Source organism: Nonomuraea cavernae, assembly GCF_040655715.1.
GTDB classification, from domain to species: domain Bacteria; phylum Actinomycetota; class Actinomycetes; order Streptosporangiales; family Streptosporangiaceae; genus Nonomuraea; species Nonomuraea cavernae_A.
The window spans coordinates 172,523-230,193 of sequence record NZ_JBFAKL010000012.1; the positions used below are offsets into that span (position 1 = coordinate 172,523).

General features: G+C 67.2%; 36 protein-coding genes and 2 pseudogenes (1 of these 38 cut by a window edge). 20 read left to right on the top strand and 18 right to left on the bottom strand.

All coding sequences use genetic code 11. The annotated features are described in order from the left end of the window. Positions 1-52: 52 nt before the first annotated feature. Positions 53-1,975, bottom strand: coding sequence for a Xaa-Pro dipeptidyl-peptidase (locus AB0I38_RS19830; RefSeq protein ID WP_358469627.1), 1,923 nt, complete (start codon positions 1,973-1,975; stop codon positions 53-55). Between the two features lie 228 nt (positions 1,976-2,203). Beyond that, positions 2,204-3,316 carry an epoxide hydrolase family protein gene (locus AB0I38_RS19835; RefSeq protein WP_358469630.1) on the bottom strand — a complete coding sequence of 371 codons (1,113 nt, stop codon included), beginning with the start codon at positions 3,314-3,316 and terminating at the stop codon, positions 2,204-2,206. Positions 3,317-3,377: 61 nt separating this feature from the next. Here AB0I38_RS19835 and AB0I38_RS19840 point away from each other — a divergent pair, with 61 nt between their 5' ends. Continuing rightward, entirely contained in the window at positions 3,378-4,394 is a 1,017-nt protein-coding gene (locus tag AB0I38_RS19840; protein ID WP_358469633.1) for a helix-turn-helix transcriptional regulator, read from the top strand. Here AB0I38_RS19840 and AB0I38_RS19845 read toward each other — a convergent pair. The 3 genes from AB0I38_RS19845 to AB0I38_RS19855 form a co-directional block, all read right to left on the bottom strand. Further along, complete coding sequence (locus AB0I38_RS19845; RefSeq protein ID WP_358469636.1) at positions 4,314-5,045, bottom strand: hypothetical protein; 732 nt, start codon at positions 5,043-5,045, stop codon at positions 4,314-4,316. The genes AB0I38_RS19840 and AB0I38_RS19845 overlap by 81 nt on opposite strands. Positions 5,046-5,095: 50 nt before the next feature. After that, positions 5,096-5,731: a class I SAM-dependent methyltransferase gene (locus AB0I38_RS19850; protein WP_358469639.1), complete on the bottom strand. Its 636-nt coding sequence runs from the start codon at positions 5,729-5,731 to the stop codon at positions 5,096-5,098. A 218-nt stretch (positions 5,732-5,949) separates the two neighbouring features. Further along, positions 5,950-6,498 (bottom strand): YybH family protein, encoded by a 549-nt coding sequence (locus AB0I38_RS19855; protein WP_358469642.1) that lies wholly within the window; start codon positions 6,496-6,498, stop codon positions 5,950-5,952. Positions 6,499-6,894: 396 nt separating this feature from the next. On the opposite strand from AB0I38_RS19855, the pseudogene AB0I38_RS19860 reads away from it, so the two are divergent. Continuing rightward, a pseudogene (locus AB0I38_RS19860) lies at positions 6,895-7,044 on the top strand (hypothetical protein); the annotation flags it as partial. Here the strand turns inward: AB0I38_RS19860 and AB0I38_RS19865 are convergent. Genes AB0I38_RS19865 through AB0I38_RS19875 form a run of 3 tightly spaced genes read right to left on the bottom strand, consistent with a single transcriptional unit; the run spans position 7,008 to position 9,846 of the window. After that, on the bottom strand, positions 7,008-8,099 hold the full coding sequence (locus AB0I38_RS19865) for a glycosyltransferase (protein WP_358469645.1): 1,092 nt from the start codon (positions 8,097-8,099) through the stop codon (positions 7,008-7,010). The pseudogene AB0I38_RS19860 and the gene AB0I38_RS19865 sit on opposite strands and share 37 nt — an antisense overlap. Next, positions 8,099-9,061, bottom strand: coding sequence for an iron-containing redox enzyme family protein (locus tag AB0I38_RS19870; protein ID WP_358469648.1), 963 nt, complete (start codon positions 9,059-9,061; stop codon positions 8,099-8,101). Before AB0I38_RS19870 ends, AB0I38_RS19865 begins: the two co-directional genes overlap by 1 nt. A gap of 56 nt (positions 9,062-9,117) precedes the next feature. Further along, positions 9,118-9,846: a class I SAM-dependent DNA methyltransferase gene (locus tag AB0I38_RS19875; protein WP_358469651.1), complete on the bottom strand. Its 729-nt coding sequence runs from the start codon at positions 9,844-9,846 to the stop codon at positions 9,118-9,120. 193 nt (positions 9,847-10,039) lie between these two features. On the opposite strand from AB0I38_RS19875, the gene AB0I38_RS19880 reads away from it, so the two are divergent. Next, complete coding sequence (locus tag AB0I38_RS19880) at positions 10,040-10,333, top strand: hypothetical protein (protein ID WP_358469654.1); 294 nt, start codon at positions 10,040-10,042, stop codon at positions 10,331-10,333. A gap of 146 nt (positions 10,334-10,479) precedes the next feature. Here the strand turns inward: AB0I38_RS19880 and AB0I38_RS19885 are convergent, their stop codons facing one another. The 3 genes from AB0I38_RS19885 to AB0I38_RS19895 form a co-directional block, all read right to left on the bottom strand. Then, complete coding sequence (locus tag AB0I38_RS19885; protein ID WP_358469657.1) at positions 10,480-10,959, bottom strand: GNAT family N-acetyltransferase; 480 nt, start codon at positions 10,957-10,959, stop codon at positions 10,480-10,482. A gap of 65 nt (positions 10,960-11,024) precedes the next feature. Next, entirely contained in the window at positions 11,025-11,261 is a 237-nt protein-coding gene (locus tag AB0I38_RS19890; protein WP_358469660.1) for a hypothetical protein, read from the bottom strand. 99 nt (positions 11,262-11,360) lie between these two features. Next, a complete protein-coding gene (locus AB0I38_RS19895; protein ID WP_225263269.1) occupies positions 11,361-11,630 on the bottom strand; it encodes a dsRBD fold-containing protein in 270 nt (89 codons plus the stop codon). A 366-nt stretch (positions 11,631-11,996) separates the two neighbouring features. Here AB0I38_RS19895 and AB0I38_RS19900 point away from each other — a divergent pair, with 366 nt between their 5' ends. Both AB0I38_RS19900 and AB0I38_RS19905 read left to right on the top strand, forming a co-directional pair. Next, on the top strand, positions 11,997-12,206 hold the full coding sequence (locus AB0I38_RS19900) for a hypothetical protein (protein ID WP_358469663.1): 210 nt from the start codon (positions 11,997-11,999) through the stop codon (positions 12,204-12,206). Beyond that, entirely contained in the window at positions 12,203-14,341 is a 2,139-nt protein-coding gene (locus tag AB0I38_RS19905; protein ID WP_358469666.1) for a peptidase domain-containing ABC transporter, read from the top strand. Before AB0I38_RS19900 ends, AB0I38_RS19905 begins: the two co-directional genes overlap by 4 nt. A gap of 77 nt (positions 14,342-14,418) precedes the next feature. On the opposite strand, the gene AB0I38_RS19910 is transcribed toward AB0I38_RS19905, so the two are convergent. Further along, on the bottom strand, positions 14,419-18,318 hold the full coding sequence (locus AB0I38_RS19910; protein WP_358469669.1) for a S8 family peptidase: 3,900 nt from the start codon (positions 18,316-18,318) through the stop codon (positions 14,419-14,421). A gap of 192 nt (positions 18,319-18,510) precedes the next feature. Here AB0I38_RS19910 and AB0I38_RS19915 point away from each other — a divergent pair, with 192 nt between their 5' ends. Further along, on the top strand, positions 18,511-19,485 hold the full coding sequence (locus AB0I38_RS19915; protein ID WP_358469672.1) for a helix-turn-helix domain-containing protein: 975 nt from the start codon (positions 18,511-18,513) through the stop codon (positions 19,483-19,485). A gap of 130 nt (positions 19,486-19,615) precedes the next feature. Further along, complete coding sequence (locus AB0I38_RS19920) at positions 19,616-20,089, top strand: DUF4279 domain-containing protein (protein ID WP_358469675.1); 474 nt, start codon at positions 19,616-19,618, stop codon at positions 20,087-20,089. Between the two features lie 26 nt (positions 20,090-20,115). Here the strand turns inward: AB0I38_RS19920 and AB0I38_RS19925 are convergent, their stop codons facing one another. After that, the gene (locus tag AB0I38_RS19925; protein WP_358469678.1) at positions 20,116-20,487 is read right to left on the bottom strand and encodes a DUF5997 family protein; all 372 of its coding nucleotides are present in this window, start codon (positions 20,485-20,487) and stop codon (positions 20,116-20,118) included. Positions 20,488-20,542: 55 nt separating this feature from the next. Here AB0I38_RS19925 and AB0I38_RS19930 point away from each other — a divergent pair, with 55 nt between their 5' ends. The 4 genes and pseudogenes from AB0I38_RS19930 to AB0I38_RS40405 all read left to right on the top strand — a co-directional run. Then, entirely contained in the window at positions 20,543-21,271 is a 729-nt protein-coding gene (locus AB0I38_RS19930; RefSeq protein WP_358469681.1) for a LysR family substrate-binding domain-containing protein, read from the top strand. 141 nt (positions 21,272-21,412) lie between these two features. Continuing rightward, positions 21,413-21,601, top strand: a complete 189-nt coding sequence (locus AB0I38_RS19935; protein WP_358469684.1) for a hypothetical protein — start codon at positions 21,413-21,415, stop codon at positions 21,599-21,601. A gap of 846 nt (positions 21,602-22,447) precedes the next feature. Further along, positions 22,448-22,963 (top strand): GNAT family N-acetyltransferase, encoded by a 516-nt coding sequence (locus AB0I38_RS19940; protein WP_358469687.1) that lies wholly within the window; start codon positions 22,448-22,450, stop codon positions 22,961-22,963. A 32-nt stretch (positions 22,964-22,995) separates the two neighbouring features. After that, positions 22,996-23,107 (top strand): annotated as a pseudogene (locus tag AB0I38_RS40405) (IS630 family transposase); the annotation flags it as partial. Between the two features lie 596 nt (positions 23,108-23,703). Here the strand turns inward: AB0I38_RS40405 and AB0I38_RS19945 are convergent. Genes AB0I38_RS19945 through AB0I38_RS19955 form a run of 3 tightly spaced genes read right to left on the bottom strand, consistent with a single transcriptional unit; the run spans position 23,704 to position 29,755 of the window. Continuing rightward, positions 23,704-24,807, bottom strand: coding sequence for an AAA family ATPase (locus AB0I38_RS19945; RefSeq protein ID WP_358469690.1), 1,104 nt, complete (start codon positions 24,805-24,807; stop codon positions 23,704-23,706). Then, positions 24,801-26,654, bottom strand: coding sequence for a DUF1998 domain-containing protein (locus tag AB0I38_RS19950; protein WP_358469693.1), 1,854 nt, complete (start codon positions 26,652-26,654; stop codon positions 24,801-24,803). The genes AB0I38_RS19945 and AB0I38_RS19950 overlap by 7 nt, the downstream gene beginning before the upstream one ends. Next, the gene (locus tag AB0I38_RS19955; RefSeq protein ID WP_358469696.1) at positions 26,651-29,755 is read right to left on the bottom strand and encodes a helicase-related protein; all 3,105 of its coding nucleotides are present in this window, start codon (positions 29,753-29,755) and stop codon (positions 26,651-26,653) included. Before AB0I38_RS19955 ends, AB0I38_RS19950 begins: the two co-directional genes overlap by 4 nt. Before the next feature lie 112 nt (positions 29,756-29,867). Here AB0I38_RS19955 and AB0I38_RS19960 point away from each other — a divergent pair, with 112 nt between their 5' ends. From AB0I38_RS19960 to AB0I38_RS20000, 9 genes are all read left to right on the top strand, one after another. Next, positions 29,868-31,322, top strand: a complete 1,455-nt coding sequence (locus AB0I38_RS19960; protein WP_358469699.1) for a sigma-70 family RNA polymerase sigma factor — start codon at positions 29,868-29,870, stop codon at positions 31,320-31,322. Positions 31,323-31,670: 348 nt separating this feature from the next. Next, positions 31,671-32,051, top strand: coding sequence for a hypothetical protein (locus AB0I38_RS19965; protein ID WP_358469702.1), 381 nt, complete (start codon positions 31,671-31,673; stop codon positions 32,049-32,051). A 2-nt stretch (positions 32,052-32,053) separates the two neighbouring features. After that, positions 32,054-34,102 (top strand): DEAD/DEAH box helicase family protein, encoded by a 2,049-nt coding sequence (locus tag AB0I38_RS19970; protein WP_358469705.1) that lies wholly within the window; start codon positions 32,054-32,056, stop codon positions 34,100-34,102. After that, on the top strand, positions 34,095-36,191 hold the full coding sequence (locus AB0I38_RS19975; protein ID WP_358469708.1) for a hypothetical protein: 2,097 nt from the start codon (positions 34,095-34,097) through the stop codon (positions 36,189-36,191). Before AB0I38_RS19970 ends, AB0I38_RS19975 begins: the two co-directional genes overlap by 8 nt. A 244-nt stretch (positions 36,192-36,435) precedes the next feature. Continuing rightward, positions 36,436-37,566, top strand: coding sequence for a serine/threonine-protein kinase (locus AB0I38_RS19980; protein WP_358469711.1), 1,131 nt, complete (start codon positions 36,436-36,438; stop codon positions 37,564-37,566). Between the two features lie 294 nt (positions 37,567-37,860). Beyond that, positions 37,861-40,674, top strand: coding sequence for a DEAD/DEAH box helicase (locus AB0I38_RS19985; protein WP_358469714.1), 2,814 nt, complete (start codon positions 37,861-37,863; stop codon positions 40,672-40,674). Continuing rightward, positions 40,671-46,163: a class I SAM-dependent DNA methyltransferase gene (locus AB0I38_RS19990; protein ID WP_358469717.1), complete on the top strand. Its 5,493-nt coding sequence runs from the start codon at positions 40,671-40,673 to the stop codon at positions 46,161-46,163. The genes AB0I38_RS19985 and AB0I38_RS19990 overlap by 4 nt, the downstream gene beginning before the upstream one ends. Then, entirely contained in the window at positions 46,160-52,852 is a 6,693-nt protein-coding gene (locus AB0I38_RS19995) for a DEAD/DEAH box helicase (RefSeq protein WP_358469720.1), read from the top strand. Before AB0I38_RS19990 ends, AB0I38_RS19995 begins: the two co-directional genes overlap by 4 nt. Further along, positions 52,849-55,128 (top strand): UvrD-helicase domain-containing protein, encoded by a 2,280-nt coding sequence (locus AB0I38_RS20000; RefSeq protein ID WP_358469723.1) that lies wholly within the window; start codon positions 52,849-52,851, stop codon positions 55,126-55,128. Before AB0I38_RS19995 ends, AB0I38_RS20000 begins: the two co-directional genes overlap by 4 nt. A gap of 42 nt (positions 55,129-55,170) precedes the next feature. On the opposite strand, the gene AB0I38_RS20005 is transcribed toward AB0I38_RS20000, so the two are convergent. Together AB0I38_RS20005 and AB0I38_RS20010 are read right to left on the bottom strand one after the other, a co-directional pair. Beyond that, entirely contained in the window at positions 55,171-56,268 is a 1,098-nt protein-coding gene (locus AB0I38_RS20005) for a hypothetical protein (protein WP_358469726.1), read from the bottom strand. 509 nt (positions 56,269-56,777) lie between these two features. Further along, a protein-coding gene (locus AB0I38_RS20010; protein ID WP_358469729.1) for a hypothetical protein crosses the window boundary here: on the bottom strand, positions 56,778-57,671 show its 3' portion. The gene runs 249 nt beyond the window's last position; the window shows 894 of its 1,143 coding nt (coding positions 250-1,143); its start codon lies beyond the right edge, outside the window; its stop codon occupies positions 56,778-56,780.

Sequence of the window (57,671 nt, forward strand, 5' to 3'; positions counted from 1 at the left end):
CCGGCACGTTCTCCGGGACCGGCCAGAAGCCGGAACCCGGCTCGGGGACCGGCTAGAAGAAGCTGAACTCCGGCTCCGGCTCCGGCAGCCGCAGCTGCTCAGGACCGCGGAACGCGCTCTGGTCCTTCGGCACGTCCACCAGCGGCGTGCCCAGCACGAACGGCACCGAGACGCTGCTCCGGGCGAGGTCGACCGTGACGTTAGCGCCCGTGCCGGTCTCGCTGCTGTAGGTCCCGTCGGTGCCCGCGATCACGAGGGCGAGGCGGTGCCCCTTGGCGAAGGTGTAGTCGTGCGGCAACGTCTCCCACCTGACCGTGCCGTACGTCCCGACGGGCAGCGGAGCGGGCGCGCTGAGCGAGTCGCGGTTGCGCACGTCGATCCAGCCGCGGGCGACGATCTCGGCGGGACGGTTGGCCACGTTGGTGACGACCTTGCGGTAGCAGGCGTCGTCGGCGGCCGTGCTCTGGCCGTGGCAGTCCTCCTCGGCGATGGTGGTGATGCCCTGGCCGCGCCGCCAGTCGACCCGGGTGGCGTCGCCGAAGTCGACGAGCAGAGCCGTCAGGTTGGCCGTGGGCTGGTCGAGCTTGACCCTCAGGTCCGCCGTGGGCGTGCCCGACAGGCGCAGGCTGAGCGGGAGCGGCCCGGTGGTGAAGGCCACGCGGCCCGGGTTGGCCGTGCCCACGTCAGCGATCATGTCCGACTCCGACATCCGCACGTCGGCGAACGACGCTGTCGCGCCCTTGGCGGCCGGCTTGAGCCCGAGCGAGCCGTCGGCGGCCGGACGGAACCGGAGCTTGGCCGCGAACGGGGCCGGCCAGTCGCGCTGCGTGATCCACTGCGTCGGGCCCGCCTGCACGTCGGCGCGCGGCTCGGACATGATGCCGTTGCGCACGCCGTGCAGCCAGTGGTCGAACCAGCGGTGCAGCGTGTCGACCCACAGGTCCCTGCGGCCCTCGAAGTCGAACGGGTCCACGTGCTGGTACTGGCCGACCCAGATCTTGCGCGGCACGTTCCGCTTGGCCAGCGCCTGCCACCAGGTGGAGAAGTTGTCCGGCTTGACGTTCAGGTCGTTGCTGGTGTGGATCACGAAGACGCTGGCCCGGACCTTCGAGACGTCGCCCAGCAGGCCGGAGATGTAGTCGCGCTCGGCCCAGAAGGCGTTGTGGTCGCCCGTGTCGTCGCCGTCCTCGGCGTCCATGCGGTCGCGTACGGCCTGGCACTTGGCCTCGGGGTCGGTGTCGATGTAGTTGGCCAGCCAGGAGGCGTAGTCGTAGTTGTAGACCACGCCGTTGGAGCGCTGGTACTTGTACCAGGAGCTGATCGCCGAGATGGGCACGATCGTCTCCAGCCCGCGCACCCCGGTGGCGGCGACGGCGTTGGCCAGCGTGCCGTCGTAGGACTTGCCGATCATCGCGGCCTTGCCGGTGGTCCAGTCGGCCACGGCCGGGCTGCCGTCGGCGCGGAACGCCGGGGCGCGGCCGTTCAGCCAGTCGATGACCGCCTTGCCGCCCAGCACGTCGGCCTTGCCGCCGATGTCGGGGCAACCGTCGGACTTGGTGGTGCCGAGCATGTCGACGTTCAGGACGGCGTAGCCACGGGGGACGAAGAAGTTGTCGTAGTACAACGGGAATTTAGTGACATTCCCGTTGGCGTCGTAGACCTTCCGCTCCCCCTCGTTTCCACGTCCGGAATTGTCGTAGTAGGGGCTCTCGTCAATGATCACCGGCACCTTGAGCCCGGGACCGGACTCCTTGGGCCGGATGATGTCGACGCGGACCCTGTCCAGCCGGCCGTCGGCGTCGCTGTCGACGGGGGACTCGACATAGACGTGCTCGCGGACGGCGTCGGCGTAGGAGAAGACCGGCTGGGTGCGGCCGTTCTCGACGGTGATGACGGGCCCCACGGCCGCCTGGGCGGGTGTCGCCAGCGCCACAGTGAGAGCGACGGCGAAGAGGGCGGGGCGTAATTGTGGCACGCGTGTCCTCCGTGGCAGATGATCGCAAAGGTAATGGCAATCTCTCAGACGCCCGGTGGCCTGACAAGCACCGCGGCCCCGCCCGGCGGGCGGGGCCGACGTGGGCTCCTGGATACCTTTAGGAACAATCCGGGGTTACGCACAGAAGCGGATCAGCGCTGTGCGTTCGTTACGGGTAACTCACCCGGGCAACAGGCAACACAACATGCGTCACAGCGGAAACACGCTTCAGCGAATCTCCCTGAAGAAGGCCCGGATGTCGCCAACCAGGAGCTCGGGCTCCTCCATGGCGGCGAAGTGGCCGCCGGTCTCGAACTCGGTCCAGTGAACCACCTTGTCCATCTGCTCGGCCAGCCTCCTGATCGGCAGCACGATGTCGTGCGGGAACACCGCGACGCCGAGCGGAGTGGGCGACGGCTGGGGCATGGACCAGGCGTGGGAGAACTCCCAGTAGATCTGCGCCGCCGAGTCGGCCGTGTTCGTCAGCCAGTAGAGGGTGACGTCGGTGAGCAGCCGGTCGCGGTCCACCGGCCGGTCGGTCCAGTCGCGGAACTTCTCCGCGATCCAGGCGAGCTGCCCCGCCGGCGAGTCGGCCAGCCCGAACCCGAGCGTGTGCGGCCGGCTCGACTGGATGGCCATGTAGCCGCCGCTGTCGCCGGTGAACTGCTCCAGCTTGGCGAGCCGCTCCTTGTCGGACTCACTCACCTCGCCCAGGTCGTCCGACGGGAACGTCATGAGGTAGTTCACGTGCACGCCGATCACGTGCTCGGAGTCGACCAGCCCCAGCTCGCGGGAGATCCCGGACCCCCAGTCGCCACCCTGCGCGCCGTACCGCTCGTACCCGAGCCCGGCCATCAGCGCGGCCCAGGCGCGGGCGATCCGGTTGAGCGTCCAGCCGGTCTCGGCCAGCGGCGCGGAGAACCCGAATCCGGGGACGGACGGGATCACCAGGTGGAAGGCGTCGGCCGGGTCCCCGCCGTGCGCCCGCGGGTCGGTCAGCGGGCCGATCACGTCGAGGAACTCGACGACCGAGCCGGGCCAGCCGTGGGTGAGGATCAGCGGGGTGGCGTCCGGTTCGGGCGAGCGGACGTGCAGGAAGTGGATGTTCTGGCCGTCGATCTCGGTGACGTACTGGGGGTGGGCGTTGAGCCGGGCCTCGTGCGCCCGCCAGTCGTAGCCGGTGGCCCAGTACTCGGCCAGCTCGCGCAGCTCCGCCACGGGCATGCCGCGCTCCGGGCCGGCGCCGGGAGTCTGTACGGGGTAGCGCGTCCGGCTCAGCCGCTCGCGCAGGTCGTCGAGGTCGGCCTGAGGTATGTCGAGGTGGAATTCCCTGATGTCCATGGAGCAACCGTCTCAGGGCATGTGGCAAGCTTTTTGCCGTAATGACCGGGAGAATCAGCGCATGTTGGAAACCTCCGCACGGCTGCTCCGCCTGCTGGCGCTCCTGCAGACCCGGCCCGACTGGACCGGCGCCGAGTTGGCCGGGCGCCTCCAGGTCAGCCCCCGGACCATCCGCTACGACATCGACAAGCTGCGCAACCTCGGTTATCCGGTACACGCCGCGCCCGGGGTCACCGGGGGGTATCGGCTCGGCGCCGGGGCCAAGCTGCCGCCGTTGCTGCTGGACGACGAGGAGGCGGTGGCGGTCGCGATCGGGCTGCGCACCGCCGGCGCGATGGAGGGCATCGAGGAGACGTCGCTGCGCGCCCTGGCCAAGCTGGAACAGGTGCTGCCCGACCGGCTGCGCCGCCGGGTCCAGGCGCTGCACGCGGCCACGGTCTCCCTCGCGCCGGGCGGGCCGGCCGTCGCCGCCGAGACGCTGACCGCTGTCGCCGCCGCCTGCCGCGACCGGCACCGGCTGCGGTTCGGCTACCGGACGCACGAGGGGTCCGGGCGGGAGCGCGACGTGGAACCGTACCGGCTGGTGCACACCGGGCGCCGGTGGTACCTGATCGGCTGGGACGTGGACCGGGGCGACTGGCGGACGTTCCGGGTCGACCGGATCGCGTTGCGGACGCCCGGCGGGCCGCGGTTCACCCCCCGGGAGGAGCCGCCCGCGTCGATCGTGCCCAAAGGGGTCGACACGGCGTTGATGCGGTACCGGGCGCGCGTCACCGTGCACGCGCCCGCCTCCGCCATCGCCTCGCACCTGCCGGAATCGGTGCTCGTCGAGAGCGTCGACGACGGTACGTGCGTCGTGCACGCGGGCGGCGAGACCCCTATGCGGCTGGCCCTCCACATCCTGTCGCTGGATGCCGACTTCACCGTCAGCGACCCCCCTGAGCTGCTGGAAGCCCTGCGAACCCTCTCCGCTCGGGCCGAGGTCACCCGGCGCGGGTCAGCCCGGGAAGGCCAGGGTGTCGCGCCCTTCGTCCACGGGCGGCTCGGGCTCTCGCCGGCCCCGCCTGGACAGCCTTGAGGCGGCCAGCGTGAGGAGCGCCCCACCGGCGGCGGCGATCAGCAGCGCGTACACCGGCACCCCGCTCCCCCCACTCGGCGCAGGAGCCGCGGCGACCGGCGCGGTGGCGGGTGCGGTGACCGACGGCGCGGCGGCGGGCGCCGGGTCCGACGGCGCGGCGGCGGCCTTCATGGCTGCTCCCTCACCGCGCGGGAACCCCGGCGGCCGGATGTCGCCCCAGTAATCCTTGCCGCCACCCAGCACCAGGTCGGTGGACACAGGCCGCACCTTCAGGCCGCCCGGGACGCTGAGCGTGCCCACGAGATGGGGCTCGAACGGGCCCTGGATGCCGTCGACGCGCCACGATCCCTCGGGCACGGCGATCGCGGTGACGTAGTGGCCGGGCTCGGGCAGCGGGGTGCCGGGGAAGGTCAGCTCCTTCCCTCCCTCGCCGGTGAGCCGCAGCCCCACCACACCCAGATCGCCCTCGTAGGGGTGGTTGCCGTGCTGGAGCACCCAGAACCCGAGCGTGTACGTCGTGCCGGGGGCGAACCGCGCGGGCATCGGGTCGAGATAGGTCACCGCCCAGTTGCCGGCGGCCGATACCGGGAGCGCCCCGGCGGCCAGCGCCGCCGCCACCATGACCAGGATGGTCAAAATCTTCTTCTTCATCACACACCTCCGGTGTTGGTACACCGGACGGGCGGCGCGGGTTCCCGGGATCAGCGGTGGGCGCGGCCGAGGATGTGGGTCATGGCGGGGGAGCCGGGCGCCGGGCGGAAGACGAAGCGGTCGTTCGCCTCGATCGTGAACCCGGCGTCGCGGATCGCGGCCGTGGTGTCGCGGTTGGGGCGGCAGCCACCGCACAACCGCCACCACAGCGGGGTGACGAGGTGCTCCAGGGTGGCCCGGACCCGCTTGCCGGAGCGTACGTGCTCGAAGAAGCGCAGCTCACCGCCCGGCCGGAGCACGCGGCGCAGCTCGGCGAGCGCGGCGGCCTGGGACTCCACGGAGCAGAGCACCAGCGACACCACGGCGGCGTCGAACGTCGCGTCGTCGAACGGCAGCTCGCCCGCGTGCCCGGCGACGACCTGGACGGGCACCGGCGAGGTGAGCGCGGCTCGCTCGGCCAGGCCGCGCAGCAGGTCCTCCGGCTCGACGGCGACGACCTCGCGGACCCCCGCGGGATAGTGGGGGAAGTTGAGGCCGTTGCCCGCCCCGACCTCCACCACCCGCCCGGACAGCCCGGACAACAGCCGGTCGCGGTGCGCGGCCATGCCGAACCGCTCCGCCTGGCCGCTCATCCGTTCGTACATGCGAGCGAACCGAGGATGCTGGTACCGCGAGAGGTCCCCCATGCGGCCACACTAGATCGCGCGTGGCCCCGGTGCGTGCCCGGTCGCGGTGACGCCCGGTGGGGCGCCGTCCACAAGCGCGACCCCGGCCGCCATCGGCATCGACGGTCTCGTCGCGGCTTTCACCGTCTGTGCCGTGGTCGCGGCCGGGGTGGCCCTGATCTCGCTCGTCCTCGTCCCGGGCGTGCGCGCCGGGCATGACCTGGGGTTCTGGGACCCGGTCAGGACGAGTCGTTGTTCATGTAGCGGTCGATCTTCCACTCGTTGCCGGTCTTCTTGAGGATGAAGAACTCCCGCATCATCTGGCCGTCCTTCTCGCTGGACGCGCGGACGAAGGCCCAGTCGCCGGTCGCGGCCGCCTCTTCGATCTTGTGCGTCGCGGTGTCCTTCTCCTTCAGCATCTCCTTGTAGACCTTGGTCAGCTCGTCCGTGCCCTCCGCGGTCTTCATGCCCTGGATGGCGGCGAGCCCTTCCGGGCTGTACGCGGCGACGGCCTTGTCCGCGTCACCGGCCTTGAGGGCCTCGAAGTACGCCAGGACGGCGGCCTTCGGTGAGCCCTGCTCGGCGCTCTCCGACGGTCCCGGGCTCATCTCTGAGCCGGTCGGCAGCGGGCTCATCTCGTTTTCGGGCGGCATCGGGCTCGTGGTCTCGGTCGGAGGACTGGCCACGCCCATGGCGGACGTACTGCCTCCGGCCGCGCACCCCGCCAGTAGGGCAGGAACGACGACGGCCGCCAGCAGGAGTGATTTGCGGTGGAAGTTCTGGTGCATGCCCGCTTGATGCCCAGGCGATCTCCGGCCGAATGCCCACTTGTCCAGTTCGGACGAGCCCTTTACGGAGCTAAGGGGCATCGGGGTCAGGCACTAGAACTCCGTGACGATCTCCGCAGGTGGGTATACATGGCCACTTTGATGACCCACGGGGAGGACGCAGCGCCGTTCGGAGTCGACCCTGCGGCAGCGCTGGGCGTCCTCGCGTTGTGGCAGCGGTTGGGGCTCGTTGCTCAACTTCGACTCGACCTCAGGCACCCCGAGGACGTTACGTTGGGACCACGAAAGGGTGGTCGCGATCTGGTCACGATCGCACCTCTGAACGATCTCACGCTGTCCAGTGAAGCGTGACCGTGAGTAAGTTTTCCGGTCTCCTGCGAGGGCAGAGGGCCGCTCATGCCCGCCGAGAACAATCCTCCCCAGGACGCCCCCGAGGACGACACGGTCGTGACGGTGACGGCGTGCGAGGACGGCCCACTGCTCGTGCGGGGCCGGTTCGCGCTACTGACTCAGGACGGCGTGCCGATCGACCCCGGCAGGGCCACGGTGGCGCTGTGCCGGTGCGGCCGGTCGTCGGTCAAGCCGTTCTGCGACGGCTCGCACAAGGTGGCGGGCTTCCGGGCCGCAAGCGAGCCCGACCCTCCGGCCTGACGACGGCGTTCGCGCAGCCCGCGCGGCGAGTGGGCGGCCGTGCCGAGCCTACGGCCCGCGTACGGCACTCCCCCGGTCAGCGCCGCCCCCACGGCCAGCCAGCTGCAGGTGGCCCGCTCCAGCACCCAGACCGGGGCGAACAGCGACGCGCTGCCCGGGAAGACCCGTCGCCCGCCGGCCCGCCGTCGCCCCGCCTCGGCCAGGCCCACGACCAGCCCGGCGCCCGCCAGCAACGCCCCCCATCGCCCCCGCGCCAGCCCCGCGGCAACGGCGGGCAGCACGGCCAGGAACAGCCCCATCCGCGCCGGCTGCGCCAGGTCGTCGTAGGCCTGCCGGACCCGCTGCGACCAGAACCGCCTCACGTCACACGGCAGCCGCCGGACGTAGAGGCCGGGGTCGTGGATCTCGATCCCGTCGTGGGCGCGGACGGTGCGGATCAGCTCCAGGTTCTCGAACAGCACGTCGCCGTCGTAGCCGCCCATCCGCAGGAAGAACTCCCGGCGCAGGCCGAACGTCCCCGGGTAGTCGGCGCCCAGCCCCCGGTTGAGCAGCGTGCGGGCGGTGTCCCAGCGGGCGTGCCAGGGCGCCGGGTCGAAGTAGTTCTGCGGCCGGACCAGGTCGGCCCCGGCCAGCAGCGTGTGCATCCGGCGCAGGCCCGCCACGTCGTAGCGGACGTCGTCGTCGGCGATCACCACGCGGTCGGCGCGGGCCAGCCGCAGCCCGGTGGTGACGCCGGCCACCTTGCCGTTGGCGAAGCGGAGCCCGGCGTCGGGAGGCACGTGCAGGGCCAGGTCGCGCCAGCGGCGGGCGTGCCGCTCGAAGAGCCCGGCGGGGCTGCCGTCCACGACGACGACCCGCACGTGGCGGGCCAGGCCGCGCAGGTAGGCGGTGAGCTCGTCCAGCCCCGAGTCGTCGTCCCAGCGCAGCGGCAGGACGTAGTCGAGGTCCATCACATCGAGCTCGACGCGAGGCTGTCACCGGCGAGCGAGGTCCGGCCCCGCTCCCAGCGGGACATGACGTGACCGGCCCACAGCCGTTCCAGGGTCAGCGCGCAGGCCGCGCCCCACAGCAGGACGCCGGTCTGCTCGGGGTGCGCGGCCGCGAATCCGCCGCACATGTCGTGCACGGCGATCTGCTCGTGCACCGCGTCGGCCTGCACGTGCTCGTCGTAGAAGCGGGTGGCCGCGGCGTCGCCACCGAGCCGCCGCAGGCCGATGGCGTAGCGGCGGTTGGGCTGCGAGGACGTCATCTCCAGGGCGGCCAGATGGCCCAGCGCGGCGCCGCGCAGCCTGCGGTGCAGCCCGAACAGCGACATGGCGTTGGAGATCGCCAGCGTGATGGGCGGCACGCGGCCCAGGTAGGCACCGTAGGAGTCGTCCAGGCCGAGGTGGCGCATGGTGCCGCGGAACAGCTCGGCGTGCATGCGTTCGCGCCGGCCGCCGCCGTACTCGTCGGCTTGGATCTCCACCAGCGCGGCCTTGGGGCCGCCCCGCAGCCGCGGGATCGCCCACGTGTGCGGGTCGGCCTCCTTGAGGTGGTAGATCGACCGGTGGACGACGAACTCGCGGAACTGCTCCAGGGTGGCCTCGCGCCGCATGAACGCCGACACCGACGGCCCGTCGTCGGCGGCGGCCAGTTCCTTCAGCACCCGCCGCACGTCGCGCGGCCCCACGGGCTCCGGCCAGGGCACGGCCCGCGCCAGCGCCTCCTCGAAGGCCCGCTCCAGCATCGCGCGAGCCCGCAGCAGGGACGGCTCCCACTCCCAGCGGTCGTCCACGTCGTCGAACCCCTGGTAGTGCAGCTCGTAGCAGCAGAACAGGGCGAGCTGCAGATCGGGATCCTCCAGGTCGGACGCCGCGGACGCGAGGGGCGGCGCGGCGCCGCCGGGCGCCTCGCGAAGCCGTTCGAACAAGTGCGCGGTGATGGGACCGCGGGCCTCGGGCAGGCGTATCGGAATCACTCCCTAGGTCAGAGCCGGTAGACCGACACGTGCGCGGTGCTGGCGTCGGTGAACGGGGCACCGTCCCAGTCGGACCAGCGGTGCTCCAGCTCCATGCCCGCCAGGCGGGCCATCAGGTCGAGCTCGGCGGGCCAGGCGTAGCGATGATTGGCCGGCAGCAGGCGTACCCCTTCGGCGGTCATCCTGACCTTCGTGGTGCGCATCAGCTGCTCGGCCGGGAACACCTGCGCCGCCTCGGCGACGACCACGTCCTCGCTCATCGACAGCAGCCGCAGCGCCGAGCCGTCCTGGAAGGCGTTCAGATTGGGCACCCACGCCTCGACCACGAACCTGCCACCGGGCCGCAGATGCTCGGCCGCGTTGCGGAAGCACCTGACCTGGTCGTCCTGCGACGGCAGGGCGTAGATCGTGTTGGCCGCGAGGAGCACCAGCCCGAACCGCCCCTTCACCGTGGTGGCGGAGAAGTCGCCCACGATCACCGCGATGTCCTCGCCGCCCGGCTTGGCACGGAGCACCTCCACCATCTCCGGCGACCCGTCGATCCCCGCCACACCGAGCCCACGCGCGGCCAGGGGCAGCGCCAGGCGGCCGGTGCCGATGCCGAACTCCAGCACAGGGCCGTCGCCGGCCAGCTCGTGCAGCCGTTCGACCGCGCGTTCGGTGGGCAGCTCGCGCACGGTCGCGTCGTAGATGTCCGCGATGCTCCGCCCGTAGGCGGAGGCGTCGAACGCCGGCATGACAGACCCCCCGTCTCATGAGTTTCCGCAGTGGATGCCCGGGAGTGAAGTGACTAAACGAGCACGTCCGGACGATCGCGTTCGCGGCGACAGCCGGGTTCCGGGAGGGGCGCCGTCAAGACCCGGCAAAACGGTTTGTCGCTCGGTTACCTGCTCCCACCTCGGGTAACAGCACCTCACCAAGGGGGAAATCATGATCAAAATGCTGCACAAGATGGGCATCAAGTCCGAGCACGCGTACATTGCCGGGGTCGCGTCGATCGGCCTTTCCATCGCGTCCTGGGTGATGTCCAAGAACGCCAAGGGGTCGGCTCTCGACCGGGCCGACCGCTGGGGCATCTTCGTCGGCGAGTGGGCGCCGACGTTCTTCGCCCTGGGGGTGGCGCTGCGCATCGAGGAGACGCACCGCGACCTTGAGAAGGAGTCGGAAGCCGACATGCTTCAGCGTTCGACCGGAGCCAGGCAGCCGGCTCACTCCGGAGCCTAGGACAACGCCGCCGGACAGAGGCCGCCCAGCCCGGCGGCCCTGTCCGGCGGCCCTGTCCGGCCGCCCTGTCCGGCCGCCCTGTCCGGCGACCTCGATGGCGCCGGCCGCCCAGACCTTCGGGCCGCATCGCTCCCGCGAGCTCACGGCTACCGCGACGAGCCGCTCCCGAGCCGCCGGAGCGGCTCGTCGGTCAGCCTGAACGTGGTCCACTCGTCGATCGGGCCGGCGCCGAGCGACCGGTAGAACCTGATGGCCGGCTCGTTCCAGTCGAGCACCAACCATTCGAGCCGCTGGTATCCGCGCTCGACGCAGATCCGGGCCAGCTCCGTCAGCAGCGCCCTGCCGTGCCCGCCGCCTCGCCGGTCCGGCCGTACGTACAGGTCCTCCAGGTAGATGCCGTGCGTGCCGCGCCAGGTGGAGTAGTTGAGGAACCACATGGCGAACCCGGCCACCTCTCCCTCGTCCTCGGCGATGTGCGCGAAGACGGCGGGCGCGTCGCCGAAGAGCGTGTCGCGCAGTTGCTCCTCGGTGACCCGGACCTCCTGCGGAGCCTTCTCGTACTCGGCCAGGTCATGGATCAGTTCGAGGATCACGGGGACGTCGTCGGGGGTGGCGATGCGAATCATGCGCTCAGGGTAAGGGACCCCCGCCACCTGTCGGTCCGGGGTCCTTCCGGCATCCGGGACGTGGCCTAACGCCGCTCCCGGAGGGCCGCCTCAAGGCGCATGCCGAGCCCTATCACGGCTGCCGCGATGGACACCGAGACGATCTGGAAGGGCGGCTCACCCCGCGAGAAGACGAGCGCCATCACCGACAGGGCTCCACCCACGATGAGCGCTATCGTGCCGCATGCCCGCACGGCGGCGACGTTCTGCCTTCGACCATCCCCCGAACGCACGTTGATCTCGGTCAACCTCTTCACGTTCACGGCGATGAGCATCCCATGTGAGAAATGCTCGCGGAACCCCCCGCGGACCTCGTACGGACGGCGATCCGTCCGAACGAAGGCGCGGCCCCCGCGACGTGATCAGGCCAGCCCCACCCCCGAGCCGGATCTCGCGTTGCGCACCACGTCCTGGTCGGCCACACCGAGCAGTTGCCGGGTGAGGTCGTCCAGCGCCCGGGCGGCGGCGAGCTCGTCGCCGATCCCCGCGGCCGGCGGGTCGTGCGGGTTGCGGTGCGCCTCGCCGTAACCGGTCAGCTGCGCGTCGGCCGGAGTGGCGAGAGTGGCCTGCGCGGTCGTGGTGTCGTCGTTCTCGGATATGTCGATCTGAACGTCCCAGTGTTTCTCGTTCACGATCTTCACCTCCTCCGTTCCTTGTTCTCCCCCTACCCATCACGAGGCCGGGAACCCGGCCCGCCGCTGACCGGCGACTTCCCGGAATCCGCGGAGAACGCATGCGGATCCCAAGTGACTTCCAAGAGGGCGCTTCTAGCCTTCTTCCCGTCCAGGCCGGGGCTGGTTCAGAGCCTCGGCGACCGGCGCTCGGGACGAGAGCCGGGGAACCGGACGAGGTCGCGGAGACGCGCCGGAAGGAACACCCCATGCCGAAGATCACGATTGCCGATCCGCCGTTCGAGGGAGCGGAGCCCACCGGCTGTCCGCGGCCGGCGGGAACGCCGGGCCGGTGAGTGCCGCCCGCCGCGCCGCGGCCACGATCACGTGGCGCTGGACGTGACCGGTCACCCCGCCCCCCGGAGGCACGGCGTCTACCGGGAGGAGGCGCTGCGCGGTCGCGACGGCGCCCACATCGGCGACCGCTTGCCGCTGGTGATCAGGACGCCCTCGTTCCTGCTGCTGTGGGTGGCGGTGGCGGCCATCGCGGCGGCCGCGGCCTTGCTGGCCGCGGTGATCCTGGAGACGGTCCGATGATGCGCCGGGTCCCCGTCCTGCTGCAGAACACCGAGACCGAGTGCGGCGCGGCCTGCCTGGCCATGGTGCTCTGCCACCACGGCCGACGCACCACCCTGCTCCAGGTGGCCGAACGGCTCCAGGTCGGCAGGGACGGCCTCAGCGCCAAGGCCATCGTGGACGGCGCCCGCGAGCACGGCCTGAAGGCGCGGGCCTTCTCCCTCGCGCCCGAGGACCTGGCGCGCGTGCCGCTTCCCGCGATCGCACACTGGGAGTTCAGGCACTTCGTGGTGGTCGAGCGCTGGTCGCCCGACCGGGTGGACGTCGTCGACCCGGGCCAGGGTCGCCGCCGGCTCACCGCCGAGGAGTTCAGCGCCGGGTTCACCGGCGTGCTGCTGGTCTTCGAACCCGGCGAGGGATTCCACCGGGGCACCTCCTCGATGGCGAGCGCCTGGCGCCGCGCGTTCATCCGCACCCTGTTCCGGCGCCGTCGCGGCCTGCTCGCGCAGGTCATCGCCGCCTCGCTGCTCCTGCAGTTACTCGGGCTGGCGCTGCCGCTGTTCTCCGAGCTGCTGATCGACACGATCGTCCCGTCGCGGGGCACGGAGCTCCTGTCGCTGCTGGGCGTCGCCGTGCTGCTGGCGGGCGCGGCCCAGCTGGTGATCGGTTACCTGCGGGCGGCGCTGCTCGTGGCCGTACGCGCCCGGGCCGACCAGGAGCTCACCGAAGGGGTGGTCGGCCACCTGGTGGCCCTGCCCTACCGCTACTTCACCCAGCGCGGCAAGGGCGACCTGGTCACCCGCGCCGCCAGCGTCTCGACCCTGGGCGACATCCTCACCGGCCAGGTCGTGGCGGCCCTGCTCGACGGCCCGCTGGCCGTGGGCTACCTCGTGCTCGTCTACCTCTGGGACCCCGTGTTCGGGCTGGCGCTGACCGGCGTCGCCCTCCTCCAGACGGTGCTGCTGCTGGCCACCACCAACCGCATCGCCATGCTCACCCGGCAGGAGCTGACCGCGCTGTCCGCCTCGCAGAGCAGCCTCATCCAGGCGATCACCGGCATCGAGACGCTCAAGGCGTCGGGCGCCGAGAAGCGGGCGGTGGAGCAGTGGTCGGGCCACTTCGCCAAACAGCTTGACGCCGACGTACGCAGCGGCCTTACCAGGGGTTTCCTGGAGGCCGCGCTGTCCGCGATCCGGGTGGTGGCGCCGCTCGGGCTGCTGTGGCTGGGCGCCTGGCGGGTGCTGGACGGCCAGCTCACCATGGGCGAGCTGATCGCGCTCAACACCATCGCGCTCGGCGCACTGACCCCGCTGAGCTCGTTGATGACCGGCCTGCAGAGCCTGCAACAGGCCGGCGCGCACTTCGACCGGCTGTCGGACATCCTGGCCTCCGAGCCCGAGCCGAGCGACGGCATCGAGGTGCTCCGGCTCCGCGGCGCCGTCGAGCTGCGCGACGTGAGCTTCCGGCACGACCCGCGCGGCCCGTGGACGGTGCGGGGCGTCTCGGTCGCCATCCGGCCCGGCCAGAAGGTCGCGCTGGTGGGCGCCTCGGGCTCGGGCAAGAGCACCCTCGCCAGGCTGCTGCTCGCGCTGCACCTGCCCACCGAGGGCGAGATCCGCTACGACGGGGTTCCCGCCGCCGAGCTGAACCTGCGCACCCTGCGCCGCCAGTTCGGCGTGGTCACCCAGGACCCCTCCCTGTTCAGCGGCTCGATCAGGGAGAACATCGCGATGAACGACCCCGGCGCGTCGCTCCGGCGGGTCGTCTCGGCGGCTCGGCTGGCCGGGCTGCACGACGAGATCGCGGCGATGCCGATGGGCTACGAGACCGTGCTCACCGACGGCGGCGGGCTGTCCGGCGGTCAGCGGCAGCGGCTCGCCCTGGCCCGCGCCGTGCTGTCACGGCCCAAGGTCCTGCTGCTCGACGAGGCCACCAGCAGCCTCGACAGCGCCACCGAGGCACTCATCGAGGCCAACCTGAGCCGCCTCGTCCAGACCCGGATCGTCATCGCCCACCGGCTCAGCACGGTCAGGGACGCCGACCTGATCCTCGTCATCGACTCGGGACGGGTCGTGCAACGCGGCACCCACGCCGAACTGATGGCCCTGGGCGGCACGTACGCCGACCTCGTCGCCGCCCAGACCGTACGAGGCTGACACGCGTCACGGCCCCGGCCGCTGGACGCCCCTTCCAAGGGGATGGGGAGCGCCCGAAGGCGCTCCCCATCCCTTCTTCACTTGACCTTGTAGGCGTCGACGATGGTCTGCTGCACCGAGTTGCCCACGGAGTCCGTCGCCTCGGTCCTGATGGTGACCGTTCCGGGGGTGCTGGGGTGCTTGGTCACCACCCGATGCGTGGTGCCGAGACCCGGTACGACGACGGCCGGGGTCCAGTGAGCGCCCTGGTCGGCGGACGTCCACACACGGAGTTTGGTCAGGCGGCCCACGCCGCCCTTGGTGTCGAAGGTGAAGGTGAACGGCCGGCCCGCCCGTACGGTGTCGTCCGCCGGCAGGCCGAGGTGGTGGACGAGCTGGATGAGCGGCAGCTCGGCACACGGGTTCTTGTCGCCGAACAGCTTGCCGTCCAGGCAGGGGAAGGAGGGCTTGCCGGCCGCCGGCCGGGAGGAGCGGAACGTCCAGCTGGTGTTGACGCTGGTGCCGCCGTGACGGCCGGTGAAGCCGTCCTTGAACACGTTGGTCAGCCGGTAGGTGCCCTCGCCGGCGGGGACGGTGTAGTAGGGAAGGCCGAGCTGGTCGGTCTGGGGCGTCAGCTCCCTGTCACCGCTGAACAGGTGGGTCTCCTCGGTGCCCGGCGCCCCCTGGTAGGAGTGGCTCGGATCGGAGGCGTCCGCGTAGTAGCCCATGCCCGCCGCACTGAGCGTGCGCAGGCGCAGCCGGTCGCCCTGCCGGCAGGTGTCGCAGAAGAGCCCGAGATCGAAGGCGGTCGGAGTGTCGGGGCCGACCGCGGCGCGGGAGGGCACGAGCGGCTCGTTCCAGTGCTCCGTCTCCCGTACGGGCCGGGGGAACCCTCGGTTGGACGTGGCGACCCGCATGGCGTCGGGAGCCTCGGCATCGCTGAACTGGTAGCCGCGCTGCCACAGCACGTCGGGGGCGAGGACGCTGTAGTACTCGGTGCGACTGGCGGGGATGGCGAAGTTGATCGATGCCCGGTAGCTCAGGTTCACGCCGGGGCCGAAGTGGTGGTTGGCCTCCGAGGCGTTGGCGATGGGGCCGTGCCTGCCCGCCGAAGGGGTGAACTGGGCATGGTAGGTGGTGTCGATCTGCGCGAGTTCGCCCGGCTTGACGGTGAAGCTCAAGCTGGTGGGGACGCCGCCGCGCAACCAGGAGGCGAGCTTGTACTCGTACGGATTGGTCAGCTCGGCCTTCAGGTCGGCCCGCACGGACGACCTGCCTGCCAGGGCCGCCTCCACGCGGGCGATGTCCTCCTTACCGAGAGCGATGATCGGGATCTTGGCGTGGTCCACATAGGGCTCGTAGGACATGAGCCGTCCCATGTGGCTGCCCGCGAGCACACCCGCGGCGCCGGCGGCCACCGCCGCGTCCACGCCCGCGAGGAACTCCTCGGGACCCTCACCGGTGACGTAGGCCAGCTTGCCGCGCAGGTTCCCGCCCTTGGCCAGGGTGAGCCGGCGATCGGTGGCGAACTTGGGCATGGCGTCGAGCCGGTCGGTCGCGTAGTAGGGGTCCAGTTCCTGTCCGGCCACCGTCAACCGGACCTGGGTGGCGCGACGGATCTGGTCGAGGTTCAGCACGGCGCCGCCCAGCGACGGCGCCTTGGTCGGCGAGACGAAGAAGTGGTCCGGCCGGACGCCCTCGTAGACGGCGATGAGACCGCTGGAGCTCTGGCGGCCGGACGCGCCCGTCTGGGTGTACATCATGTTGAAGCCGTTCGCCTCCGACGGCCGGGGCGTGGCGAACCGGATCGGCTTCGTCTTGGTCCAGTCGAAGGTGATCGAGGTGTCCCCGTCGAGGCGCAACTCCGGCTCGATCATGAGATGGTGCTGCAGCTCACGGTCCGGAAGCGCGTAACCCAGCACCTGCGTGATCGCTGAGTAGACGCCGCCGTGCGGCAGCCTGACCTCCTGCTCCCAGGTGTTGACCGTGTCGGTGGCCCGCCACGATCCGCCCGGGAAGTCGAGCGGCTCACCGTCCAGGAGCGGATCGGTGTCGTTCATCCTGCCGAAGGAGATGTTCGAGTACATCCTGGACCATCGAGGGTCGCCGATGAGCCTGACCTTCAGGGTGTCGTACCTGACCCCCTTGTGGAAGGCGATCGGCGCGGTCAGCCGTTCGGTGCCGCCGGTCGCCGTCAGCCTGCCCGTGTACCAACCGGCGGCGCCGACGGTGGGCTCGATGGTGAGCCGTGCTTCGGCGGTGCCGCCCGCCGGGATGGTCAGCGACGACGGCGTGACCGTCGCCGTCCCGTCGGGGGCCGCGGCGTCGCCGTGCGCGAGCGCCACCGACAGGGCCAGGGTGACGGACTCCTCGCCGGTGTTGCGGTAGGTGACCTTCCTGGTCAGCGTCTGGCCGTCGTACGGCTCGACGAACTTGGCCGACACCTCCGACAGGTCGCCGAAGACGTGCTGGGTGACCGCCCGGCCCACGTCCAGCCGTCCGGCGCCCAGGTCGTACGGGCTGCCTTCGAGGGGGTGCGCCGTGCCGACCAGCGCCGTCTTGAGCTGCTCCGGGGTCCAGCCAGGGTGCTTGGCGGCCATGATGCCGGCGGCGGCGGCCACGTGCGGCGTGGCCATCGAGGTGCCGGAGGCCGCGGTGTAGTTGTCGTCGATCGGTCCGCCCATCGCGGTGCCCGCGGCCCTGGCCGCGATGATCCGCACCCCGGGAGCGGTGATCTCCGGCTTGATCGTCGGGACCTCGCCCACACGCGGGCCGCGGCTGGAGAAGTCGGCGACCCGGTCCGCGCTGTCCACCGCGCCCACGGTGAGCGCGGCCGTCGCCGAGCCAGGGGCGGCCACCGTCGAGGAATCCGGTCCCGAGTTGCCCGCCGCCACGACGAAGAGCGTGCCGTGCTCGGCGGTGAGCTCGTTCGCCGCCTGGCTCAGTGGGTCGGTGCCGTCGGTGGGGCTCCCGCCCAGGCTCATGCTGACCACCCGGACGCGGCGGGTCTCCGCCTGCCACTGCATCGCGGCGATGATCTCGGACGTCTGCCCGCTGCCGGAGTCGTCCAGCGCCTTGGCGATGCTCAGCCGGGCGCCCGGAGCCACGCCCTTGTACCTGCCGCCGGAGGCCGCGCCGGTGCCCGCGACGATGGCGGCCACATGGGTGCCGTGCCCGTGCCGGTCGGTGGCCACGTCGGGATCACCTCCGCCGGGGTTGCCCTCGGGCACGAAGTTGCGTGCCGCGGCGATCCTGTCCCGCAGGTCGGGGTGCTTGTCGTCGACCCCGGTGTCGATGATCCCCACCTCGGCGCCGGTGCCGTCGAACCCGGCGGCCCAGGCGGTGGGCGCGCCGATCTGCGGGTTGCTCACGTCGTCGAGGGCCTTGACCCTGGCGTCGAGCCAGACCTTGCGCAGCCCGGCCCCGAGGGTGGGATCGGCGGTCGCCGGCCTGTCCTTGGCGATCGACGGCGCCTCACCGCGGATCGACTCCCAGAAGGCGCCCGCCTTGTCCTTGTCCACCTTGAGCGCGGCGCCGTCGATGCTTTTCAGCACCAGCGGGTCCTGGCCGGCCTTCAGCGCGCGGGCCTTGCCCGCGATCTCGGAGTCCTTCACCTGCTCCTGGTACTGGACGATCAGGCGAAGGTCGTCTCCCTTGGCACTGCCGCCGGCGGCGAGGGAGTCAAGATTGAACAGCTCCTTGTCCAGCAGACCCGCGCCCACGTACGGCTGGACGTCACTCGGGAACACGTAGTAGCCCTGCTTGTCCTGCTGGGCCCGGTAGGTGAGGGTCTCGCGGCCGGGGGCGAGGTCCACGGTCACCGAGGCGCGGCCCGAGCCGTCCTTGGCGTAGACGACGGTGTCCCCGGTCAGCAGCGTGAGCCTGACCGGGGACATGACGACGGATGACGGTTTCACGGCTGGGGCGGGCGGAGCCGCCGACGCGCCCTCGCTGACCACCGCCAGCGGCACGACCGCCAGCAATAAAGCTCCGAGCACACGTAACCTGGGGGATTGCACCATCTGAGCGACAGCCTCCGAACACTACGGCGCCCCGGCCGATCACCGGCCGAAGGCCATGGAGATCAATTCTTTGCTGACTTAATCTTGGGAATCGGTCACCGCGCAAGGGCGCACTCCGGACTGGAACCCGCCAAATGGCGGGATGCCGCCAGATGAGTGAGGTTTCGCATGCTGGAAGCGATCGGGCTGTCACCGACCGAGAGCCACCTGTATTCCACTCTCGTCGACCAGCCGCGTTCGACCGCCGGAGAGCTCGCGGCGTGCTGCGGCCTGTCGACGGCGGCGGTCGCCCGCATGCTGGCGACCTTCGCCCGGCGCGGCCTGGCCAACCGGTTACCCGGGCGCCGCGCGCGCTACGTCGCCATCTCCCCCGACGTCGCCTTCAAGCCCATGCTGGCGCTGCGCGAGGAGGAGCTGAACCAGGCCCGCTCGGCCGTCCACGACCTGACCTCGTCGTTCCACCGCGCCACCCGGAACACCGTGCACCCTGGCGAGCAGATCGAGGTGATCACCGGCGCCGAGAACATCCTCAGCCGCGCGTACGCGATCCAGGACAGTGCGCAGGCCGTCTTCCGCGTCATGGAAAGGCCGCCGTTCGTGATGTCCGTCCTCAACAGCAACGAGGACCGCGAACGCCAGATGCTCCTCGCCGGCATCGACTACCGCAGCCTGTACGACCAGGAGACCCTGACCCTGCCGGGTAAGCTCGACACGATCTGGGCCGCCTGCGCGGCCGGCGAACAGGCACGCGTGCTGCCCACCGTGCCGCTGAAACTCTGGATGGCCGACGAGGCGCTCGCCCTCGTCCCCGTGTTCAACGGCGTCAACGGCATCAACGCGGCATTCGTGGTGCACCGCTCCACGTTGCTCGACGCCCTCCTGGCCCTGTTCGAACTGGAGTGGAAGCGCGCCTCCCCGCTACGCGCGGCGCCCAAGCCTGCCTCGCCGGACAACGGGCCCGCCGAACTGGACCGGAAGCTGGTCGGACTGCTCGCCGCCGGCCTGACCGACGAGGTCATCGCCCGCTCACTCGGCCTCGGCCTGCGCACCGTGCAGCGCCGCATCCACCTCCTGATGAGGGACCTCAACGCCGTCACCCGCTTCCAGGCGGGCATGGCCGCCAGAGAACACGGCTGGATCTGACCTTCGGCATCCCCCAGCCCGCGATGGGCCGGCGGACGCATTCTTGGAGTCGCTCCGCCTCGTTCCCACAGGCGGGACAGATGGATCTCGGTACGCCTGCGTACGTCTGATCGTTCGTTAGGGTCAGCGAATGCGTGTTCGCCAGTACGCCTACTTCGCCGTGCGGAGCGAGTACATGGATGCCACCGAGATCGCGGTCCGCATCGGGGTGAAGCCGGACGAGATCACCGTGCGAGGGAGCAAGTCAACAGAACCACCCCGACCCGCCACGCACACGTGGCAGATCATGTGCCGCGAGCCGGGACTGACCGTCGACGAGATGATCGCTCAGCTGGTGGACCGGCTCGCACCGTTCAGCCAGGCCGTCGGCCGGCTGGTGGACGAACTGAACCAGCGGTGCCCGGACGACCGCCCGTGTGCCGTCTTGCAGGTGGTTCGCTACCTTGACGGCGAAGACGGCGAGGACGAGGACCTGACCTCTTCACATCCAGGCCTGGAGAAGATGGCCGGACAACACCAGCTGCTCGGCTGGCGTCTGGATCGCCGCGTGCTGCGGTTCTTGGTCACCACCGGCGCCGAGCTGGACGTGGACGAATACGGGTGACGCCCCTTGAGCAGGATCTCAGCCGTCTAGCGTTGCTTGAGGCGGAGTGCCTCTTTGCGGGCCTCGGCCTGGACGGACCGCTCGCGCTCCAGCCACGCCGGGTTCTCCGCTTTCAGCGTCTCGATCTCAGCGGTGGTGAGCGGTCCGGTGATCCCGCCTCTGGCCAGGCCGGAATGGGAGACCCCGAGCTTCGCGGCGACGACCTGCTTGGGGTGCGGGCCGTTGCGGCGCAGGTCAGCGAGCCAGGCAGGGGGCGTCGACTGCAACTCGTTCAGCTCGTCCCTGGAGACGACACCCGCCTGGAACTCGGCGGGAGTGGCCGAGAGGAGGACACCCAGCTTCTTGGCCGCGGTCTCGGGCTTCATCGTCTGGATGGTCTTCGATTTGGACGAGGTCATGGCGCCAAGAGTAGTCAGTCCGAAAGGGTTCCCCTGCCATCGATACCCTGTGGAAGTGACTGATGGAGAGACCGGCAAAGTGTTCCGGCTGGCGTACGCACCCGGGGTGACACCGGCGAAATGGGTCAACGTCTGGACCGAGAGGATGCCCGGCGTGCCGATCACCCTGGTCGCGGCGCCCGCCGCCGAGGTGGTGGGACTCCTGCGGGATGGCGCCGCCGACGCCGGATTCGTCCGGCTGCCGGTCGACCGCGACGGGCTCAGCGTGATTCCGCTCTACGTGGAGACCACGGTGGTCGTGGTGCCCAAGGACCACGCGGTGGCCGCCGCCGACGAGGTGACCATCGACGACCTGACCGACGACGAGGTGTTCCATCCTCTGGACGACACCATCGAGTGGACGGCCCGGCCCGGGTTGCCCGCATTTACCCGCCCGGCCACCACGACGGACGCGGTCGAGCTGGTAGCGGCCGGCAGCGGGTTGCTCCTGGTTCCGCAGTCGCTGGCACGCCTCCACCACCGCAGGGATCTCACCTACCGGCCGGTGACGGACGCGCCACAGTCTCAGGTCGCGCTGGCCTGGCCCACGGACGCGACCACTGACCTGGTGGAGGATTTCATCGGCATCGTCCGCGGGCGGACAGTGAACAGCTCGCGGGGCCGTACCCCCGCCTCCCCTGCGGCGAAACCGGCACAGCGGCAGGCACAGAAACCCGCACAGAAGGGCTCCGGCCGCCGGACCGCGCCGGCCGGCCGCAAAAGGAAGGGCCCCCGGCCTCGTTGACCCGCAGCCCACCCCTCCGCTTGGGACCCGGGCTCACCTCAGCCACTGACGACGCGATCGGACAGCAAGCATCCCGGAGTTGAGTCCCCTGCCGGAGGCATGTTGTTGGTTGCCAGGATCTCCGGCAGGATCGGGCGCACCATGACTGATACGTTCGCCGCCGTCTTCATCGCCATCGCCTGGGTTGTGCTCGCGGCCTTGATCCAGAACTCCGGCGAGAAGCCCAGGGCATCGAAGCCGGGTAGCGCTCTCGGTTCGATGGCCTACGCAGGGCTTGTTATCGGAGTGGTTCTCCTTGTCTACCTGGGTCTTACGGACGGTTCCCGCTGAGGCGCAGGACCTCGGGTGATCTACTGAGTCTATGAGATGCCTGGCCAACCGCCGTTTTGTAGCGCGCGGCTCCCGCGCGAGACCGGCCCCCAAGCCGCTGCTCGCGCGCGCTCCGGACAGGCCTGACAAAATGTAACCAGAACCCAAGTAAATGTAACCGACGCATGGTTACATTTACCTATGAGCCAGCACGGCCTCGGCGCGAGGTCGGACGCCACGGTGAAGATGTACACCACCTATGCCGACAGGCACGTGATTCCTACTCTCGGAGCGCGCAAGCTACGCGATCTCTCAGTAGAGGACGTCGATAAGTGGCTCGCTGGCAAGACGGGCGAACTGGGCACCCGGTCGCTCAGGCTGATCCACAGCATCCTCGACCGGCCGGTCACGTCGTGGCATACGACGAGGACTGTGCCGCCTGGCCACCGGTGGCTCAGACCGGCTGGGAGCACGACGACTTCGCGGTCTACGTCTGGCGATCCGTATGACAGAAGGGCGACACCAAGACCGTCAAGTCTCGGCGATCACTCCAACACGGTGGTCACCGAGACGGTCTACCGGCACCAGATCGCATACCGCTGACCTGGTCCTGCTCTACACCACCACCACCTTCTCAGAAGCCGCCCGGTCAGAGCTAATGGCACGACGATCATGCACCTCTCGCCCGTATCCATGCCGCTTGATCGGGGCGTCCTCGTCGCGCTGTGGCCGCCGAATGGCATGCGAATGGCACACCGTACGGATGCACACGTCTCCTGCCTCAATCGAGGCTGATCACCACGGAGAAGCCAGCGGTTATACAACGCGAAGAATTGCCGCCTGCCCACTACTTGTAGTGTCTACGCCATGCCTGATGCGATCACGGTCCACCCCGCGGAACCCGGTGACGGGGACATCCTCGGCGAGATCCACGCCCTGTCTTGGGGCGTCTCGCACGGCCCGTTTTGCACGCCGAAGGTCGCTGCAGCCGGGATCGAGGAGCGGCGCACCAAGTGGCACGGCATTCTGGCCGAGGGCGTGGACACGATCCTGTTGGCACGCTTGAACGAGCGGGCGGGGGCTTTCGCCCGGTTCGGGGCCTCCACTTCCCGCCCCGGCCTCGCGGAGATCCATACCTTCTTCGCCCACCCTGAGGTCTGGGGCAGCGGCATCGCGATGCTCCTGTTGATGGCCGTCTTGGACCGAGTGCGAGACGCCGGGTACGACGACGTGCATCTGTGGACGCTCCGGGACTCCGCCCAAGCGCGCCGCTTCTACGCCAAGAATGGCTTCGCCGAGACCGGCAGGACCCACGACCACGACTTCGACGACGGTCCCCCGCTGGCCCTGGTTGAGTTGGAGCGAGCCGTGCCTGGCCGCTGAAACGCTCGATCGGCAACTTCGTCGTGGCTGACCTCCACGGCCTGGTCCGCATCGTCAAGCGCAAGCTCAAGAAGATCCAGTACCGGCCTCATCTGATCACCGGCTGCCTTTGGACAGGTCGGCCTGACTCTCAAACCACCATGATCATCCCAGCCGGCCTTACGAATTCAACGCGCGTGACTGCGGCGATGAGATCACACACCGCAGCCTCCCTCCAGCCGACGCGGGAGGCCACCGGTGACCAAACCCGCCGTAGCGAAGGTGTTCGAGCCGTTTCCATGATCGGAAACAGAACTCCCTTTACAGGTGGGCGGTACTGGGTTCGAACCAGTGACCCCTCGCTTGTAAGCGAACTCATACAGTAGTGAAACTGCGACCATTCAGGCCCTGACCTGTGGTTTCCGTCCGAACGTGTCCTGACGGATCCACGGGCGGCCGGGGCGATTGTCACCCAGATAGTCACCCAAAACCGTGGTAGCGGCTGCACATAGCCACCACCGCCGCGCTGAACCGCCCCGGATTCGGTGGAGCTCTGTCTCGATCCTGAGCACCTGCCAGACGTCATCCGGTCAGTGTCCGACGCCCCGCTCGCGCCGTCGATCATCGACAGGCGGAACTTAAAACCGTCCGTGGGGGCCATGGCCGAGTGCGTGCGCAAGTTGGCCCTTACCGGGCCCTCGTTGGTGCGGGGAGTGATCCAGCTGTGATCCTGGGTGCTGAGCTCCGTTTCTTGCTTCGCTTCAACCAGGCAAGAGCTCCCGGGCGAGGGTTTGCTGCGGTATCCCGCTGAACATTCTCGGTTCCTGGTCACCGGAGTAGCAGATGTACAGTTCCCCGCGCGTCCTCGTGATGAGCACGTAGTATAACATCTTCAGATCGGCGCTGGATGGATCGCCCGCGTCCAGATGAGTGTCCGGGACGATCACGGTGTCGAAGTCCAGGCCTTTGACGCTCGCCCGGTTCACCAGTCGTAGACCAGGACGATCTGCGTCGATGTTCTTGTACCGTGTGTCTCCGGCAGCACCGATGTAGATCTGTGGCCGCAAGCCGGTACGCATCCGCTCGATCTCCGCCAGCAGTTCTCCCTGCTCACGGCTGCGTTTGATCACAACTCCAATCTTGAGCTTACGATGGTCCTCGGCGTAGCGGGTGAGCCAGCGCGCGAATGGACGGCGCGCTTCCGGGCGCCGCAGCAGTACCGGAACCGGCCCGTCCCGGTGCGGCAGCGGCGGCTGGCGCAGCCCAGGGTGGAAGTGACGAGCAAGTTCCGCGACCGGGCGGGGGTTCCTCAGGTTGGTGCTGATTTCGAGTTGACCGCAGCCGCCGAGAGCCTTCTCGATCTCGTCGAGGGTGGATTGGGTACTGGTAATCCGCTGGTACTCGTCGGCGAACGCGATCACGTCCATACCGAGGACCCTGCATAGGCTGAAGAACTCCTGCGGGAGGTCCTGAGCTTCGTCGATGACGAGAGTATGCCCCCGTCGTCCGGTGTCATGAAGGGCCGCGGACATCAACTGCGACCAGTCAAAGGAACCGTTCCTCGCTCCGAGTGGCGAACCCGTGGTCTCTCGGTACCAGCCGTGCACCCAGCCGTGGAAGGTCATGATGGGCAACGACGCGCCGAGTCGCACGCCATCGGCATTCAGATGCTGGCCGAGCAGCTTCGAGTGCGCGATCAGCGTCACGGGGCGGCCGGCGATCTCCAGCGCGGCGGCATGGTGGATCGCGAGCAGGCTCTTGCCGGATCCGGGCGGACCGCTGACCAGGTGATGGCCGGGTTCGATGAGTCTGTCCAGCACAGTGCGTTGCTCGGCGAGCAAGTCGAGATAGTCGATGGTCACCACGCACCGACCTGATGTGCCGCCTCTTCCCGGGCCGCCTGAACGACAGGTTCGAAGAATCCTGGAACCCTTGAGCCGCCGACCACCATCACCCGGTCGAGCAGGATGTTGCCCACCTCGCAGCTGGTCTCGGGGATGAGCGCGCATGCATGGCACGCGGCCCGGTTCAGGCTGCCGTACCCCTGGCCGTCGTGCTCGGAGCACAGCGGGTCGGCCGAGCACCAGGCGGCCTGTTCCAGAAGCCGTAGGAGAAGCTCAGGAAGGAGGTCGGGCTCGCCCTGGCGCGCAAGACCGCCCAACGTACCTTCTGCATCACCGGAGGCAGTGTATACGAGCAGTCCGTACTGATGACCGCCGTCCTTTGAAGCACGCGCGTATACCCGCTCCCGCAGCGACGCGGCGCTGTACCCGGACTCGAAGGACAACTGCCGGACGAGGAGGTGCCCCAGTGTGTGTAGCAATGGCAGCCGGGGCAACAGCCGGGAACCAGCAAAGGCTTCGACCCGGTCCTGCTGAAACGACTTCGCCACGTCCACTTTCATTCCTGCGGTGCGTGCACGAACCTCAGGGCGGGCCTCCCACTGCTTGAGCAGTTCTTCGTTCAACGTCAGGAAGATGCCTTCGCCGAACACCTCGACGGCGGGCAACCAGCGTCGACCTCCTGAGGAATCCACCGGAATCATTCGGCTCTCCGGGGAGACCCTGCTGAAACCTTGGAGGGCACGAACTTCACGGAGCCGTTCGGCCACCACAACTCGCGAGATTCTCGCCTCCAGCTCGGTCCATGGAGGCTCTTGTGATGTGCCCAGGCCGACTTCGTGAGTGACGAAATGGATGCTGCGCTCGGGCCTGGTCGAGGCGAAGGCGGCCCACTCACCCCTGCTCAGATCGGACTCCTCCACCATGGGCGAAACACCGGAATCAGTGGCCTGCCCGGTTTCCTCCTCCATCAGCCGCCTGACGAGCGATGGGTCAGTCTTGGCCGCCTCCGCGATGATCGCGATGAGCCCGTCTGATCCCGGGGTGTTGGGTGCCTGGCACAGTGCGTTGAAAAAGGGGTGCTCCCGGACCTGCGTCGTGACCTCATCATCGACCGCTGCGGGCGCGGAAGGGGTCGGAATGTCGAGCGCCGAATGCACGACGGGGTAGTAGACATTGCCCGCGGTCCGCTGCACGATCTGGATCCGCTCCCTACAGTCCTTCCGCTCGCTGAACCGCTCCCACGGATTGCGCCCACAGCAGCGCATCTTCTGCGTTCCGAGAATGTCGAGCAGGTCTCTCCTGGCCGCCTCGCACTCCTCGTGCCGGCATCGCACCGTCAGAGCCTCAAGTCCGGTGGCGTTCCCCCCAGCCTCGAAGCTCAGCGCCGTAGGCCCTGGGCATTTGTCACGTTCCGTCGGCGTGAGCTCGGAGTGCGCCCAGTACCACCAATCGACGTCCCCCAGGTGCCCGGCCTCGCAGATCTGAACAAACCGCATCGGTGTAAGTTTGTGCCGCGGGCTGCAAAAGGAGCAGTGAGGCGGATGCCCGAACTTCTCGTCCTGTATCCGCCAGTGGGTCATCCGGCGGCACGATCCGCAGAAGAGCCAGGCCGGGAAGCGGATGAACGTCGGTCCCGTCGCGTCGGGGACGTCGTAGTCGGCGACGGGGGCTTGCAACGGCGCCCACAGGCCCGTGACCTTCAGCTTCCGTTCTAGTCGGGGTGCGTAGATTCGTTCCAGGTCCCGTGGCGACGGCCAGTCGGCGATCCCGGCCGCGACGAACGATTCGCCTTGGACGTCGAATACCGCGCCAACTCCGAAAGGCACGACCGTCTGCGACTGCCGGACGCGTAGCTTGCGGGTGCTCATCCCCCGGCCCCCTTCACGATGATCTGGCATTCACGGTCGACGCTGCGCATGGAGTGCTGCGCCTCCCACATACCGCCGGGCCGGTCGAAGTTCTTGAGAAGGCTCGCCTGCGCCTTCCCAGCGGGCTTGTAGTACAGGCGTTTGCCCGCCCGCCTAGCCTGCTCAGCCGCGTCCAGCCAGGCCCGACGAAGTTCGTCGAGGTCGGCCTGCACCTCGCCGGCGGCGGATGAGTCCGCCGCGGCCGCCCACCGGACCAGCCGGGACGCAGCTTCGGCCAGCTCGCCAGCGTGGTGAAGGACGTCACCAGCCTGGTCGTCCGCCGACAGCCCGAGGCCGTGCCGTACAAGGATCACCAACGCGGCATGCAGCGCCCGGCGGCGGGACGGAATCGACCACGGAGTCACGCTGGTCGGCTCGACATGCTGGTAGAGCGCCTGATGGAAGGTGCCGAACGTTTCGTAATGCGATCGGTCACGCGACCGGGTCGCGTTGAGGAAGGTGACCACGAGACCAGGGACGCCGTGCCGCCCGACGCGGCTGCTCGCCTGGATGTACTCAGCGTTCGCCTTGGGCTGGCCGAGCATCAGCATCAGCGCCAGCCGCTTTACGTCCACTCCGACCGACAGCATGTTGGTACAGACCACCATGGAAAGACTGTTGGGGTCCTCGAAACCCAGTTCAAGGCGATCCAGCAGTTTGGGCTGCTCGGATCTATCGAGGTTGCTGGACAGTTCCTCCACCTGGCGTTCGGCCAGTTCACGACGGCGTCCTGGCGAGCCGAGACCACGTAGATGTGCTGGGATTTCGTCACCGGTGGCGGTACGGGTCCGGCCAAGCTCCCGCATGCTGTGGTGATAGGCGACGAGCGTCCAGTAGTCGTCGCGGTGCTCCTCGGGCAACTCCATGGGTGCATGCAACATGGCGGCTGCGGTCACCGCTGTCGCGCGGCCTGCGGTGTGGCCTTGCGCCATGACACCGACGTACTTGCGTCCTGGAACTGTGTGGTCCGGTTCGGCGAAGTAGGAGAAGCGGGCGTCCAGACCAGCCGAGGGGAACAGTTGGACGTCGCGGCCGTACAGCCCACGGATTTGCTCGCTCGCACGCCGGATGGTGGCTGTGGACGCGACGACCTTCGGAGCACGGCCGTTTCGCGAGCACAGTTCCAGCACGGCCGCCTCGTACAGACCCACGGTGGTGCCAAGCGGCCCGGTAAGCAAATGCAGCTCGTCCTGGATCACCAGGGACGGAGGCAGTTGTTCTCTGCCGAACAGCCGTCCCGCGTCGGGTTCCCAGGCCAGCCGGGCAAACTTGTCCACAGTGCCGAGGACGAATGTCGGCGGGTCCGCGTAAAGATGCTCATCAACCACCGCTACCGGCAACCGCTCGTGGAAGTGGCACTCTTCCCTCGGACACAGGAACCGGAAGGACGTCTCGGTCGTCCGCACCCCGTAGTCACCGATATCAGGGGACTTGGCTGTGGGCATCACCTGCGTGCCGCACCAGGGACAGCGGTCCAGGATGAAAACGTCCTTCGGCCTGGCGGCCCCGCGCTGCTCCTGGAACATCTCATGTGCATCGACGTACTTGTTGGGGGTGGTGGTTCCGCCAACCCACAGTCCGATACTGAACGCACCGCCCGGGATTCCCAGGTCTTCCTTCAACCGGAGGTACTCGAGGGCACAGATGGTCGTCGCGGCGCGCTGAAACTGCTGCGTCGTCAGCAGGCTCAGGGTGTACCGGCTGAGCACGGCGGTTCCGCCGCCGTCATCTCCATACCGCAGCCTGCGCAGGATCATCTCGAAGGTCGCCAGGAAGAGGTACGCCTCCGTCTTACCGCCGCCCGTGGGGAACCAGATCAGGTCCACCACCTCTCGGTCAGGGTGGGACTCGTCAATCAGCCCGCAGACCGACAACAGAAAGAATCCGAGCTGAAACGGGTGCCATGCTGCGCTGGGCGAGGGTGCTGGATTCAGCGGGACGGCCTCGGAACGCGGACGGCGCCGTCCCCCCAGGTCCCGAGCCGAGTGCCGCATCTGGAGCGCCATCACCCAGTTGGCCAGCTGGAAGGCGCGAAGTGCATGGCCGGAGGGTTCGGTGAACAGGGTGTTGGCCCCGAGTTCCATCCTCCGAACGGCGGTGTCCAGCCTGTCGAGGATGCGCTCGGCTGCCTTTTGCGCCCCAGAGGGCACGTCGGCCTTGCGCTGAGCCTGGCACCATTCCCGGTAGCCGCCGATGAAGTCCATGATCTCGGTGTGCAGCTGAGACTTCGCCACGTTGGGGTCGGACAGGTGAGCGAGCTTCAGCACGGATAGCCCAGCCGGGCCAGCCGGGCTGATCGCTGGCACCTCGGCCTCGGGCATCATCTGGGTCCGGAGTCCGCTTACCTGGCCGTCCTCAACGATCTCGTCCACCGCGCAGCTGTGGCCGACGGCACGCGTCACTACATGCCTGTACTGCAGGCGCAGCTCCTGCTCTTCCAGGTCGCGGCTGGTCAGCCGGATGCTCGGGTACTGCAGCAGCTCGCCGCCGACCGGCCTGACCTCCAGCGAGGCCTGAAAAAGCATGTCGTCCCATTGGGGCCCGTGGTCTCCCACGGCCTTTTTGGCGTTGACTAACGCGACAGTCACCAGCAACTTGCCCGCGAACAAACGCCATCGCAGGCGAATCTGCGCCCGATCACCCCAAATGTCCTTTTCGGTCTCTCTCACATTGAAGGTCTCCTCGAAATCCTCAAGCGGGACGCGTTGCCATTTCCTGACCTTGCCCCGCTGCGTCTCGTAGCGAGCGCCCCGGCAGACCAGCGTCAGCTCTTCAGCGTTGGTGTAGAGGGACATCCCCATCGAGGACGGCAGCCAGGCGTTGGCGTCTGGGACCGTGTCGTTCACCAGGCGCGTCTCCTCGGACGCTTCTTCCGGAACGTCGTCCGGCTCGGTGACCTCGGCAGCCATAGTCAAACTCTGTTGACGGTTGGTGTCTTGCGGATAGAGCGTGCCCATCAGGTAGCGCCGGTTGGGCGGTTCTTCGATGAGCTCCGTAACCTCCCCAATCGGGCCGCTCAATTGCTGACGGAGGTACCCCAGTAGCTCCTCGCGTGAAGACATCCGCCCCTCCAACTTAATCCGGTCACCCGGATGCTAACTATGCTCCGGACAGACGCTTGGCGCGAGAATTCGGTTGTCACGGATGTCGGTGGCTTATGGCAACGTGATGGGCATGACCGTTGACACGCCATTGGCACGTTCCGGTGAGTCGGGCCTCCATCGGGCCGTGGCAGGCGTCCTGCAGCAGCTCAGAAGCGCCGCCGTGAACGGTGCCGTGTCCGCCAGAGCCTTCGAGGACGCCACCGAGCAGATGAGGCTGGCCCCGGAAGCGCGCGAGCGCGTCATCGCGGCACTGGCTGAAATGGGCCTGCGGGTCGTTATCCCCAAACCCACCGCGGCGGCCGGGCCGTCCGACCGGTTGGAGCGTGCGCTGGCGCTGCTACGCCGCCACATTCCCACAGGTCATGTCACTCGAGAACAACTGAGCCGTTTCGGCAGACTGGCCGGGCTGGACACCGAAGAGATCGCCTCACTGCCCGAGCACGCGAAGAAGGCCGGGATCACCGTACCGGACGAGAAACGGACTCCTGCGAGGTCAGAACCGGCTAGCACGCCCCGACGCGAGCCCAAGCACGCCCCCCAGCCCACCGGCCTGACGTACGACATGCCGCGTGCCGTCGCGGCAGCGCGCCGCCTCATCAGCGATGACCTGTTTCGTGCCGATCCCGGTAGGCACCTTCTCAGCGGAACCGAGGAGATCGGTCTTAGCATCCTGATACGCGGCGGCGTCGACCGCGCGGGCGTCGAACCAACTGACGAGGAACTCTCGGCATTGCCCGCCGACGACATCCGCAGGGTCGCCCGCGACACCTTCATCCTGCACAACACGCGACTGGTCTACAGCATCCTCCTGGGCTATTTAGGGCAAGGGCTTGAGGAAGAAGACCTCGCCCAACATGGAGCCCTCGGCCTCATCCGCGCCGTGCGAAAGTTCGACCCACGGATGGGTCACAAGTTCTCGACCTACGCCACCTGGTGGATCAGGCAGTCGATCACCCGGGCGATCGCCGACGAGGGCGCGGCCATTCGCATCCCTGCCCACATGCACGAGAAGATGCGCAAGGTCGCGGCCACAGAGTCAGCGCTGCGCCGGGCTGGTAAGCCTGCCACCGCGGTCGATGTGGCGCTGGCCACCGGCCTGGACATTCCTACGGTGGACGAGGTGCGTGCGCTGAGCAAGGTCACCGACTCCCTGGACCGCATCGTCGGAGATGGAGTCCATCTGGGCGAATTCTTGTCCCTGCTCGACCCCATACCGGGGCCGGAGAAGATGCTGGAAGAGATGATCTCCGAGCAGGCCGTCGAGGAGTGGCTGGCCCCTCTCTCGGACAAGGAAGCCGACATTCTCCGCCGGCATCTGGGCCTTGACGGTGACGAACCCCAAACCCTCGACCAGATTGGCCGCCGCTACGGCGTGACCCGTGAGCGCATCCGGCAACTGGAAGTGAGGGCCCTGGAGCGGATCCGCACGCGACTTCCGAAGGAACTGCGCAAGCGGCTTCCGGCACACCTTCGCAAGCATTCGAAGAAGAAGGACCATAAGCAGACCCGCAAGCACGCAGGTTAGTCCACGTAGCCATCAAAGTTCGCCAGTATGGAGAGCGCTGATCACGGTAACACTCGGACTGTCCGCAGCGATGATCTTCTCGCTATGTGAATGCACAGGACTGTTGTAAGGCATGACTGGAAGAGGTGTTGGGCTGTGACGCGGTGGTACGGCCGGATGGCTGACATCTCTGGGATCGGTTTCGCAGGTAGCCCGGATATGGATCGTTCCCGGCTGCCTGATGTCCATGTCCGGCCCCACCATGAGCCCGGATCCCGATATCTGGGATGGCCCGCTCCAGGCGGCACCACCACGGCCTCTCCGGCACATCGCCGAGCATTCGCCAACACCAAAGACATGGATATGGACATGCTCGTCCGCTGGGTGTGGGAAGGAGTGGAACTCCCGGGTATCCCGTCCGACTATCACCATCTGCTGCAGAACGCGGTCAAGCAGTTATGGTCGCAGCGGCGCGTGGCCCCGGCCGGGCTCGGGTTCGTCGAGGTCTTCACCTCTCTCGACCTCAACCTGGTCGAGGCCGTTCCGCACGTGGTCGCCATGGACGAGCAGGATCTCTCGCGGGGATTCGCTCGCCTCGCCGCGGTAGAGATCTGGATGAAGCTGCTGGAGGCCGAGGGCGCGCTGCGCGACGCGCTGGCGGTGAGCCAGCGGGCACAGCGGTTCGGAGAGAGCTACAGGCGCAAGGAGTTGGAGGCAAAGGTGTCCGCACTCGACGCCGAGGGTCGGTGACCATGCCCCGCCTGGTCGACCTGATCCGGGGCGAGTCCTTCCTCGAGAACGCCTTTGTCAAATGGGTCCTGAGCTTCGCCGCGACGCCCGGGATCGCCCAGCATCTCAGCGCGCAGCAACCTGTAACGGTTGATGGACACGACTATCGCCTGGATTTCCTGCTGACAGGGTCAGTGCTGCGTGTCGTGGTCGAGCTGGACGGTTTCGCCTACCACAGCGACAGGAAGGCTTTCGTCCACGACCGGATTCGCCAGAATCACCTGGTCGGGCTGCAGTACAGGGTGTTGCGGTTCTCGTACGAGATGATCCGTGGGAACGCCAGACAGTGCGTCGCCCAGCTCCAGACGGTTCTCCGTCAAGATCCGGTCCTGGCCGGATATCTCATCACCAACCCGATCGTTCCGATGCCTGATGACATGGGAACGACACCGCTGGAAGTGATCACCCCTCCCACCCGGCCGCATGCAGTGGAGCGCGGCTATTTCGATCAGGTGCGGGAGCGGCTCACCCTTGAGCCGCTCCGCGAGTGCCAGCGCGAGGCCATCGTGGCGCTGGGGAACTACTACCGGCGAGGAGATATCAACGCGGCCTGCGTCATGTCGGTCGGGGCGGGCAAGACGGCCATGGGCGTCGCCGCCACACTCGCTTTCGCCCGGCGGCGAGCACTGATCGTCACCCCGGGACGCGTGATCAGGGGGACATTCGCCAAGGCGCTCGACCCTTCGATCGCCGGAAACGTCCTGTTCACTCTGCCCGGAGGCCCGCTCATCTCCAAGCTGCGCCCGCCAGTTGTCGAGGTGCTCGATCGCACCAACGGTTCCATCCGTGCTGTCAGCAGAGAACGGCTGCTGAACGCGGAAGTGATCGTCACCAATTTCCACTCTCTCGGGGAGTCCGGCGGCGAGGACGGGCTGCTCGCCAAGCTCGGACCGGATGACGTCGACTTCATCGTGGTGGACGAGGCTCACATCGCCGTCGCGGAGTCGTACCGGCGGCTGTTCGCTCACTTCCCGAACGCCCGTCGGCTGCTGATGTCGGCCTGTTTCAGCCGCGGCGACGGAAAGCCCGTGACTGCCGACGTGGTCTACCGCTACAGGTTGATCGACTCGATCGCCGACGGACATGCCAAGCACCTGCGAGCGCATCGGTTCAGCCCGGACGTGGGGCAGACCGAGTACGAGATCGCCTGGCCGGACGGCTCACGGGAGCAGATCGTCGGAAAGGACGCCCTACTCGAGGTCGTGGAGGACGAGCGCAGGGTCGCCTACGTCACTGCCACCTCCGAGGAGCCGATCCGCAAGGTCATGGAGATCGTTCGAACCAGTCTGGAGGCTCAGATTCGGGTCTTGGCCCCGGTCCGCCCGCGGGTATTGTTCGCCGCCATCGGGAAGCGGCACGCCGAACAAATCAGCCGCATTGCGAACGCGTACGGCATCGCGGCCGCCGTGCTCCATCACTCGATGACCGATTCCGCGATCGCCGCCGTCCGGGCCCGGTTCGAGGACGAGGCAGGAACGCTGCGGGCGATCGTCCAGATGAGGATGCTCGGCCAGGGGTACGACCTGCCTGCGATCGCCATCGTGGTGCCCATGCGTCCCTACGGCGGCTTCGGCGAGTTCTATCAGCTCGTCGGCCGCGGGATCCGCATCGTTCAGCACGCTGCACTTCGTGATCGACATCAGGAACAGCACCTTGATCTCGTGTACCGCGGCGAACTCGGCCTGGATGATCACCTTGAGGCGTTACGCGTCGAGAACGACATGGATCCTCACCCGGCCGATGCCGATGATTTCGGTGACGCGCCCGTCCCCGACCGGGGTGGGAGTCCGACAGGCCGCCCGGCGGGCGGGGAGCATCCACAAGCCACGGTCCTTCATGAAGAGGGAGACACACGCCAGCAGTTCCTTCACACTCTGGACAGCATCGAAGCCCGCGTTGAGGAGCGAAGACTGCACGCGATGGCTCAGGCCTACGCCAGATACGTGAAGGATGCACCGAACCCACAGCCGTTCGAGCGGTTCGTCGCCGTCATGAGGAGCACCCATGGGTGAGTCCCCCTTCGCATCCGCCCTCGCGGCAGCGGAGCCTGAACAGTTCCTCCACTTGGAGCGCGAGGCCGGCAGGAACGCCAGGTTCGCGGAGATCGATCAGATGGCCGCGAACGTGATCTCGGCCGCCCTGGCCGGGCACAAAGTGGCGACCGTCGTCCCCGGGCAACGTGGCGTGAAGAACAGTGACACGCTCACATTGGGTACGTTGAGCGCTCGAGAGCGTTCTGTTGCGGCAGAGGCATACATGTTCTCCGCTCAACAGGAGCGGGGCGCCTGGTATCTCCCCGAACAGGCACCCCTCAAGGCCGGAACGCTCAACCTGCCCGCCTACCTCCGCCACCATCCCTGGCATGCCATCACCGTCGCAGCCGAGGACACGGCACGCGTCCATCTCAGTTCCTCGCCGGACACGCTGGTGGCATGGTCGCTGTTCATCCCTCTGCTCGATGACCTCATGGCCCCCATCACCGTCCGGTCGGCGGGTTCGTCGAAGTCCGGCCCGGAGCAGGAGGAGAGTTGGGCCATGATCTTCGGGTTGTACACGGCCCTGGGCATCGCCATCACGCCACAGATCGAGGTCTTCGCCCATGGCAAGGGCTGGCATCGCCTCGACCGTGCCGGCCAGATGCGGGCCCGCCTCGCCCTGCTGGACGAGCTGCGTCGCATCGATCCGTCACAGCTCGCGTCGCGCTTCCGGGCCGCACGCATGCGCGCGCTGATCAGTGCCGCCATGAAGAAGGCACGGCACGAAACACCGCTCGCCCGCAAGGTGCTCACCAAAGCTTTCCAACCCACATTGAGCGCCTACTTCGGGGGTGACTGGCTAGCCTGTCTCGACTACCTGGAGATGCCGCCGAACCCAGGCGAGGAGATCGTGACGACATTGCCGGAGACGAAGTTGTTCGTAGGCGGGGCTGCCAAGGCCGTAACCGTCGCGGCCCAGCAGGGGATCGACGTCAGCGACGTCGAGGCGATGCTCGCAGCCTTCCTTGGCCAAGGCAGCTCCGTGTCCCCGGTGGAGCAGCGGATCGATGCCTTGACGCGCTGGTGGTCGCAGTTCGACGTCGTTCACGCTCGTCAGACACCGGGCATGCATCCCCTTTGGGGCCTCGTCGAAGACACGCCGTACGCCATCAGGGCCGGTTTCGGCCCGGTCCGGCAGCTCTACCGTTGGCTCCTGTCACCGGACATGGTCAAGGAGGTCGATCGGCTCTGGGACGGCGTCATCCTGTCGCGCTTGCCGGAGACCATCGTCAGCGAGCCGTATCCGCACAACCTCATGGCAAAAACTCTGGGCCCTGCTGTCTCGTTCTGGCACGGTGTGGCGCTCACGGCGTGGTTCGTTTGCGAGGGCCCCACGTCCCGGACCACTCTTCCAGGACTTCGCGCCTACTACCACCGCCACTTGACCGAACTCGAACAGGCCGGCACGCCCGTCCACCCCAGCCTCTTCGATGAGCTCGAGCACGCCGAGCGTTACCTCGGACCGCCCCAGCCGGTGTACTCGCACAGCCAGGAAGGGACCGCCCATGGCGTGCACATGTCCATGGGGATGATCGCCGGGGAGCGCCGTGCCGGCTTTGAGATGTTACGGGACATCGTCACACGTCACAGGCAGGGGTGGAGCCACCGCTACCTCGCCGAATACCTGCGGCATCGCTGGAAGAACGAGTTGACCGACGTCGCCTACGAGCTCAACAAATCTGTCGCCGCACGGGGAAAGCTTCCGACGTTCAAGCAGTTCGCGCGCTTCGCGGCCAAGGCCGCCAATCATTGGTTCAATGGTGACCTAGCCAGCTTGTACGCGGCGATCGGCGAGAATGCGCCCGCCACATCTCGGCGTGTGGACCTGCTCCTGGGAAGCGCTCATGACTTCGTCGATGCCGTTTATGTCGCTCTCGGCGCGCCGCCGTACGAAGAGGCCATGCAGAACCCGGGCTCTCCGCTCGCCAATGTTTGTCGCCAGAAGGCCAAGCTGGCGAACGCCAGCGTCTCCTACCTGCAGATCGCTGAGGCGCTGGGTCGTGCGCCCGAAATGACGGAATTTGGAGCGGATCGCCATGAGTGGGAGTGGGCCGGAGGGGTTTAACGAGGATGGGCCGCCTATCACCATGCCATCGAGGTCGCGCTGAAGCGGGCCGGTGCTTCAGAACGAACTGGATGAGCCAAGTGATGGGCCGATGGCGACCGCGCGCCTTGGGTCAGGTGGTCCCTCTCATCCACTCAAGTGACCACGGCTCTCTAGGAAGTCCAATTAGGCTTACCCCGCCCCATAGATCTTGATCGGCTGGCGTGCGGGTTGTGCAGGGAGCGATGAGCAGCGAATGACGAGTATGCCTGAGCGGATCGGCCGATACACCGTGGTCAAGGAGTTGGGCTCGGGGGGCATGGGTGAGGTCTACCTTGCGTACACCCCCGGCGGCGACCCGGTGGCGGTGAAGCTGATCCGGAGCGACAAGCTTGATCCGCACACACGGGCGCGCTTTGAGAAGGAAGCCCTGATAGCACGCACCGTGATCGGCACGAACAGGGTGGCGCGCTTCCTCGATGCCGACCCATTCGCGGATAGACCTTGGCTTGCCATGGAATACGTGGCTGGGCGTACGCTTCTGACCAGTACGGACCAGGATGGCGTCCTCCCCTTGCCGCTGGTCGCCAGTCTGGGCATGCTGCTCGCCGAGGGCTTGAGCGCCGTGCACGCCGCCAAACTGCTTCACCGGGATCTCAAGCCACAGAACGTCATCATGGGCAGGGAAGGCCCCATGATCATCGACTTCGGACTCGGGGCCTTCATGGACACCACGAAGGAGTCCCTGTCCCACAGCGGCATGATCATCGGAACTGTACGGTGTATGCCTCCGGAGCAGGCGGGCGGGAACCCGAAGGTGACGCCCGCAGCGGATGTGTACGCGCTGGGCACAGTCCTGTTGTACGCAGCCACCCGTCACTACCCGTACGACGGCGTGGCGTGGGAGGCCGTCGCCATGCAGGTGACGAACCCTGACATCGGCCCGAACCTGAACGGTGTGCCAGATGGGCTTAAGCCATTGATCTCCTCAATGCTCGCTCATGCGCCGGAGGCGCGACCCACGCTTGATGCCATGGCCGGCGAATGCCGGGAGCTGTTGAAGTCCGCCGGATTGGCACCGGCCGACGCGCGGCTTGCGTTGATCGCGCGAACAACCGCCGGCAACCTGCCAGACCCGGCGAAGGAACTGCTGACTCCATCGTTCGAGAAGCTTCTCGAGGGCCAAGTCAATATCGTCGACGCCGGGGGGTCGCCCCTGGATGGTCATCGGGCCGAAATTTCGACGGATGAGCCGACGCCGGAAGGCGGGCAGGTGCCCGAGCACGCGGAGCCGGTCGTGCCCCCGAGGAACCGGTCCGCGAGCGGGCGCCAACCAGTGTCCAAACGGGTTGCCGACGAGTTGCGGGAGGAGTACGCGGTGAATGCCGAACTGTGACGGCGCACTGCCGGCGTCTGATGGGACGCTTGGCTGAAGAACGCCGTGGGCGAAGAATCGGAGTGGGCATTGGGCGTCGAAGTGGGAACCATGACCGGGCGAAATGATGCCGTACAGGACGCTGAAGCGCTTGACGAAGCCCCGCCTGTCGTGGAATTGTCCCCCACCGGCGGATACGCACCAGGAACTCAAGTTCAGATTCGTGACGAACTGTGGCTCGTACGCAAATGCACGCCCACTTATCGTGACGGGTGGATGGTCGATGTAACCGGTATCTCCTCGTTTGTTCGTGGCATGGATGCCACCTTCTACGACCGACTTGATGCTGTTCAGGAGTTGGATCCGCGTAAGACCAAGCTGGTGCCGGACGACTCGCCGAACCACCGTCGCTCCCGGCTTTTCCTTGAAGCGGTCATCCGGAAGACGTTCCTTCCGCAGACCGAGCATGGCCTGGCGCTGGCGACCAATTTCCTCATGGACCAGCAGGTCCACCAGTTGCGGCCGGCCGAACTGGCGCTGTCGATGAAGAACCCGCAGCCGCGGATCCTGATCGCCGACGTGGTCGGCCTCGGCAAGACCCTGGAAATCGGGGTGCTCCTGGCCGAGCTCATCCGACGCGGGCGTGGCGAGCGGATTCTGGTGGTGACGCCGCAGCACGTGCTGGAGCAGTTCCAGCGTGAGCTTTGGACCAGATTCGGGATCCCGTTGGTGCGCCTGGACTCGACCGGTATCCAACGGGTGCAGCAGGATATCCCCGCAGGGCGCAACCCGTTCGCGTACTTCAAGCGTGTGATCATCTCCATGGACACGCTGAAGGGCGATGTGTACGCGCACCACCTGGAGCACACCGACTGGGACGCCGTCGTCATCGACGAATCCCACAACCTCGTCAACCGGGGCACGAAGAACAACGCACTGGCCCGTCTGCTGGCCCGTAAGACGGACGCGCTCGTGCTGGCCTCGGCCACCCCGCACAACGGCGACGTCGCCTCCTTCGCCGAACTGGTCAGACTGCTGGACGAGGCGGCGATCGCCGACCCAACCCACTACGAGGTGGAGAACCTCAGCCATCTCTACATTCGGCGCACGAAGACTTCGCCGGAGGTACGTGAGTCGCTCAAGGGCGCCTGGGCGGATCGCGGCCCGTCCAAGCCTCTCCCCGTAGCAGCCACTGACAAGGAGCTGGCAGTCTTCAAGGAACTGGTAACGCGGTGGATTCCCGCTGATCCGTCGGTGCCGTCGGTGAGCAGGAATCTGCTTGTTCCGTATCGGTTGCTGAAGTCGTTCCTGTCCTCGCACAAGGCCCTGCTGGAAACGATCAAGACCCGGATCGGAACCCTCGACGACCCGGCGGCCGGCAAATCCCGGACGCGGCAGACACGGAGCGAGGAGGCCGAAGCGGCTCGGAAGGTAGAGCGCGCCGCGCTGGTCGACCTGCGGCACCTCGCCGAACAGATCGAGGATCATGACTCGGCGAAGCTGGCCGCACTGGTTGATGAACTCCGCTGTATGGGTGTCGGGCCCGGATCTGATACCCGTGTGGTGGTGTTCTCGGAGAGCATCCCCACCTCGAAGTGGCTGGCCGAGAAGGTCCCTGCGGCCCTGGGTTTCAAGCGTGTCGCCGGCACCGACGAGAAGAAGCCCTGGCTGGGATTCGGCGGGTCCGTGCTGGTCATGCACGGCGAGGCCACTACAGATCAGGAACAACAGGCCATCGTCGAGAAGTTCGGTTTGCGCGATGACCCCGTCCGCATCCTGTTCACCGGAGACGTCGCCTCCGAAGGCGTCAACTTGCACCAGCAGTGCAACCTACTGATCCATTACGACCTGCCCTGGTCCTTGATCCGTATCGAGCAGCGCAACGGCCGCATCGACCGGTACGGACAGGAAAAGCCCCCCGAGTTCCGGGCGCTGATCCTCACCAGCGACCTCCCGTGGCGCACGGATGAGACGACGGGACAGCCACGCACGCTGGATGACCGGCTGGTCGGGGAGAAACTCCTCAAGCGTGAGGAGGAGGCCCACAAGATCGAAGGTTCTGCCGAGGCCGTCACCGGCCTCTATCGCGCCAAGGAAGAGGAGAACCGCCTGACCCAGGATCTGATCGCGGGTCGTACGGTCGAGGAGTCCATCAAGCAGTCCCAGCAGGGCGGGACGGCCTTCCTCGCCGGGCTCCTGGGCCAGGTGGGCGCGGTCCACGAGCACCCTGAAGTGCCCGACGCCGTAGTGCCCAGCCTCTTCCGATCTACCGCCGACTACTTCGAGGAGGCGCTGCGGCAGATCTGCCGCCCGAATCCCGAGGACATGCTGTCGCTGCGACGCGACGACGATGGCACCATCGCCTTCGAGCCACCGCGGGACCTGTTGCACCGGCTCAAGGCGCTTCCCAAGTCCTACCTGGACGAGCAGCAGATTCTGCCGCGCAAGTCGGAGCCGGGGCGGATGCGCATCACCTTCGTCAAGGAACTCGCCGCCGCACGCCTGAAGGCGGCACGAGAGACCACCGCCTCCCAGTGGCCGAACGTTTCGTATGTCACAGACGTCCACCCGGTCCTGGACTGGCTCACGGACAAGGTCTTGGTCGAGATCGGCCGGCACCAGGCTCCCGTGCTCGCCGCCGCCGTGGATGCCCCGACGTACCTTGTGCAGGGCATCTACTCCAACGCGCTGGGCAAGCCCACCATCGTCGAATGGATGGCCGTCTCCCATCTTCCCGGAGATCCCGTCGTGGTGCCGCTGACCGCCGAGGTGCTGGACCGCTACGGCGTCGGCCCCAACATGCCCGGTCGCGCCGCTCCCCGGGACCTGCCTGGTCTCAGCACTTTCGTGCCGGACGCGATCGACGCCGCCCGGCGGCACGTCGCCGCCCTCGAAACGGAGTATCGCCGGCTGATCGACGAGACCCTCGCGCCTTACCGCGAACGCGTCGCCGCGTGGCGGCAGGAAGCGCTCTTCGCCAGCGCCCGGCCGAAGGAAGCGGAGCTCAATCGGACAGCCAAACGGCGGCTGAAGCTGGTCAAGTCCCTGGAGACAGCAGGCGAGCCGATGCTGCGCCTGCTGGCCGTCCTTGAGCCGCACACCGCCGCCGATGGAGGCACCACGCGATGAGCACAGACTTCGACACCTTCACCAATCGCGGCGAGTACCTATCCGCGCACTACTTCGCCGAACAACTCGGCGCCGATCTGAAGAAGGGCCTGTTCGCCGCCTGGGCATCGAGAGAGGGCGATGAGAACGACCCGCGCAAGACTCCGCGCGAGCTGCTGCGCACGCTGCGCAGCCTTTATCTCGCGGAGGACATGCGTGGCTACTTCGCTGAGACCACCCAGGCCGACGCCGGCGACGAAGCCCGGCTAGCTACATACAACAACCCAGGGTGGGTCAAGCGGCTCGCGGAGTGGCACCAGATGATCCTGCGGGCCCTGGGCTATGATCCGGCCCCGGCTGAACTCACCATGCACCGCGCCGGCCGCGACCACTCTGTCACCGTCGCCTACCACGGTCACGGCATCATCGCTCTCGACTGCGGCTGGTCCGCCGTCAACGACGCCGCCCTCAACGCCGACGGCGCGGGGCGACTGCTGTCGCCCCTGCGCGTGAGCGGGAGCGAGTCGTACGAAACAGGCCCGGCTCTGGCCTCCTGGCTGTTCCAGAGCGAGGTCGGCAAAGCGGGCGGCCCGCACCCCCGCTTCATCCTGCTGCTGTGCGGCGGTGTGATCCTGCTCGCCGACCGTCAGGCCTGGAGCGAGGGCCGCTACCTCGCGGTCAACCTGGACGCCGCGCTGGAGCGCAATGACCGGGGGCAGCAGGGCGAGCTCGCCACCATCGCCGCCCTGTTCAGCCTCGACATGCTGCGCCCCGGCGAGAATGATCGGAGCCGGGCGATCGATGCCCTGCTCAAGCGCTCCGGCGACAACGCGGTCGGCGTCTCCAGCGAGCTGCGCCATGGCCTGCAGCGCTCGGTGGAGATCATCGCCAACGAGGTCCTGCATCGGATGGCCGAGCCGGCGAACAACGTCGTCCCCGCGAACATCGAAAGCCTCAAGATCCCCTTCGCCAGGGAACTCACCCGCGAAGCGCTGCGGTATCTCTACCGCATCCTGTTCCTGCTGTACGCGGAAGCCCGCCCCGAGCTCGGCATCCTGCCTGCCGACGACGGATCGTACGAGGCCGGCTACTCCATGGCTCGGCTGCGAGAGCTTGTCGAACGTGATGAGGAACTCGTCGAGGAGGAGGCCAGGAACGGTTTCCACCTTTTCGCCTCCCTTGATGTCCTGTTCAACAAGGTCAACTTTGGTCATCGCGCTTACGGTACGGAACCGGACGACGATCAGCCCGGTGACGACGAGCAGACTCGCCAGGCCAAGGCCGCCCACCGCAGTGAGGACCGTGGCCTGCGCTTCGAGCCGCTCCGCAGCGAGCTTTTTGAGCCGACCGCCATCCGGCTCATCGGCACCGGTGTCCTGGATCCTCGCTGCGACGAGGACGATGAGCCGCGCTGGCTCGACCTGCGTCTGCGCAACGAGGCCCTGCACGAGGTGCTGCGGCTGCTCACCATGAAGAAGGGCAAACGAGGTGAACGCGGCGGCTTCATCTCTTATCGAAACCTTGGCATCAACCAGCTCGGCGCCGTCTACGAGGGGTTGATGTCCTACACGGGCATCATCGCCGAGGAAGAGTTGTGCGAGGTGGCCAGAGGCGGCGACCCGGACCAGGGATCTTGGCTCATCCCGTCCTGGAAGCAGGACCAGTACCCCGACCAGACCCTCGTCCACTATGGCGAGGACGACGCCCGCAAGGGTTTGCGCGGTCCCAAGAAGTACGACAAGGGCTCCTTCGTCTACCGGCTCGCCGGCCGCGACCGGGAAACGTCCGCCTCCTACTACACCCCTGAGTCACTGACCAAGGTCACCGTCGAGCTCACCCTCAAGAACCGTCTCGACCAGGAGCGAGATGAGAACGGGAAGGTGATCGAGACCCGAGCCTCGGAGCTGCTGAGGTACAAGATCTGCGAACCAGCGCTCGGCTCGGGCGCGTTCCTCAACGAGGCCATCAACCAGGTCGCCGACGAGTATCTGCGTCGCCGCCAGAAAGAACTCGGCATCAGCATCCCGGCGTCCGACGCGGTCACCGAGAAGCAGCGGGCCAAGGCGTACATCGCCCTGCACAATGCCTATGGGGTCGACCTCAACGCCACCGGCGTCGAGCTGGCCGAGGTGTCACTGTGGCTCAACACCATGCACCCAGGCATGCGCGCGCCATGGTTCGGTCTGCACCTGCGCCGCGGCAACTCGCTCATCGGCGCGCGCCGGGCGGTCTATGCGGGCGACCACGTCTCAGGCAAGGACAAGCTCTGGCTGAAGGCCAAGGGCGCGTCGGCGCCGACGCCGCTCGCCTTCCCCACGGACGGCGAGTCGCCGTCGCTTCCCGATGACGCGGTGCACCAGTTCCTGCTTCCGAACGTCGGCTGGGCCGCGGTTACGGGCTGGACAGAGGCCAAGGACCTCGCCAAGGAAGGCGTGGAGCAACTCGCCTCCTGGAAGAAGGGGATCCTCCAGCGCCCCCAGCGCAGCACGGCGCATCTCAACAAGGACGGCACCCGCAAGCGCGACCCCAAGACCCAGCGACCGAAGCGGGAGACACCCTCGCAGTTCACCCGGCTGCGGGACGCCGCCCGACGGGTCGAGTTTCTCTGGGCGGCCGTCGTCAAGCGCATGGAGCTCTCGGAGAAGGAGATCGCGCGCCGGATCGATGTCTGGAAAGCCGATCCAAAGGATCCCGAGTACGCCTTCCTACAGTACCCCGACCGGCCGGTGCCCAAGGAAAAGGTGCTGGAGGACCTCTTCAAAGCCGTCGAAACCCCCTATTGGCGGTTGAAGACGGTCATGGACGCCTGGTGCGCCCTGTGGTTCTGGCCGGTCGACAAGGCCGGGCTGCTGGACGGGACCGACGGCGAGTACGCGGCCCGAACCGCGGTCAGCGACGCGGACGGTCTCCGCGAAGTGCTTGGCGAAGTGCCCCTGACCGTGGAGAAACCCGAGGTACGTGACTTGCCGCAGCCGCCGGTCGTCCCGGCGTCAACGGCTGGACCGCGTTACGTGGAGGCAGTGACCCTGTTCTCCGTAGGACCGGAACAGACCACCATCTGGGGGCTGGACCCATCCGCCGATGATGACGTGGTCGTGGAACTGCAGAAGGTCGGGCCGACAGGGACGAAGAAGGCCGCGAAGCCGAAACCGGAGAAGCGACGGATCGTTCCGCTCAAGGACCTGGACGACTGGCTGGAGTTCCTGGAAGCCATGCTGGGCCGGGCCGATGTGCCCGCCGGCACTCTTCTCGACGCTTCCAAGAGCCTTGACGAACTGAAGCAGTTCGAAGAGACGATCCCCACCTTCATGGGGATGGACCCCGGCAACCCGGAGGACCGGTTCCCGTGGCTTCGGACGGTCCGCGACATCGCGAAGGAACAGGGATTCCTGCACTGGGAGCTGGAGTTCGCTCTCGTCTTCGCTCGCGGCGGCGGCTTCGACCTTCAGGTGGGTAACCCGCCATGGGTGCGGCCCCGCTGGAACGAGTCCGCCGTCCTCGCGGAGCACGAGCCGTGGTTCGAACTGGAGGCCAAGGCGTCCGTGGCCGAGAAGGACCGGCGGCGCGCGGAGGTTCTCAAGTCCCCAGCGGCTCGGCGGTATGTGCTTGGCGAGCTGACGAACACGAGCGCGCAGGTCGCCGTGTTCGGCTCCGCGCAGATGTACCCGCTGCTGACGGGCACCCAGCCTGATCTGTACAGAGCCTTCATGTCACAGGTCTGGGCGCACACCTCGGATGACGGAACCGCCGGGATGGTGCATCCGGACACGCACTTCACGGGCGACAAGGAGGGAAGCCTACGGGAGGCGGCGTATCGGCGCCTCCGCATTCACGGGGACTTCGTGAACTCCGGGCAGCGGTTCTTTCCGCGTCCGGTTGGTGATACCGCGCACTTCGGAGTTCACGTTTACGGATCTCCAGGAGAGATCGGCTTCGACCACCTCTCTTGGCTGGTTTCCGTGGACGCGCTGCGTCACTCCGCCCAGCACGACGGCTCCGGAGATGTACCAGGTGTCCGGTACCGAAATGGCGAGTTCGACGAACGTCCCCACCGGGCCCGCGTCATCCGGGTGGACACGCACCAGCTCTCCGTCTGGCAGCGCATGCAGGACGAGGCCGACCAGCCCGTCGAACAGGCTCGTCTGGTCTTCCCTGTCAGCACGGATGAAGCTTCGGCGATCGAGGCCCTGGCGAACTATCCGCTACGGCTTGGTTCCTTGTCTCCACAAATTTCATTGGGGTTCAACGAGAGCGGCGCGAAAAAGGGCAACCTGATCGACTACAACCGCCCCGACCCCACCACCGGCCAGGAGTACCGTCCGGACAGCTGGCGTCGGGTAGTCCTCAAGGGTACCCAGCTGAGCGTTGCCACGCCGGTATTCAAGCGGCACGACGCCAACAGCAACGACCCATACGGTGCCGATCTCGTCGCTCTTCCGCCGTATTTCGTTCCCGATACCGCATACGTGCGGGTGCCCGGGAGAAGCCGTGAGTTTCTGGCCGAGCAGGAACGTTGGACAGATTATCGGGCCCTCGCGCGCCTGCGGGTGAGGGACAATGCAATCATTCGGCTGCGGCGATGGATCGCATTGGCCGAACGTGTCCCTGAGGTGCAAGTGACTCCGGAGAAGGTCGAGGCCGAGCTGGTGCGGCTGGCCCAACGCCGGTATGTAACTTTCCACCGACTTGCCTGGCGCCGCCAAATTGCCCCCAACACTGAGCGAGCGCTTTACGCCGCACTCGTTCCGCCCGGCCCGGCGCACATCGATGCCATGAACAGCCTCGCCATGGCTGATGCCCGTCTCACTGCGCTGGTCGCTGGGTTTTGGGCGGCTCTACCGCTGGACTACTTTCTGCGGGCAACCGGTCGCGGCGACCTTCGGGCTACCGGCGCCAAAGCCATGCCCGCCCCCGCACTCGACCACCCACTCGCTGCCGCTCTCCTTCTCCGCACGCTGCGCCTGAACTGCCTCACGCAGGTATATGCCGATCTCTGGGCCGAGCTCTACGACCCTGCATGGCACGGCCAGGAGTGCTGGGCACGCGAATGGCCAGGACTTCAGCGACTCGACGAAGTGACCCCGGACTGGCGCCCCGAGACGCCGCTCCGTACCGAGCGGGCTCGCCGGTCCGCTCTGGTGGAGATCGACGCCCTGGTAGCGGTCTGGCTGGGTATGGACGCCGACTCCCTGATCGCCGCGTACAAGGGCCGATTCCCTGTGCTCCAGAAGTACGAGGCCGTGACCTGGTTCGACGCCCACGGCTGGAAGTTCGCCGGCAATGCGCGCACCATTGGGCAGCGGCAGACCAAGGAGACCTGGCAGCAGTTCCTGGCCTACGACGCTGACCCGAAGAAGGCCCCCGTGCCTGACGGCTACACGCTGCCTTTCTACAAGGCAAACCGAGAGACGGAGATGCGAGAGGCACACGCCGTCTTCAAGAAGCGACTCGACGACGCGATCGCCCATGGTGAATGGGACCCGATCAAGCAGGAGGTGCCGAAGCCGTGAGGCCGACGCTTCAGGCACGGGCGCTCAAAGAGAGCCTGCTGCAGTACCTGTCGACGACGTACGCCCTCAGCGACGAGGGCGCACGCGAGGCCCTGCACCGCTTCCTCGGCGACGAGACGTCAGGGATGTTCAGAGGACCGTACCTGCGGATCCACACTCCCTTCACAACCGCCGGTGATGAGTGGCGCGAGCATCTGGAATGGCGGCGAGAGGGGTTCACCCCTTACGCCCACCAGGCGGCGGCGTTCGCACGACTGACGTCCGCGAACGGGCACACGCCGCAGCCGACCCTCATCACGACGGGCACAGGCTCGGGCAAGACGGAATCGTTCCTCTACCCGGTGCTCGATCACTGCCGCCGGGAGCGGGAAGCAGGGAAGACCGGCGTTAAAGCGGTGTTCCTGTATCCGATGAACGCGCTCGCGACCGACCAGGCGGAGCGCATCAACGATCTACTCACGCAGAACAGCGAGCTGGGCAAGCTGTGGGCCGGGTTGTACATCGGAGATCGGGCGGTGACGCGGTACGAGAAGGTGCGTACCCGGCGTTCGGACATGCAGATGTCACCACCCGACATCCTGCTCACCAACTACAAGATGCTGGACCTGCTGCTGCAACGCGAGGACGACACTCCACTGTGGCGGGAGTCGGACATCCGATACGTCGTGGTGGACGAGTTCCACACGTACGACGGAGCCCAAGGCACCGATGTGGCGATGCTCCTGCGGCGGCTCGCGTCCTCGGTCGGGGTGTCCGAGAAGGGACGCCCGCTGGGCAGCATCTGCCCGGTGGCGACGTCGGCGACGCTCGCGTCGGGCACGGACGACGACGGGGTGAGGCGCCTGCTGGAGGTGGCGACCGACGTCTTCGGCACGGAGTTCACCGAGGAGTCGATCGTCGGCGAGAACCGGGTGCCGGTGGAGGAGTTCATCCCGCTCACCAGCGTGACGATGCAGCGGCTCCCGGCACCGTACGAGCTGCTCGCACTGCCTGACCCCGCTACCGGCGAGGAAGCACTGCTCGACCTCATCGAAGCTGTGACTGGAGTCCGCGACGCTGATCCCAGACGACTGGGCAAGGACCTGAAGCGGCATCTGTTCACCCGGGCGGTGATGCAGGCGCTGGGCGGTGAGCTGAAGACCAGCGCCGAGGTGCTGGACGTCATGTGGCGAGTGGGCGCGGCCGGCTGGGCGGAGGCAGTGGTCCGGCAGCCGGAGAAGGCCGCCGAGGCGCTGGCCCGGTTCGTGGCGCTGCTGTCGTACGCTCGCGACCCTAAATCCTCGCCAGAGGAGCCACGCCCGCTCGTCCACGTCGAGGCGCACCAGTGGGCCCGGTCGGTGTCCCGGCTGCTGCGCGGGGTGCTCCCCTGGCCGAAGGCGGAGTTTCGCTGGGATGCGGCGGGCATGGCGGATGCGAGTGCGACAGATGGTGAGCGCACGGCACCGGCGACGACGGCGACGTCGGCACAGAACGCGAATCTCTTCCTTCCGGCCGTGTACTGCCGCGACTGTGGGCGGTCGGGCTGGGCGGTGTTCTCACCGGAGAGCGACGACCACGATGTCCAGTTCGACACGTTCAAGATCAGGCGTGCCTCGCTCGGGCAGGACAAGGCCAGGGTACGGAACCTGATCGCGGCCACTGAGCGGGAGGCACGAGAGGGCTCCGGTGTGGGGCCCGCGTCCGCCGACCGGCGAACTCACAGCACCGGGGCAGCGCAAGGCGCCGGCGGCGTGCTGCTGGTCCTGGACGGTGTGCGCAAGCGGCTGCGGCCACCCGATCCGGTCAACGACTACGACAAGGACACCAAAGAGCCGCGGCTGACAGCCCGCGACTCGGCGTTCGTACTGGTCCACTTCGGTGGCACGGTGGCGAACACCGCCGCCAAGGAGGACTGGTGCCCGGCATGTGGCGAGCGCAATGCGATTCGCTATCTGGGCACCGGTAGTGCCGCCATAGCCGCGGCGTCGATCACACAGTTGTTCACCGGCGGGGAACTCGACAAGAGCCGGCACGAAGACAAGACACTGATGTTCAACGACTCGGTGCAGGACGCCGCGCACCGAGCCGGCTTCGTCGCCAACCGCTCGTACACCTTCTCGCTGCGTGCCCTGTTGGCCGAGCACCTGTGCAACGATGAGCCGACGGCGCTCCACGATCTCATCTCGGATGTGGTCGGGGCCACCACGGACAAGGGAATTCTCGCCGCGGTGGTGCCGCCGGACCTGCATGTTTACAAGGGAGTAGACCGGCTACTGTCCGGCCAAGGGCGCGGCGGTAACTTGGCGACGTGGCGGCTGATCGGCCAGCGGCTCGCCTTCGAAACCCTGATGGAGTTCGGATTCCGCTCCCGCAACGGTCGCACCCTGGAGCTGACCAGGACCGCTGCCGCACATGTGCGCATCGATGATCCGGCCGCTGTAGTTGCGCTGGTCAGGAGGATCCATGAGGAGTGCGTGCAAGACAGAGTGCCGCTGCTCGCTCAGGACAACGCCAGGTATCTGGCGTTCGTACGGATCTTCTTGGAGCGACTTCGAACCCGTGGTGCGGTCGCCCACAGGTGGCTGAGCAGATACGTGGACGATGCTGGAACCAGCCGCTACTACATCTGGGGCAAGCGCGAGCCCGGCATGCGAGCCTTCCCCAAGCGTGTCGCGGCCCCGGTGTTCCTGCTGAACCAGCCCAAGAATGACAGCGACTTCGACTTCGCCACTGGGCGACTGTCCTGGTATGAGCGGTGGGTCGGCCGCTGCCTTGGGCTGCCGCGGGAGATATCGCCGGAGTTCTGGTCGCGGTTGCTGCCCGAACTGGCCGCATTGGGGCTGCTGTCGGTGCGCACTCCACGTGACACTTCGTTGCGCGTCTATGGTCTCAAGCCGGGAAACATCGAGGCCCAGCTGCTGGACGATGAGCAGGTGCGGCACGCGTACGTGCGCTGCCCGGTGTGCTTCTGGGAGCAGACGGTTCACCCGTCGCTCTTGGACCAGTGGCATGATCAACCCTGCCAGTCCTACCGCTGCCGAATCGGTCGACTGGTCGCCGGCGACCGGCCCGAAGGGCTGGGCGTGCATCATCGCGACCGCGACTACACCCGCGACTACTACCGGGGCCTGTATAACAGGGCGGGAACCTACCAGGTGGTCACCGCCGAGCACACCGGCATGCTGACCCGCCCGCAACGCGAGCAAGTGGAAAGGGCCTTCAAAGAAGGCGAAGGTTTCAAGGATCCCAACGTGCTCTCCTGCACTCCGACGCTGGAGATGGGCATCGACATCGGTCGGCTGTCGGCCGTAGTCCTGGCCGCCCTGCCACGCCGCCCCGCCTCGTACGTTCAGCAGGTCGGGCGGGCGGGACGGAATACGGGTAACGCGTTCCTGCTGACGATCCCGGATCGTAGGCGCCGTGACCTGTACTTTCTGGAGCGCCCCAAGGATTTGATCGCCGGCACTATCGTGCCGCCGGGCTGCTACCTGTCGGCTATCGAGATCCTGCGCCGTCAGTTCCTGGCCCATCTGCTGGACCTTGCCGCAGCTGGACGGCTGGTGCGCGCGGACGGCATCGCGCTTCGCGCGCTACCACACAAGGCGCCCCGTCTGTTCGGCCCGTCTGGCTACCTAGCTGACCTTATGGAGGCGGCACTCGCCCAAGGCGAAGAACTCGCGGACGGATTCCTGGAGCTGTTCCCCACCGGTGTCAATGACCAGGCTATGGCCGATCTGCGCGAGTATGCCACGCACGGTCTTCGATCCGCGGTCGAGGAGGCCGAGCGGGAGTGGTTCCGCGGCGAGCGAGCACTGCGGGAGCGGCTGCGCGAGATCGACGAGGCCCACGGTGAGCTCCATGACTCAGACCAGGACCAGGCGCGGCAGAAAGCCGAGCTCGACGCCGAACGACGCGGTGTCGGGCGGCACCTGATGAACCGGGGGGAGACCACAGCACAGACCGCGCTGTGTGACCTGGGGCTGCTGCCGAACTACGCACTGATCGACTCCACGACCGTCCTGTCGGCGACCATATACGGGGAGGACGGAGCAGACCCCGCGACGGGCAGGACGATCTACACCTCCGAAACCTACGCCTACGAGCGGCCTCGGCGTATCGCGCTGGAGGAGCTGGCGCCTAGTAACACGTTCTATGTCAACGGTTACAAGCACCAGATCAGCGGCCTGGAGATCGCCACCGGCGGCCAGCAAGAGTGGCTCACCTGGCGGATCTGCCCCAGCTGCGGATACGTGCGTACCGAGAACGCCAAAGAGGACCGCTCGGAGTGTCCGCGCTGTACGACCGCCCACATCGCGGATGACGGATCGTGCCTGTTCCAGGTCGTCGAACCGGCCACCGTCACCTCGCGCGACAAGCGGGAGGACGCACGGATTCGCGACGACAAGGACAATCGGGACCGCCGTTTCTACACCGTTGTGGACGCCGTGGACATTCCCACAGAGGACATCGAGCCCGGCTCGTGGCGGCACGCTCATCAGACGTTCGGCGTCGACTACTGTCGTCGCGCCATGATCCGGCGGATCAACGTCGGGCCGGTCCGCTTCGACGCCCAGGCTCGCGACAGCTTGGCCGGACACCAGGTGCGCCTCAACCCGTTCCACGTTTGCACGGTGTGCGGAGCGGCGAGTGCAGATGGTCAGCCGGTTTTCGACCACCATACCGATGAGCTGGACTCTTTGACCGCCCGCAGCGGGCGGCTCAAGCACCACCGCCCGTGGTGCCCGCTGCGCCGTGGCAAAGAGAGCGGAGCCAGGGAGGAGCGGGTACTGCTCGCTCATCAACTGCAGACCGAGGCACTGCGGGTGCTGGTCCCGGCCGCTACCGCGAACGTCGACGCCAAGGTGCACTCCTTCAGGGCCGCGTTGCGCCTCGGTGTGGACCTCCACTTCGGTGGAGATCCACAGCACTTGGCCACCACGGTGGCGTCCATGCCGGACGAGACCGGAGAGCGTCGGTGGTTCCTGGTGCTCTTTGACTCCCTGCCCGGCGGGACGGGCTATCTCGATCGGCTCACCGACCCGATCGCGTTCCGCGACACCCTGATGGCGGCGTACGACATGCTGCAGAGCTGTCTGTGCGCCGAGGAGCAGCGCCGGGCTTGCCATCGTTGCCTGCACCGTTATACCCCGGAACCCTTCCAGGACATCGTCTCGCGTCAATCCGCGATAACGATGCTGGAGTCCCTGCTGTTCACCAAGGACGGTGAGGACGGCTGGGAGACCAAGAGGATTGAGCACACCGGGCTGGTCGGCCTGGACGCCCAGGTGGAATCCGACCTTGAGGCCCGCTTCCTGGCGGCCCTGCGGGACTGGGTGAAGGTCACCGACGACGCCTCCCTGGACGAGGACGGCCACGCTAGCGGGCACTTGCGTTTCACCGGCGGCTCCGGCGTGACGCACTGGCGGCTGACCGCACAACAACAACTCCAAGGCACGATCAGCGACTTCACCTTCACTCGTGTCGACGGTCCGGTCCAAAGCGTCAAGGTCTATCTCGAAGGCTTCCGGTTCCACGCCGGCCGCGAGCACAACCACATCGCCACCGACGCGGCGAAGCGCACCCTCCTGCGTGCCGAAGGGGCCGTCGTCTTCCAGATCACCTGGGCCGACATCGACCTGTTCGAGAAGCAACCCACCCGTACCAAGCCGGTCTGGCCGCCGTACCGGGGGGCTGCGCAGGAGCAGGCCAAGACGGCGTACGAGCAGTACGGCGGGCAGCGCGCCCGCTTCTCCCCCGCCGTCTTCACCAACCCGATCGAGACCCTGATCGCCTACCTGCGCGACCCGGATCCGGGCCGCTGGGCCCGCAGTGCGCGTGCCCTGGTGACCGGGCTCACCGCCCAACCGGGCACCACCCAGGTCGCGGCGACTGGACGCCGCAGCGAACTCGTCACGGCTCTGCGTGACCAACTGGCCACCTTCGCCGGTGCCGAACGCCACGACAAACCCGTCGTGCCGGACGGCGTCGGCATCGGCCCTGTCCATGTCTTCCGCTCGCAGGACGACACAGGGCTGCCCATCGTGTTCGTCCTGGATGCCGCCGATCCCGAGGCGCTGAAGTGGACTGCTCTCGCCATCCTTGACGACAGCGACGCCGTGCTGGACACCGACGAGCACAAGGAGCGCTGGCGGTCCTGGTTGTACTGGACCAACCTCACTCAATTCCTGTCCCTGGCCGGTGCCGACGGCGTCCAGCTCGCCGCTAGCAAGGCTGCCGACCTCGAGGTCGAAATTCTCGCGGTATGCGGTGGGCTCGGCGAACTTGACTCGCTGATCGGGGTGCCCGCAGGTGTCGTCACACCTGTCGTTTCCGGTGGCTCGACGGCCGAGCAGGCGTTCCGGGACGCCCTCTGGGACGAGGACATCCTTGAGATCCTGCGTGAAGAGCCCAACGAGGCGCCGGACCTGATCCGCCTCGCTGAAACTCTGGCTGACCACGGTAAGCAAGCCCCTGTCTTCGGCTTCGAACTGGGTACCAGCCGTTGGCAGGCCGACTTCGCCTGGCACATTCAGGGCATCAAGATCGCCGTGGTCTCCGCCCACCAGGGCGTGGCCGACGATGAGGCCCAGCGGCGCGATGCCGCGTACATCGAGGACGGCTGGACGGTCCGCACCGCCACCGAATGGCTCGCCCACCTCGACGACCTACTCGAAAAACTACCCAACGCGGAGAAAGGTGCCACCCGATGACCGCCCGGCTCAGCCTGTATCGCAAAGCCGAACAGGAGCTGTACAAGCTCGACGGCTCGGTCAAGGGCCAGTTTTACAACTTCTGCCACAATTTCCGGGAGGATCCCGAGCGGAACGGACTTAGGAAGAAGAAGCTCAAGGGCGACTCCCGCATCTGGTCCGCTCGAGTCGACCACGACTACCGAGCTCTGCTCACCCCCATCGGGGTCGATGCGGACGGCACTGAGAGCTGGCTGGTCATCGCAGTCCGACACCGTAAGGACGTCTACGAAGAGCTTCAGATCGCGGTCAACCGGGTCACCGGCGAGATTGAGTTCGTCGACCTCGCCGTCGTCGGCGACAGCGCCCTGCGCAGGGCCGGCATCACCCTAACCCCCACAGAGCCGGAGGAGCCCACTCCCGAGCCCACTCCCGAGCCTGAACCCGAACTTGCGGTCTCGGCGCTGCTGGCTGCGTACGACGCCGGGCAGCTGCGTGAGCTCGGCGTCGCCGAGCAGCTGATCGAACTGGCACTCACTGTGACCACCAGCGGCGAGCTCGACCAACTCCTTGAGGGAGCACCGCTGCTGTCAAAAGACGTCCTCTACGGCCTCGCCGCCGGGATGGATCTTGACGAAGTGCGCAAGGAGATCACAGCGCCGGTCGAGCTCGACCATCGCCCCGACCCCGACGACTTCGCCACAGCTCTTACACGTACCAAGGTGACCACGGTCGACGACGACCTACGCCAGATCATCGAAGAGGGCGACTTCCGTGCGTGGAAGGTCTTCCTTCACCCCACCCAGGAACGCATCGTCCGTCGCCACTATAAGGGCCCCGCCCGAGCCTCTGGCGGTCCGGGCACCGGCAAAACCATCGTTGCCCTGCATCGCGTCAAGCACCTCGCCGAGCAGTTGCCCCCAGGTCAGGACAGACCAATCCTGCTGACGACATTCACCAAGAACCTCACCACCGACCTACGCCTGCGGCTCGCCTCGCTCCTCGAACCCAAACTTCTGGCCCGTGTCGACGTCGTCCATATCGACCAGCTCGCCGCTCGCGTTCTGGGCGAGAACACCGCCCCCGGACACGCCAAGCAACGCGTCTATGACCACCTGGCCCTGAACGAGATGCGCCAGTTGCTGGCCGAACTCGACGAGCGGCGCTGGGAGGCTGAGTTCCTCCTCGAAGAGTGGGAACAGGTGATCCTCGGCCAGTCGATCACTACCCGATCCGAATACTTCAAGGCCCGCCGTGCCGGGCGCGGCCGGGCACTGACCCGTCCCGAGCGCAACCACGTCTGGAAGCTCATCGAGCAGTTCACCGCCCGCCTCGACCAGCTCGGTGTCGAAACCTGGGGCCAGGCCGCCGAGCGCGCCGCCCGCTTCGAGATCGAACGTGCGGCGAAGATCCGGGATCGTCAGCTGCTCGTCGACAGTGACGACAGTTCAGGCATGCGCTACCTCGGCTATCGCTACCGGCACATTGTGGTCGACGAGGCCCAGGACCTGCGCCCCGCGCACTGGAAGATGCTGCGTGCCATGGTCGATACCGACCTGCCCAACGACATGTTCATCCTCGGCGACGCCCATCAGCGCATCTACGATCACCAGGTCGCGCTCAGTGTTCTCGGTATCAATATCAGGGGCCGCGCTTCCCGCCTGACCCTCAGCTACCGCACGACCAGAGAGATCCTCGCCGAGGCCCTCCGCGTCGTAGACCCCAAGGGCAAGAGCCTGAAGGTGTCTTACGACGACCTCGATGAGGGCACCGACACTCTCGCCGGATACCGCTCAGTCCTTCATGGCCCCAAACCCGATTTCGTCCAGTACGGCACCTGGGATGATGAACTATCAGGGCTTGGCACCACCTTGAAGACCTGGTGCGAAGAACTGTCCACCGACGACAATGGCGCTCCCCTCGACCCAAGCGGCCGTATCGCCGTGTGCGTCGCCGACCGGGACATGGTCAGCCAGACCATGTACTACCTGGCCAGCAAGGCGGGCATCACCTGCGCCGAGCTAACCAAAGACGGTCCCAAGGGCGACGGCGACGTTCACGTCGGCACTATGCATCGCTTCAAGGGCCTCGAATATCAGCGGCTCGTCATCGTCGGCGCCAGTGACGGCATCATCCCGCGTACCAACGTCATTGAGCGATACCGCACCGAAGACCCGCTTCGCTATGAGCGCGAGCAGCGCAAGGCTCGCTCCCTGCTGTTCGTCGCCGCCACCCGCGCTCGTGATGCTCTGACCGTCAGCTGGCATGACAAGCCCAGCCCTTACCTTCCAGTGTGAGCGCGGAGTCCTGGACCCCTCGAGGCACAGGAGCCGACGAGCCTACGACTCGGTTCCAGAGCGGGACAGCGAGCTCGGCTCGTAGCGCAACTGATAAGTCCGTACGCCTGCCTGGTCCACGCGGTAGAGCGTTATCGTGGAGAGGAAGTTCTCCTTGACGTGCGCAGCGCGGCGGCGCTCGCTGCCCGCGATACCGCTGATCCACTCCTCGATATGCTCTGGGAGCTTGAAGGTCAATTCATAGGCGCCGAGGTCGCCCGCAGGCGACACCGTCCACTCCGCCGCAGAGCCCATGCCACGCTGTTTGATCCGCACCGTGTGGTCCGGTCTGGTCTCTGCATACTCCAGAAATCGCCTCTGATCGTCCGCGGCGAGCGGCAGGATGAACGGTGCGGAGGGAAAGCCGAGCAGCAGCCCGGCGTTGCTGCGCTGCCGTAGCACATCCGCGAACTCAGCCACCGCGGCGTTGGCAGCCTGCTTGAATCTTCCATCAGCTATGGAGACGGGCGACAACAGGTCCAGTGGGGATATCTCCAGCGCCCGCCGGAGCTCCGTACGCATCCAGGTCACCGGAAAGCGAGCCGACTTCGGCAGGTGTTTCTGCGCTGTTTCCAGGGTCAACGCGGTGGCTCCGATGTGGCCGAGCAGCCAGGCAAAGGACGCGCCGGAGAGATCCACCAAGGAAATCTGGTGAGCGAGCGCGTACCTCTGGGCCTCCGGTGTGAAGCCGCTCGCGGAGAACAATGCATATGAGTACTTGTATCGCTGCCGAGGCACCTTCTCCTGATCCGCTATGAAGTTCTCGTTCACGTCATGCACGACGCCGTGGGCGTTTCGTACGATTTCCAGCCCGCAGTGGCTCAGGTAGTACTTAGCCTCCAAGAACAGCCGTACTGGCATGGAGAACGCCGGCGTGAATGCGAACTCTCCGAGTACGTCCACTTGGTGGAGTGCGCCTCTTCCGCGTACCCGGAGGGTGTCACCCTGGGTGACCAACTCAACGGGATCCTGGTCCTCGTGGACGAGCAGTCGGTATCCACTGAAGCGCAGCAGCCAAGCCAGCGACTCTTCCAACAAGTAGCCCCTCAACGCGGAGTCCTTGACCACTACTGCAGCCCTCCCAGGGAGCCAGTCACACACCGTAAAGCTCGATCATTGCATTTAAAATTTGTGCCTGCTGACGATGGCATCTATCCGGATAAGTGCGTCTGTCCGGTGCTCACGCCGTCGAGCTATGACGACCGGGGTGTGCGTATATCTCGCACAGGCTCGAGTCGTCGACCTGAACGGGACGGCCATGAAGAGTGCCGAGGAGAGAACAGGCATCTCCAGATGACGGCACTCGTGAATCGCTGCTTCCTTCGCGGCGAAAGTTCTGGAGGGCTGCTGGGGTATCCGAACAGCCTCGCGACCCACGGCCAGCGCGGTGAACCCTCGGCGGGCGGGGACCATCCGTAGAAGCCGCCGTCGGGTGGAGTGGAGAGGGGTTCCATGGTGGGTCCTTCACTGCCGGATGTCCTAGGAAGGAAGGCCTGCGGCCGTGGGACGGGCTCACCAGCAGCGCCGTCCCACAGCCGCGCGGCTTGGTTCGGACCCATGCCGGGCGGGTGCCGTGCTTGGAGTGCGGGGTTCGCAATCAGGGTGGGCTTCTAGGTCGGCGCATGCCTGATGACGGCCCTCGTGAGCGCATCCAGGCCCGCCTCTATCACCGCCTCGCTCGCCCGGACGGCTGAGAAGAGATCGGGCATCAGCGGGGCAGGGATGGCGCCGAGTCCGAGCCCGGAGTCCTGCACGGCCGAGGTGAGTTCATGCTGTTGGGCAGGGCTGAGCAGCGCACTGGTCCGATTGTGGGTCAGGACTTCCCACGCCGTGTATCCATCCGCCGTGGCGAGAATGTCGCTGATCAGAGAGGTGAAGATGCGGTCAGTCAAGGGCCCGTTGGTGTCGGCGGCCACGTCGAGGATGGTCAGACCGAGGCGCGTGCGGAAGACCAGCAGCTCCGGTGCCCGGTCGAGCTCCAGGTACTGGCGTTGGACCTCGGCGAGGGTGTGGCCGGACGAGCGTGCGGCCACACGGTTGCATAGCGCGTCCAGGCAGCTGGCTACCGCATGTTCCCAGGGTTGTTCGGGTGCGCTGTCGGCGACGAGTTTCAGGGCGGTGTCGGTGCGCCCGGCGAGGCAGTTCGCGATGATGGTGGCCTGTCGGCCGTCCAGGAGCCGTTGGCCGACGCCACGGTACTGCTGTGCGTGGGTGACTGCCTGTTTCCACTTGCCCGCGCTGATGAGCGCCCGAATGCCCTCGGCCAGGAAGATTCCCCACAACCACTTGCGGACGGTGTGGAGATCATCGTCGGTGCGAGTGAGGTTGTCGAACTGGACGCGATGGCCGTCGATGTCGGCTGTGCTCGCGGTGCTGACGGCGTGGAAGAGGGCGTTGAGCAGGTGGTAGCCGCGAGTGCCGTCGTGTTCGCGGATGGCCAGCCGGGCGAGGTTGATGAGCGGCTCCAAGGCGTGGCGTGCCTGGGGTGCGTCCAGTGGCCAAGC

What these genes read in the sequence shown, in the direction of transcription:
- AB0I38_RS19835 (WP_358469630.1), bottom strand. Translation starts at nt 3,316, where the DNA reads ATGGACATCAGGGAATTCCACCTCGACATACCTCAGGCCGACCTCGAC.
- AB0I38_RS19840 (WP_358469633.1), top strand. Translation starts at nt 3,378, where the DNA reads ATGTTGGAAACCTCCGCACGGCTGCTCCGCCTGCTGGCGCTCCTGCAG.
- AB0I38_RS19845 (WP_358469636.1), bottom strand. Translation starts at nt 5,045, where the DNA reads ATGAAGAAGAAGATTTTGACCATCCTGGTCATGGTGGCGGCGGCGCTG.
- AB0I38_RS19850 (WP_358469639.1), bottom strand. Translation starts at nt 5,731, where the DNA reads ATGGGGGACCTCTCGCGGTACCAGCATCCTCGGTTCGCTCGCATGTAC.
- AB0I38_RS19855 (WP_358469642.1), bottom strand. Translation starts at nt 6,498, where the DNA reads ATGCACCAGAACTTCCACCGCAAATCACTCCTGCTGGCGGCCGTCGTC.
- AB0I38_RS19865 (WP_358469645.1), bottom strand. Translation starts at nt 8,099, where the DNA reads ATGGACCTCGACTACGTCCTGCCGCTGCGCTGGGACGACGACTCGGGG.
- AB0I38_RS19875 (WP_358469651.1), bottom strand. Translation starts at nt 9,846, where the DNA reads ATGCCGGCGTTCGACGCCTCCGCCTACGGGCGGAGCATCGCGGACATC.
- AB0I38_RS19880 (WP_358469654.1), top strand. Translation starts at nt 10,040, where the DNA reads ATGATCAAAATGCTGCACAAGATGGGCATCAAGTCCGAGCACGCGTAC.
- AB0I38_RS19885 (WP_358469657.1), bottom strand. Translation starts at nt 10,959, where the DNA reads ATGATTCGCATCGCCACCCCCGACGACGTCCCCGTGATCCTCGAACTG.
- AB0I38_RS19905 (WP_358469666.1), top strand. Translation starts at nt 12,203, where the DNA reads ATGATGCGCCGGGTCCCCGTCCTGCTGCAGAACACCGAGACCGAGTGC.
- AB0I38_RS19915 (WP_358469672.1), top strand. Translation starts at nt 18,511, where the DNA reads ATGCTGGAAGCGATCGGGCTGTCACCGACCGAGAGCCACCTGTATTCC.
- AB0I38_RS19920 (WP_358469675.1), top strand. Translation starts at nt 19,616, where the DNA reads ATGCGTGTTCGCCAGTACGCCTACTTCGCCGTGCGGAGCGAGTACATG.
- AB0I38_RS19925 (WP_358469678.1), bottom strand. Translation starts at nt 20,487, where the DNA reads ATGACCTCGTCCAAATCGAAGACCATCCAGACGATGAAGCCCGAGACC.
- AB0I38_RS19935 (WP_358469684.1), top strand. Translation starts at nt 21,413, where the DNA reads ATGACTGATACGTTCGCCGCCGTCTTCATCGCCATCGCCTGGGTTGTG.
- AB0I38_RS19940 (WP_358469687.1), top strand. Translation starts at nt 22,448, where the DNA reads ATGCCTGATGCGATCACGGTCCACCCCGCGGAACCCGGTGACGGGGAC.
- AB0I38_RS19950 (WP_358469693.1), bottom strand. Translation starts at nt 26,654, where the DNA reads ATGAGCACCCGCAAGCTACGCGTCCGGCAGTCGCAGACGGTCGTGCCT.
- AB0I38_RS19955 (WP_358469696.1), bottom strand. Translation starts at nt 29,755, where the DNA reads ATGTCTTCACGCGAGGAGCTACTGGGGTACCTCCGTCAGCAATTGAGC.
- AB0I38_RS19960 (WP_358469699.1), top strand. Translation starts at nt 29,868, where the DNA reads ATGACCGTTGACACGCCATTGGCACGTTCCGGTGAGTCGGGCCTCCAT.
- AB0I38_RS19965 (WP_358469702.1), top strand. Translation starts at nt 31,671, where the DNA reads ATGCTCGTCCGCTGGGTGTGGGAAGGAGTGGAACTCCCGGGTATCCCG.
- AB0I38_RS19970 (WP_358469705.1), top strand. Translation starts at nt 32,054, where the DNA reads ATGCCCCGCCTGGTCGACCTGATCCGGGGCGAGTCCTTCCTCGAGAAC.
- AB0I38_RS19975 (WP_358469708.1), top strand. Translation starts at nt 34,095, where the DNA reads ATGGGTGAGTCCCCCTTCGCATCCGCCCTCGCGGCAGCGGAGCCTGAA.
- AB0I38_RS19980 (WP_358469711.1), top strand. Translation starts at nt 36,436, where the DNA reads ATGCCTGAGCGGATCGGCCGATACACCGTGGTCAAGGAGTTGGGCTCG.
- AB0I38_RS19985 (WP_358469714.1), top strand. Translation starts at nt 37,861, where the DNA reads ATGGATGCCACCTTCTACGACCGACTTGATGCTGTTCAGGAGTTGGAT.
- AB0I38_RS19990 (WP_358469717.1), top strand. Translation starts at nt 40,671, where the DNA reads ATGAGCACAGACTTCGACACCTTCACCAATCGCGGCGAGTACCTATCC.
- AB0I38_RS20000 (WP_358469723.1), top strand. Translation starts at nt 52,849, where the DNA reads ATGACCGCCCGGCTCAGCCTGTATCGCAAAGCCGAACAGGAGCTGTAC.